Origin of the sequence: Neopararhizobium haloflavum, from assembly GCF_002750855.1 — a bacterium.
Taxonomy (GTDB): Bacteria; Pseudomonadota; Alphaproteobacteria; order Rhizobiales; family Rhizobiaceae; genus Georhizobium; species Georhizobium haloflavum.
On the sequence record NZ_NWUC01000003.1, the window covers coordinates 113218 to 168314 of the forward strand.

At 62.2% G+C, this 55097-nt stretch carries 60 protein-coding genes and 1 pseudogene (1 of these 61 running past the window's edge); 23 read left to right on the top strand and 38 right to left on the bottom strand.

From position 1 onward, the window contains the following. The 20 genes and pseudogenes from infB to CN673_RS08190 all read right to left on the bottom strand — a co-directional run. A protein-coding gene (gene infB / locus CN673_RS08095; RefSeq protein ID WP_099865756.1) for a translation initiation factor IF-2 crosses the window boundary here: on the bottom strand, positions 1 to 410 show its 5' portion. Its footprint begins 2176 nt before the window's first position; the window shows 410 of its 2586 coding nt (coding positions 1-410); it begins with the start codon at positions 408 to 410; its stop codon lies off the left edge, out of view. Between the two features lie 139 nt (positions 411 to 549). Continuing rightward, entirely contained in the window at positions 550 to 1158 is a 609-nt protein-coding gene (locus CN673_RS08100; RefSeq protein WP_099866102.1) for an RNA-binding protein, read from the bottom strand. A 30-nt stretch (positions 1159 to 1188) separates the two neighbouring features. After that, positions 1189 to 2805: a transcription termination factor NusA gene (gene nusA / locus CN673_RS08105; protein WP_099865757.1), complete on the bottom strand. Its 1617-nt coding sequence runs from the start codon at positions 2803 to 2805 to the stop codon at positions 1189 to 1191. Positions 2806 to 2865: 60 nt separating this feature from the next. Then, complete coding sequence (gene rimP / locus CN673_RS08110; protein ID WP_099865758.1) at positions 2866 to 3492, bottom strand: ribosome maturation factor RimP; 627 nt, start codon at positions 3490 to 3492, stop codon at positions 2866 to 2868. 153 nt (positions 3493 to 3645) lie between these two features. After that, positions 3646 to 4344, bottom strand: a complete 699-nt coding sequence (trmB, locus tag CN673_RS08115; RefSeq protein WP_099865759.1) for a tRNA (guanine(46)-N(7))-methyltransferase TrmB — start codon at positions 4342 to 4344, stop codon at positions 3646 to 3648. Between the two features lie 19 nt (positions 4345 to 4363). Next, positions 4364 to 5611: a methionine adenosyltransferase gene (metK, locus tag CN673_RS08120; RefSeq protein WP_099865760.1), complete on the bottom strand. Its 1248-nt coding sequence runs from the start codon at positions 5609 to 5611 to the stop codon at positions 4364 to 4366. Positions 5612 to 5774: 163 nt separating this feature from the next. Then, a complete protein-coding gene (locus tag CN673_RS08125) occupies positions 5775 to 6194 on the bottom strand; it encodes a helix-turn-helix domain-containing protein (protein ID WP_099865761.1) in 420 nt (139 codons plus the stop codon). Positions 6195 to 6356: 162 nt separating this feature from the next. Next, a complete protein-coding gene (gene lnt, locus CN673_RS08130) occupies positions 6357 to 7949 on the bottom strand; it encodes an apolipoprotein N-acyltransferase (protein WP_370853021.1) in 1593 nt (530 codons plus the stop codon). 109 nt (positions 7950 to 8058) lie between these two features. Further along, positions 8059 to 9258 (bottom strand): hemolysin family protein, encoded by a 1200-nt coding sequence (locus CN673_RS08135; RefSeq protein ID WP_099865762.1) that lies wholly within the window; start codon positions 9256 to 9258, stop codon positions 8059 to 8061. Between the two features lie 14 nt (positions 9259 to 9272). Then, on the bottom strand, positions 9273 to 9791 hold the full coding sequence (gene ybeY, locus CN673_RS08140) for an rRNA maturation RNase YbeY (protein ID WP_099865763.1): 519 nt from the start codon (positions 9789 to 9791) through the stop codon (positions 9273 to 9275). Further along, positions 9791 to 10825 (bottom strand): PhoH family protein, encoded by a 1035-nt coding sequence (locus CN673_RS08145; protein ID WP_099865764.1) that lies wholly within the window; start codon positions 10823 to 10825, stop codon positions 9791 to 9793. Before CN673_RS08145 ends, ybeY begins: the two co-directional genes overlap by 1 nt. A gap of 63 nt (positions 10826 to 10888) precedes the next feature. Beyond that, positions 10889 to 12223: pseudogene (gene miaB, locus CN673_RS08150) on the bottom strand (tRNA (N6-isopentenyl adenosine(37)-C2)-methylthiotransferase MiaB); the annotation flags it as partial. Positions 12224 to 12341: 118 nt separating this feature from the next. After that, positions 12342 to 13130, bottom strand: a complete 789-nt coding sequence (olsA, locus tag CN673_RS08155; protein ID WP_099865766.1) for a lyso-ornithine lipid O-acyltransferase — start codon at positions 13128 to 13130, stop codon at positions 12342 to 12344. A 34-nt stretch (positions 13131 to 13164) separates the two neighbouring features. Continuing rightward, entirely contained in the window at positions 13165 to 13545 is a 381-nt protein-coding gene (locus tag CN673_RS08160) for a Fur family transcriptional regulator (protein WP_099866104.1), read from the bottom strand. Positions 13546 to 13622: 77 nt separating this feature from the next. Continuing rightward, positions 13623 to 14114 carry a ribosomal protein S18-alanine N-acetyltransferase gene (rimI, locus tag CN673_RS08165; protein ID WP_099865767.1) on the bottom strand — a complete coding sequence of 164 codons (492 nt, stop codon included), beginning with the start codon at positions 14112 to 14114 and terminating at the stop codon, positions 13623 to 13625. 9 nt (positions 14115 to 14123) lie between these two features. Further along, a complete protein-coding gene (gene tsaB, locus CN673_RS08170) occupies positions 14124 to 14801 on the bottom strand; it encodes a tRNA (adenosine(37)-N6)-threonylcarbamoyltransferase complex dimerization subunit type 1 TsaB (RefSeq protein WP_099865768.1) in 678 nt (225 codons plus the stop codon). 50 nt (positions 14802 to 14851) lie between these two features. Continuing rightward, on the bottom strand, positions 14852 to 15847 hold the full coding sequence (acuI, locus tag CN673_RS08175) for an acrylyl-CoA reductase (NADPH) (RefSeq protein ID WP_099865769.1): 996 nt from the start codon (positions 15845 to 15847) through the stop codon (positions 14852 to 14854). A 66-nt stretch (positions 15848 to 15913) separates the two neighbouring features. Next, positions 15914 to 16420 carry a signal peptidase II gene (gene lspA, locus CN673_RS08180; protein ID WP_099865770.1) on the bottom strand — a complete coding sequence of 169 codons (507 nt, stop codon included), beginning with the start codon at positions 16418 to 16420 and terminating at the stop codon, positions 15914 to 15916. After that, positions 16420 to 17274 carry a TrmH family RNA methyltransferase gene (locus tag CN673_RS08185; RefSeq protein WP_099865771.1) on the bottom strand — a complete coding sequence of 285 codons (855 nt, stop codon included), beginning with the start codon at positions 17272 to 17274 and terminating at the stop codon, positions 16420 to 16422. The genes lspA and CN673_RS08185 overlap by 1 nt, the downstream gene beginning before the upstream one ends. Further along, positions 17271 to 18323, bottom strand: a complete 1053-nt coding sequence (locus CN673_RS08190; RefSeq protein ID WP_245409831.1) for a class I SAM-dependent methyltransferase — start codon at positions 18321 to 18323, stop codon at positions 17271 to 17273. The genes CN673_RS08185 and CN673_RS08190 overlap by 4 nt, the downstream gene beginning before the upstream one ends. An 81-nt stretch (positions 18324 to 18404) precedes the next feature. On the opposite strand from CN673_RS08190, the gene CN673_RS08195 reads away from it, so the two are divergent. Continuing rightward, entirely contained in the window at positions 18405 to 18854 is a 450-nt protein-coding gene (locus CN673_RS08195) for an SRPBCC family protein (protein ID WP_099865773.1), read from the top strand. A gap of 27 nt (positions 18855 to 18881) precedes the next feature. Here the strand turns inward: CN673_RS08195 and lhpI are convergent, their stop codons facing one another. The 4 genes from lhpI to sppA form a co-directional block, all read right to left on the bottom strand. Continuing rightward, positions 18882 to 19853: a bifunctional Delta(1)-pyrroline-2-carboxylate/Delta(1)-piperideine-2-carboxylate reductase gene (lhpI, locus tag CN673_RS08200; protein WP_099865774.1), complete on the bottom strand. Its 972-nt coding sequence runs from the start codon at positions 19851 to 19853 to the stop codon at positions 18882 to 18884. Between the two features lie 23 nt (positions 19854 to 19876). Continuing rightward, positions 19877 to 20221 (bottom strand): DUF1049 domain-containing protein, encoded by a 345-nt coding sequence (locus CN673_RS08205; protein ID WP_099865775.1) that lies wholly within the window; start codon positions 20219 to 20221, stop codon positions 19877 to 19879. A 96-nt stretch (positions 20222 to 20317) separates the two neighbouring features. After that, on the bottom strand, positions 20318 to 20608 hold the full coding sequence (locus tag CN673_RS08210; RefSeq protein WP_099865776.1) for an integration host factor subunit beta: 291 nt from the start codon (positions 20606 to 20608) through the stop codon (positions 20318 to 20320). Next, positions 20605 to 21591, bottom strand: a complete 987-nt coding sequence (gene sppA, locus CN673_RS08215; RefSeq protein WP_099865777.1) for a signal peptide peptidase SppA — start codon at positions 21589 to 21591, stop codon at positions 20605 to 20607. Before sppA ends, CN673_RS08210 begins: the two co-directional genes overlap by 4 nt. 351 nt (positions 21592 to 21942) lie before the next feature. Here sppA and CN673_RS08220 point away from each other — a divergent pair, with 351 nt between their 5' ends. The 6 genes from CN673_RS08220 (at position 21943) to ptsN (ending at position 27192) form a co-directional block, all read left to right on the top strand. Beyond that, positions 21943 to 22707 carry an LPS export ABC transporter periplasmic protein LptC gene (locus CN673_RS08220; RefSeq protein ID WP_099865778.1) on the top strand — a complete coding sequence of 255 codons (765 nt, stop codon included), beginning with the start codon at positions 21943 to 21945 and terminating at the stop codon, positions 22705 to 22707. Continuing rightward, complete coding sequence (locus CN673_RS08225; protein WP_245409832.1) at positions 22697 to 23284, top strand: LptA/OstA family protein; 588 nt, start codon at positions 22697 to 22699, stop codon at positions 23282 to 23284. Before CN673_RS08220 ends, CN673_RS08225 begins: the two co-directional genes overlap by 11 nt. 71 nt (positions 23285 to 23355) lie before the next feature. Continuing rightward, positions 23356 to 24117 carry an LPS export ABC transporter ATP-binding protein gene (lptB, locus tag CN673_RS08230; RefSeq protein ID WP_245409847.1) on the top strand — a complete coding sequence of 254 codons (762 nt, stop codon included), beginning with the start codon at positions 23356 to 23358 and terminating at the stop codon, positions 24115 to 24117. Positions 24118 to 24245: 128 nt separating this feature from the next. Beyond that, complete coding sequence (rpoN, locus tag CN673_RS08235; protein WP_099865781.1) at positions 24246 to 25784, top strand: RNA polymerase factor sigma-54; 1539 nt, start codon at positions 24246 to 24248, stop codon at positions 25782 to 25784. A gap of 295 nt (positions 25785 to 26079) precedes the next feature. Then, positions 26080 to 26655 (top strand): ribosome hibernation-promoting factor, HPF/YfiA family, encoded by a 576-nt coding sequence (hpf, locus tag CN673_RS08240; RefSeq protein WP_099865782.1) that lies wholly within the window; start codon positions 26080 to 26082, stop codon positions 26653 to 26655. 72 nt (positions 26656 to 26727) lie between these two features. Beyond that, positions 26728 to 27192, top strand: a complete 465-nt coding sequence (ptsN, locus tag CN673_RS08245; RefSeq protein ID WP_099865783.1) for a PTS IIA-like nitrogen regulatory protein PtsN — start codon at positions 26728 to 26730, stop codon at positions 27190 to 27192. A gap of 61 nt (positions 27193 to 27253) precedes the next feature. Here ptsN and CN673_RS08250 read toward each other — a convergent pair whose 3' ends face one another. After that, positions 27254 to 27541 (bottom strand): BQ00720 family protein, encoded by a 288-nt coding sequence (locus CN673_RS08250; RefSeq protein WP_099865784.1) that lies wholly within the window; start codon positions 27539 to 27541, stop codon positions 27254 to 27256. A gap of 60 nt (positions 27542 to 27601) precedes the next feature. After that, entirely contained in the window at positions 27602 to 28033 is a 432-nt protein-coding gene (locus tag CN673_RS08255; protein WP_099865785.1) for an Hsp20 family protein, read from the bottom strand. A gap of 174 nt (positions 28034 to 28207) precedes the next feature. Between CN673_RS08255 and CN673_RS08260 the strand changes: the two genes are divergently transcribed. From CN673_RS08260 to olsB, 8 genes are all read left to right on the top strand, one after another. Beyond that, positions 28208 to 29170, top strand: a complete 963-nt coding sequence (locus CN673_RS08260) for a nucleoside hydrolase (RefSeq protein ID WP_099866105.1) — start codon at positions 28208 to 28210, stop codon at positions 29168 to 29170. A gap of 117 nt (positions 29171 to 29287) precedes the next feature. Further along, positions 29288 to 32062 carry a [protein-PII] uridylyltransferase gene (locus CN673_RS08265; RefSeq protein WP_370853022.1) on the top strand — a complete coding sequence of 925 codons (2775 nt, stop codon included), beginning with the start codon at positions 29288 to 29290 and terminating at the stop codon, positions 32060 to 32062. 7 nt (positions 32063 to 32069) lie between these two features. Further along, a complete protein-coding gene (gene murJ, locus CN673_RS08270) occupies positions 32070 to 33626 on the top strand; it encodes a murein biosynthesis integral membrane protein MurJ (protein ID WP_099866106.1) in 1557 nt (518 codons plus the stop codon). A 128-nt stretch (positions 33627 to 33754) separates the two neighbouring features. Next, positions 33755 to 34816 (top strand): tryptophan--tRNA ligase, encoded by a 1062-nt coding sequence (gene trpS / locus CN673_RS08275; protein ID WP_099865787.1) that lies wholly within the window; start codon positions 33755 to 33757, stop codon positions 34814 to 34816. 136 nt (positions 34817 to 34952) lie between these two features. Continuing rightward, the gene (locus CN673_RS08280; protein WP_099866107.1) at positions 34953 to 35447 is read left to right on the top strand and encodes a universal stress protein; all 495 of its coding nucleotides are present in this window, start codon (positions 34953 to 34955) and stop codon (positions 35445 to 35447) included. Positions 35448 to 35594: 147 nt separating this feature from the next. Beyond that, on the top strand, positions 35595 to 36161 hold the full coding sequence (locus CN673_RS08285; protein WP_099865788.1) for a NifU family protein: 567 nt from the start codon (positions 35595 to 35597) through the stop codon (positions 36159 to 36161). Between the two features lie 73 nt (positions 36162 to 36234). Next, complete coding sequence (locus CN673_RS08290) at positions 36235 to 38043, top strand: hybrid sensor histidine kinase/response regulator (protein ID WP_099865789.1); 1809 nt, start codon at positions 36235 to 36237, stop codon at positions 38041 to 38043. Positions 38044 to 38137: 94 nt separating this feature from the next. Beyond that, entirely contained in the window at positions 38138 to 39028 is an 891-nt protein-coding gene (olsB, locus tag CN673_RS08295) for a l-ornithine N(alpha)-acyltransferase (RefSeq protein ID WP_099865790.1), read from the top strand. On the opposite strand, the gene CN673_RS08300 is transcribed toward olsB, so the two are convergent. After that, positions 39025 to 39522, bottom strand: a complete 498-nt coding sequence (locus CN673_RS08300) for a DUF2244 domain-containing protein (RefSeq protein ID WP_099865791.1) — start codon at positions 39520 to 39522, stop codon at positions 39025 to 39027. The two genes, olsB and CN673_RS08300, sit on opposite strands and share 4 nt — an antisense overlap. Before the next feature lie 22 nt (positions 39523 to 39544). Here CN673_RS08300 and nth point away from each other — a divergent pair, with 22 nt between their 5' ends. Continuing rightward, complete coding sequence (gene nth / locus CN673_RS08305; protein ID WP_099865792.1) at positions 39545 to 40300, top strand: endonuclease III; 756 nt, start codon at positions 39545 to 39547, stop codon at positions 40298 to 40300. Between the two features lie 6 nt (positions 40301 to 40306). Here nth and CN673_RS08310 read toward each other — a convergent pair whose 3' ends face one another. Continuing rightward, the gene (locus CN673_RS08310) at positions 40307 to 41041 is read right to left on the bottom strand and encodes a sulfate transporter family protein (RefSeq protein WP_099866108.1); all 735 of its coding nucleotides are present in this window, start codon (positions 41039 to 41041) and stop codon (positions 40307 to 40309) included. A gap of 140 nt (positions 41042 to 41181) precedes the next feature. Between CN673_RS08310 and arsC the strand changes: the two genes are divergently transcribed. Next, positions 41182 to 41607 carry an arsenate reductase (glutaredoxin) gene (gene arsC, locus CN673_RS08315; protein WP_099865793.1) on the top strand — a complete coding sequence of 142 codons (426 nt, stop codon included), beginning with the start codon at positions 41182 to 41184 and terminating at the stop codon, positions 41605 to 41607. Further along, on the top strand, positions 41604 to 42329 hold the full coding sequence (gene arsH / locus CN673_RS08320; protein ID WP_099865794.1) for an arsenical resistance protein ArsH: 726 nt from the start codon (positions 41604 to 41606) through the stop codon (positions 42327 to 42329). The genes arsC and arsH overlap by 4 nt, the downstream gene beginning before the upstream one ends. A gap of 8 nt (positions 42330 to 42337) precedes the next feature. On the opposite strand, the gene CN673_RS08325 is transcribed toward arsH, so the two are convergent. The 4 genes from CN673_RS08325 to dapD are packed head-to-tail and all read right to left on the bottom strand — an operon-like array spanning position 42338 to position 45448. Continuing rightward, positions 42338 to 42946: a hypothetical protein gene (locus CN673_RS08325; RefSeq protein WP_099865795.1), complete on the bottom strand. Its 609-nt coding sequence runs from the start codon at positions 42944 to 42946 to the stop codon at positions 42338 to 42340. Continuing rightward, entirely contained in the window at positions 42943 to 44139 is a 1197-nt protein-coding gene (gene dapE, locus CN673_RS08330) for a succinyl-diaminopimelate desuccinylase (RefSeq protein WP_099865796.1), read from the bottom strand. The genes CN673_RS08325 and dapE overlap by 4 nt, the downstream gene beginning before the upstream one ends. Before the next feature lie 43 nt (positions 44140 to 44182). Beyond that, a complete protein-coding gene (locus CN673_RS08335) occupies positions 44183 to 44593 on the bottom strand; it encodes a DUF805 domain-containing protein (protein WP_099865797.1) in 411 nt (136 codons plus the stop codon). 3 nt (positions 44594 to 44596) lie between these two features. Further along, complete coding sequence (dapD, locus tag CN673_RS08340; RefSeq protein ID WP_099865798.1) at positions 44597 to 45448, bottom strand: 2,3,4,5-tetrahydropyridine-2,6-dicarboxylate N-succinyltransferase; 852 nt, start codon at positions 45446 to 45448, stop codon at positions 44597 to 44599. A gap of 115 nt (positions 45449 to 45563) precedes the next feature. Between dapD and CN673_RS08345 the strand changes: the two genes are divergently transcribed. Continuing rightward, complete coding sequence (locus CN673_RS08345; RefSeq protein ID WP_099865799.1) at positions 45564 to 46418, top strand: LOG family protein; 855 nt, start codon at positions 45564 to 45566, stop codon at positions 46416 to 46418. Positions 46419 to 46437: 19 nt separating this feature from the next. Here CN673_RS08345 and CN673_RS08350 read toward each other — a convergent pair whose 3' ends face one another. After that, on the bottom strand, positions 46438 to 47163 hold the full coding sequence (locus CN673_RS08350) for a pyrimidine 5'-nucleotidase (protein ID WP_099865800.1): 726 nt from the start codon (positions 47161 to 47163) through the stop codon (positions 46438 to 46440). A 109-nt stretch (positions 47164 to 47272) separates the two neighbouring features. Between CN673_RS08350 and CN673_RS08355 the strand changes: the two genes are divergently transcribed. After that, positions 47273 to 48178 carry an EamA family transporter gene (locus tag CN673_RS08355; RefSeq protein WP_099865801.1) on the top strand — a complete coding sequence of 302 codons (906 nt, stop codon included), beginning with the start codon at positions 47273 to 47275 and terminating at the stop codon, positions 48176 to 48178. A 2-nt stretch (positions 48179 to 48180) separates the two neighbouring features. Here CN673_RS08355 and CN673_RS08360 read toward each other — a convergent pair whose 3' ends face one another. Further along, positions 48181 to 48903: a DUF1194 domain-containing protein gene (locus CN673_RS08360; protein WP_157928834.1), complete on the bottom strand. Its 723-nt coding sequence runs from the start codon at positions 48901 to 48903 to the stop codon at positions 48181 to 48183. Positions 48904 to 49114: 211 nt separating this feature from the next. On the opposite strand from CN673_RS08360, the gene CN673_RS21440 reads away from it, so the two are divergent. Further along, complete coding sequence (locus tag CN673_RS21440) at positions 49115 to 49714, top strand: winged helix-turn-helix domain-containing protein (RefSeq protein ID WP_198585949.1); 600 nt, start codon at positions 49115 to 49117, stop codon at positions 49712 to 49714. On the opposite strand, the gene CN673_RS08370 is transcribed toward CN673_RS21440, so the two are convergent. After that, on the bottom strand, positions 49701 to 50705 hold the full coding sequence (locus CN673_RS08370; RefSeq protein ID WP_099865803.1) for a cytochrome d ubiquinol oxidase subunit II: 1005 nt from the start codon (positions 50703 to 50705) through the stop codon (positions 49701 to 49703). The genes CN673_RS21440 and CN673_RS08370 overlap by 14 nt on opposite strands. A gap of 8 nt (positions 50706 to 50713) precedes the next feature. Next, positions 50714 to 52108, bottom strand: coding sequence for a cytochrome ubiquinol oxidase subunit I (locus CN673_RS08375; protein WP_099865804.1), 1395 nt, complete (start codon positions 52106 to 52108; stop codon positions 50714 to 50716). A gap of 191 nt (positions 52109 to 52299) precedes the next feature. Between CN673_RS08375 and CN673_RS08380 the strand changes: the two genes are divergently transcribed. Further along, the gene (locus CN673_RS08380; RefSeq protein WP_099865805.1) at positions 52300 to 52569 is read left to right on the top strand and encodes a hypothetical protein; all 270 of its coding nucleotides are present in this window, start codon (positions 52300 to 52302) and stop codon (positions 52567 to 52569) included. A gap of 91 nt (positions 52570 to 52660) precedes the next feature. Beyond that, positions 52661 to 53926 carry a DUF2254 domain-containing protein gene (locus CN673_RS08385; protein WP_099865806.1) on the top strand — a complete coding sequence of 422 codons (1266 nt, stop codon included), beginning with the start codon at positions 52661 to 52663 and terminating at the stop codon, positions 53924 to 53926. Here CN673_RS08385 and CN673_RS08390 read toward each other — a convergent pair. Continuing rightward, positions 53923 to 54123 (bottom strand): hypothetical protein, encoded by a 201-nt coding sequence (locus CN673_RS08390; RefSeq protein WP_099865807.1) that lies wholly within the window; start codon positions 54121 to 54123, stop codon positions 53923 to 53925. The genes CN673_RS08385 and CN673_RS08390 overlap by 4 nt on opposite strands. Before the next feature lie 186 nt (positions 54124 to 54309). Continuing rightward, positions 54310 to 54888, bottom strand: a complete 579-nt coding sequence (locus tag CN673_RS08395; RefSeq protein ID WP_099866110.1) for a transglutaminase-like cysteine peptidase — start codon at positions 54886 to 54888, stop codon at positions 54310 to 54312. Positions 54889 to 55097 lie beyond the last annotated feature (209 nt).

Below are 55097 nucleotides of genomic sequence, written 5' to 3' on the forward strand. Positions count from 1 at the left end.
TTGGCGTCTTCCTCGGCCTGCTTGCGTTCTTCGACCTCACGCACACGCGCTTCCTCAAGCGCACGACGACGCGCGTCCATCTCTCCAGCCGAGAGGTTGCCGCCCGGCGATGGCCGGCGGGCCGGCTCCTGCGGGCGCGGCGGTTCGGGCTGGCGGGCCTGGACCGGCGGCGGCGTCGGGCGCGGCGTGGCAGCAGGGGCTACCGGTTCCTTGGCAACCGGAGCCGGCGCTGCCGGCTTGTCATCTTCGGGCTTGTGAATGCGGCGCTTGCGGGTCTCGACGACAACCGCCTTCGACCGCCCGCGCCCCATGTCCTGACGCACCGTGCCCTGGCCCACGCCCGACCGCTTGAGGGTCAGGGTCGTCTTGCTCGAAACGCTCAGGGTCTTGTCGTCTTTGGTGTCGCTCATTCCGTATCCGTTTCCTTGAAACAGACGGTGCGCGACAGTTGGATCAGGCGCAGCGCTGTTTCTGCTTCATTGTCGTCGGCGCGGGCTCATGCCACAGCCACGTTTTCAATCCTGGTAGTCATACCGGTTCCCACGGTTTTCAGCTGCCAACCTGGCTTCGCCCCTCGATGTGGCGATAGCGCTGCAGCATCGTTGCGCGCTTCACTACACCTTCTCCGGCCTGTCCCGCAAGCGCCGCGGCGTGGATTAACGCGCCATCACCCAGATGAGTTGCCATCTCATCGGCATTGAAGAGATGGAAGGCAGGAATGTGGATGTCGGCACCCAGCGCCATCGCCTTGCGTGCCTGGTCGATCTTGCGAACACCATCCGCAGCCGCGTCGGATGCGTGGAAGACGGCGAGCGCCTCGCCCGTTCGAACCGCGATATCGACCTTCGTGGAGCCCGTCACGAACTGGCCGGCCTTGCGGGCCATGGCCATCATTCCCAGCACCTGGTCCATCAGCAGCCGATCGACCATCTGAGGTAAGTCAGATGAGGGTTTAACGGCCGATTTCAAGGCTTTGGCGAACATATTCTTCGCTACAGCCTTCTCCACGGCCGTATGGTCGACACTGACCCAACACCCGCGTCCCGGCAATTGTCTCTTGAGGTCCGGCACCACATCGCCGTTGGGTCCAGCGACGAAGCGGATCAGGTCATCCGCCTCGCCGGCGCGGCGGGTCACGATGCACATGCGATCGTTCATCGGATCCGCGCCGCCCGTCACCACGTTGCCTCAGGCCTGTTCCTGCTCGTCAGCGCTTTCGGCTTCTTCATCCGCCTCTTCGGATTGGCTTTGAAGATCGGCTTCCGTAATCCAGCCAGCAGCCAGGCGCGCCTTGATGATCATCTCGTCGGCCTCGACCCGCGTCAGGCCGAAATCCATCAATATGCCGTCGAACCGCTTGGTCTCGCCATTCTTTCGTTCGGTCCAGCCCACCAGGTCGTCCGCCGCACATCCGGCAAAATCGTCAAGGGTCTTGATGTCGTTCTCGCCGAGGGCAACGAGCATCGGCGTCGTCAACGCCTCGATCTGCTTGAGGTCGTCAGCCACGCCAAGTTCGACGCGCTTGGCTTCCATTTCAGCTTCCAGTTTTTCCAGGTGTTCGCGTGCGCGGGTCTGGAGTTCCTGGGCCGTATCCTCGTCAAAGCCCTCGATCGAGGCGATCTCGTCGAGGTCGACATAGGCAACTTCCTCGACCTGGCTGAAGCCTTCGGACGCCAGAACCTGCCCGACCATCTCGTCGACGTTGAGCGCATCCATGAAGAGGTTGGACCGCTCGACGAATTCCTTCTGCCGGCGCTGGGATTCCTCTTCCTCGGTGAGGATGTCGATGTCCCAGCCGGTCAGCTGGGAAGCGAGCCTGACATTCTGGCCACGACGGCCGATCGCCAGCGACAGCTGCTCGTCCGGAACGACGACCTCGATGCGCTCGGCATCCTCGTCCAGAACCACCTTGGCGACTTCCGCCGGCTGCAATGCGTTGACGATGAAGGATGCCGGATCATGGCTCCAGGGAATGATGTCGATCTTCTCGCCCTGCAGCTCGCCGACCACCGCCTGGACGCGGCTGCCGCGCATACCAACGCACGCGCCGACCGGATCGATCGAGGAATCGTTGGAGATGACGGCGATCTTGGCGCGCGAGCCCGGATCGCGCGCGACCGAACGGATCTCGATGACGCCGTCGTAGATTTCCGGCACTTCCATCGTGAAGAGCTTGACCATGAACTGCGGGTGGGTGCGCGACAGAAAGATCTGCGGGCCGCGCTGCTCGCGGCGCACATCGTAGACATAGGCGCGTACGCGGTCGCCGTAGCGGAAATTCTCGCGCGGGATCGTCTCGTCGCGGCGGATGATCGCCTCGCCGCGCCCAAGATCAACGATCACATTGCCGTATTCGACGCGCTTGACCGTGCCATTGACGATCTCGCCGATGCGATCCTTGTATTCGTCAAACTGCTTGTCCCGCTCGGCCTCGCGCACCTTCTGCACGATGACCTGCTTGGCCGACTGTGCGGCGATGCGTCCGAAATCCATCGGCGGCAGCGGATCTGTGATGTAATCGCCGAGCTGGATGTTCTCGTCACGGTCGCGTGCCAGTTCGAGCGCGATCTGCGTGGAATAATCGTCCACCTCATCGACCACCAGCAAGCGGCGCTGCAACTTGATCTCGCCGGTCTTGGGGTTGATGTCGGCGCGGATGTCCGTTTCCTGGCCGTAGCGCGAGCGCGCCGCCTTCTGGATCGCGTCGGCCATCGCATCGATGACGATCTCGCGATCGATCAGCTTTTCACGCGCGACCGCATCGGCGATCTGCAGAAGTTCGAGACGGTTTGCACTGACTGCCATGGTCTTCTCCATCAAAGGGCGCCTGCGGCGGCCGCTTTTCTCGGCGCTCGGCCGTTTGAATTATTCGATTTCGCCTTCCCCGCCGTCGATCGCGGGTTCGTTCTGGTTTGCCGCGCGGGCGGCCTTGGCTTCCTTGTCCGCTTTCAACGCATCGCGGATGAGATCGTCGGTCAGGATCAGCTTCGCATCGGCGATCGTCTCGAACGGGATCTTGACTGTCGGCTCATCGCCGTAACTCGCCTGGTCACGTGCCAGAACGAAGCCATCCTCGGAAACACTTTCGATCGTACCACGAAACCGCTTGCGGTTCTCCACGAGAACGGACGTCTCGAGCTTCAGCAGATGGCCCTGCCACCGCTCGAAGTCGTGACGCCGCACCATTGGTCTGTCGATGCCGGGGGACGAAACCTCGAGATGATAGGCCTTGTCGATGGGGTCATCGACGTCGAGCGCCGGCGAAACGGCACGCGACAGCGCCTCACAATCCTCCACGGTCATCATGCCGTCGCGTCGCTCGGCCATGATCTGAAGGGTCAGACCGTTCTGGCCGGACAGCCGCACGCGCACCAGGCGCATGTCGAGCGACGCCAGGACAGGCTCGACAATCGCGGCGATGCGCGCATCGGTACCGGTCTCGGTGACGAGACGTTCTTCATCGGGATCGAATGCGGGTGGTTTCTGCGTCATTCCTGTCCGTCGGTTCGGTGCGACCGGCAAAGCAGCACCGCTCCGCCCTGGCCGCAGGTAATAAAAAAGAGCGGGTCCTCGCGGGCCCACCCTTGCTCATATGACCAAGAATTTGCGGTTCATATACGCGGCGACGAGCACCTTTGCAAGAGATCAGATCCGCCGAAATCGAAGATAGGCGGGCGGGCGTCCTTCGCGGATCGCCTTTGCCTCGTATCTTGTTCCCGGCCAGCCTTCATAGGGCCTTTGCCAGTCGTCCGGTCCGTCAGCCAGCCATTCGAAAGCGGCATGCCGGTCACAATGGTTCAGCGTCCAGTCGACATAGGTGTCGATGTCGGAGGCGAAATGAAAGCGCGCGCCAGGCTTCAACACCCGCGCGAAACGGTCGAGATTTACCTTCGACACGAAGCGGCGCTTGAAATGGCGCGGCTTCGGCCACGGATCGGGGTAAAGCAGATCGATCTGGTCGATCGACCCCGCCGGCAACCAGTCCAGAACGCGGGTGGCGTCGTCGTCATAGAGCCGGATATTGTCGAGGTCGGTCTGCCGCAACGCACGAACGAGCTTCGCCATGCCGTTGACGAAGGGTTCCACCCCGATAAAGCCATCTTGCGGCGCCTCGGCGGCGCGGCGCATCAGATGCTCACCGCCACCAAAGCCGATCTCCATGCGAACGCTTGACGGGCGACCAGGGAACAAGGTCGCCAGATCGGCGGGGGCGGCCTTGGAAAGATCGAGCCGCAAACGCGGCAGATCGGCATCAAGGCGCCCTGCCTGAGTCTCCGTCAAGGCCTTGCCGCGCCGGCGGCCGAAGAACGCTTCGGTCGCCCGCTGTCGTCGCTCGTGCATCATTGCTCGACCTGCCGCGCGCTCAGACCAGGGCCTTGACCGCATCCTTGAGCGTCTTGACGAGGTCCGTTCGCTCCCACGAGAACGAGCCGTCGCGCCCCGCCTTGCGACCGAAATGCCCGTAGGCAGCCGTCTTGGCGTAGATCGGCTTGTTCAGATCAAGATGCTTGCGGATTCCGGTCGGCGACAGGTCCATCACCTCGCGAAGCGCCTTTTCGACGACCTCCTCGGTGACCTTGCCGGTGCCGTGGAGGTCGACATAGACCGAAAGTGGCTGCGCCACGCCGATGGCATAGGACAGCTGGATGGTGCAGCGATCGGCGAGCTTGGCCGCAACGACGTTCTTGGCAAGGTAGCGCGCGGCATAGGCGGCGGACCGGTCGACCTTGGTCGTGTCCTTGCCGGAAAATGCGCCGCCGCCATGCGGCGCTGCACCGCCATAGGTGTCGACGATGATCTTGCGGCCCGTCAGCCCGGCGTCACCGTCGGGGCCGCCGATGACGAATTTGCCGGTGGGATTGATGTACCAATTGCAATCGTCCGCGATCTTCAGATCGCCGAGCGCTTCGCGAATATAGGGCTCGACGACGCTGCGAACCCTCTTGGAATCCCAGTCGGGATCATAATGCTGGGTCGAGAGCACGATCTGCGTGGCTTCAGCAGGCATGCCGTTCTGATAGCGCACGGTGACCTGGCTCTTGGCGTCGGGACCAAGTCCCGCCACGTCACCTTCACCCTTCTTGCGGGCATTGGCGAGCGTTTCGAGGATTTTGTGCGAATAGTAGATCGGTGCCGGCATCAGCTCCGGCGTTTCGCGGCACGCGTAGCCGAACATGATGCCCTGATCGCCCGCACCCTCGAAACCCTGGTTGTCTGACGCGTTGTCGACGCCCTGCGCGATATCGGCGGATTGCGAGTGCAGCAGGACATCGATCTTCGCGCTTTTCCAGTGAAAGCCATCCTGCTCGTAACCGATATCCCTGATGGCGCGCCGTGCCGCAGAGCGGAAGCGGGACGGATTGATGACGGCATTGCCGTTCTTGTCCGTCTTCATCAAGGTCTCGGGAATGCGTACTTCGCCGGCGATGACGACACGGTTGGTGGTCGTCAGGGTCTCTGCCGCCACGCGAACGGTCCAGGGGTCGATGCCCGTCTTCTTGGCCTCCTTGTAGATGAGGTCTACGATCTCGTCGGATATACGGTCACAGACCTTGTCGGGGTGGCCTTCCGAGACGGATTCGCTGGTAAAGTAGTAATTTTCGCGGGACATTCAGGGACCCTTCCGAGGCGAGAAGTTCCCTCATTTGATAGTGAAAGCGCCGCTCAAAGACAAGCGTAGAACGACATAAATATATCTTGATATGACGGGGCGAGGACTCGCCAAACGTCGACATGCCCTCTTGTCATAGCAATGCGTTGACGCGGCGTTGCCGTCAGTCGACGTGCTCGTCGGCGGCCAGAGCCTTCGCGAGCTCAACGAGTTTGCGCCGGACCTTTGGATCCTCGATCCTTACGAATGCCCGGTTAAGTTGCAAGCCTTCCGACGAAGACAGAAAGTCGACGACGTAATTGGGGCTGGCCGATTCCGACATCCCGCCACGAGCCAGGCCGTCTTCGCCCGGCGCATCCTCGAAGAAGAACGACACCGGAACACTGAGAATGGACGATATGTTCTGCAGCCGGCTGGCGCCGACCCGGTTGGTCCCCTTCTCGTATTTCTGGATCTGCTGGAAGGTGATGCCGAGGCTCTCGCCCAGCTTCTCCTGGCTCATCCCCATCATTGTCCGGCGGAGCCGGATGCGGCTACCGACATGAATGTCGATAGGATTTGGCTTCTTCTTGTTGACGATCATGACACTACCTCTGCGCGAACGCCCATCCCCGAAACTTTGAGACCTTCCCGATATAGTTGCGCAGGAGCGCCGACCCCTCCCATGGACCCAACAGCGGGATGCCGACTATACGCTAGAATGTCATCGCTAAGGACTATGCAATTTTAGGGGTTTTTGGTCAATTCATTGCGTGTTGAAACTTGCACGGGAAACGATTGCAACGAACAAAATCATGCCGATCAGCAACCAGAGGTTCCGCATTCGCTCCGTCCTGTTCCAATTCGGCACAACACGCTCCGGGATTGGGGCATCGATCACGCCAACGGCATTCAACGCAAGGCCGTCGACGATTCGTCCATAGCTGTCCGTGACGGCAGATATCCCATTGTTGGCTGCCCTGACCATGGGCGTGCGGGTTTCCAGCGCGCGGATCTGCGCCTGCCGAAAATGCTGGTAAGGGCCAGGCGTCGCGCCATACCAGGCGTCGTTGGTCACATTGAGAATGATGTCGGGCGGGCTCTCGATGGCGGCTAAGTCCAGGGGAAAAATCGCCTCGTAGCAGATGAGCGGCAACGCCGTGATTGTCTCGCCAATGTCGAGCAGCGTCCGTTCCGCCGCTGCGCTGAAGCCTTGCGGCGTCTCGGCGATAGCAGAAAGGCCGAGCGACGTCAGAAAATCCTCGAAGGGCAGGTATTCTCCAAAGGGCACCAAATGGACCTTGTCGGCCGCTGCGGTGATCTCGCCGCCGTCGCCGATCACCGTGATCGAGTTGTAATACCGGGTGCCGGCCGCCGGCCGGCTGTCGTCCACCCGCACCGCACCGGCGGCCAGATGCTGTCCGTCATCGAGCGCTTCGGCGATCGCGCCCAGCGCGCGCGGCGCTTCCGTGAGGATATAGGGGACGGAGGTCTCCGGCCAGACAATCAGCGATGGCACCGCCCCTTCGACCTCCGGCGGTCGGTTGGTCAGTTCCAGATGGGCGTTGAAGATCGCATCGCGTTCGGCCGCGCTCCATTTCATTTCCTGGGGAATGGACGGCTGGACGATGCGCACGATAGCGGCGTTGGCGCCAGCGGCATCGCTTGCAGCCTGCGAGAGTTCATACGCACCGAAGCCGAGATGCGCGGCAACGATGACTGAAGCGCAGGAAAGGCCCTGGAAAAGCCCGCGCCGGGTCGCCACCAGGGCCGGCACGGAGAAAACAACAATGGCGAGGAGCGTGACGCCGATAAGACCGACCACCGTGACCGATTGCATGGCCAGCGGGACGGGCATGGCACCATAGCCTATCGTGTTCCAGGGAAAACCGGTGAAAGCAAAGCTTCGCAGCCATTCGGCAATCGTCAATCCGAAGGCAAGCGCCGCGATCCGACCGAATCCATCCGACCAGATCGCACGCGCCAGCGTCGTGCCCAATCCAAAGAAGATGGCGAGAAGAGCGGGCAGGCCGAGCACGGCCAGAGGTATGGCCCAGGCAAAGCTGTCGGCCTCCACGAGCAACGCCGCGCCGAGCCACCACAGCCCGGCAACGAAATAGCCGAAGCCGAACCACCAGCCGCAGGCGAAGGAGGGCCTGCAACGGCCGAGAAATCCTCGATCGGGATCGGGGCTCGCTCCGTCGAGGAGCCAGACCAGGACTGGAAACGATACGAACATCGCGGCAAAGAAATCGAAAGGTGGCAGCGCGAGCACCGCGAACGCACCTGCCAGAAAGGCGGTCAGCGCCCGACGCCAGCCCGATTGCAGCATGATCCGGCCGGCGAACCGCTCCAGCATCCCCATATGTCTTGACCTTCAGCCCCGATTCGTCCGGCGCAATCCTTTCAAAAAAAACCGCCGCTGTCTCGACGACGCGGCGGTTCTGGCAATGTATGCGGCTGCCGGATCAAGCCCCGCCGGCGCGCTCGATCTGACGCGCGCTCTGCGAGGCATCGCCTGCAGCAGGGCCGTGCTCGCCGATCGAATGATCGGGCGCCGCCGGCGTGGTACTCTCTTCGACGTCCGGGCGGGCGGGGCGGCGTCGACGTTCGCCATGGCGGCGGCGCACCACGCGCACGCGCTTGATGCGGCGAGGGTCGGCGTCGAGAACATGGAACTCGAACCCCGGCAAGGCCTGGATCAATTCGCCACGCGCCGGAATCCGGCCGAGTTCGGAAAAGATGAGGCCCCCAAGAGTATCCACGTCCTCGATCTGCTCGCTGACGTCGAAATCGGGCCCGACCGCTTCGGCGATGTCTTCGAGCTCGGCCTTGGCATCGATCACGAACACGTCGTCGGACGCCTTTGTGATCATCTTTTCCTCGTCGTCGTGCTCGTCCTCGATATCGCCGACGACCATCTCCACGATGTCCTCCAGCGAAACGAGACCATCGGTCCCGCCGTATTCATCGATGACCAACGCCATTTGTGTGCGCGTCGCCTGCATGCGCTCCATGAGGTTGGACGCCAGCATGGACGGCGGCACGAACAGCACCTTGCGGGTGATGCCCGCTTCCTGAACCGTCTTGGACAGATCGACCCGGCCAAGATCGAAGGGCGCCGCGGGTTTTCTCGACGAAGCGCTGCCCGCACTGCCGTTGCCGTTGGCGGGCGATTTGGAGCCAGCGCGCCGCTTCGAGCGTGCCTGCTTGGTGATGTAGCCAAGAAGGTCGCGGATATGCACCATGCCGCGCGGGTCATCGAGATGATCGGAATAGACGGGCATGCGCGAGCGGCCGGATTCTTCGAACAGCACGATCAACTCGCCGATCGAGATCGACTGGTCGATCGCCTCGATGTCGGCGCGCGGAACCATCACGTCCTCCACCCGCACTTCGCGCAGGCGCAAGATGTTGTGCAGCATGGCCCGCTCCTCAGGAGAAAAGGCCGTGCCGTTCTCCGCGTCCGTCAGGAGCGCGTCGGCGAAATTATCGCGTAGATTGTTGGGATCCGAGGGCCTCATCCAGCGCGACACGCGTGACCACAATGTCGGCCTGACGCGATCTGACTTACGCTGCTGAGGCTTCGTACTCGGAGGTTTTGCGCCGTCCTCGCCGCTTTCTTCGGAAGCGGGAGACGGCATGGGCATTCGAACTGGATCGTTCATTGTCTCTTCAAAAGCTATCGGGGATCACTGTCCCCATAAGGGTCTGATACGCCAAGCGTGGCAAGAATGCGAGTCTCATGGCATTCCATCAAATCCGCATCATCGGCATCGACATGGTCGTAACCGACAAGGTGAAGATAGCCATGGACAAGGAGATGCGCCAGATGATCGTCGAAACTTAGTCCCAAGTCCTTGGCTTCGCTGGCTATTGTTTGTCGAGCGAACACAATGTCGCCGAGCATGGGTCCGAGCGGCGCGCCGGGTTCGATGGGGAAAGCCGGAAAGGAAAGGACATTGGTGGCCTTGTCCTTGCCACGCCATTCCCCGTTGATCGCGCGCATCGCTTCATCATCGGTGAAGAGCAGCGAAAGCTCAGGCGGCGTTTCCGGCGCTTGCTGTCCCGTCTCCCTCTCCAGATAGACCGCCGCCGCGGCAAGAACCTTGTCACACAGGCGGCCGAGCTCTGCTTCCAACGGCCACCCTTCGCTCTCGATCGCGATCTGGATATCAATCCCGGTCGACGCGGCAGCCATCAGTCGCCAGGCTTGTGGCTGTCTTCGACCATCGTGTTGTCGGCATCGTAGGCGCGTACAATCCGGGCGACCAGCGGATGCCGCACGACATCGGTATCGCGGAAGCGGCATGTGACCACGCCTTCGACGCCCTTCAGGATGCGCAGTGCCTCGACGAGGCCCGACTTGACGCCACGCGGCAAGTCGATCTGGCTCGGATCGCCGGTGACGATCATGCGGGCGTTTTCGCCAAGACGCGTCAGGAACATCTTCATCTGCATCGACGTCGTGTTCTGCGCCTCGTCGAGAATGACGGCGGCATTGGTCAAGGTGCGTCCCCGCATGAACGCCAGCGGCGCGATCTCGATCACGCCGGCAGTGATCGAGCGTTCGACCTTGTCGCCGGGGATCATGTCGTAGAGCGCGTCATAGAGCGGCCGCAGATAAGGGTCGACCTTCTCCTTCATGTCGCCGGGCAGGAAGCCGAGCCGCTCGCCGGCTTCGACGGCGGGTCGTGACAGGATGATCTTGTCGATCGCTCCGCGTTCGAGCAACTGGGCGGCATAGGCCACGGCGAGATAGGTCTTGCCGGTGCCGGCCGGACCGATGCCGAAGGTCAACTCGCCGCGCTCCATGGCGCGGATATAGGCGTCCTGCGTCGGAGTGCGGGCGACGACGGTCTTCTTGCGCGTGGCGATCTGCGCGAAGGCGAGTTTGCCCTTGCGCTCCATGGTCGGCAGCGTCAGCTGGTCATCGGCTGCGATGGACATGCGAATGGCGCCCTCGACATCCGATGCCGCGATGTCGCTGCCGTTCTGCAGCCGGTCATAGAGAAAGTCGAGGGCACGGCGGGCCTGCGCTGTTGCGCCTTCGCCTCCACGGATGGAGACCTGGTTGCCGCGCGCCCTGGCATCGACGCCGAGCTTCTGCTCGATCAATGCCAAATTCTGGTCGAACTGTCCGAAGAGTTCGCTGGCGAGCCTGTTGTTCTCGAATGTCAGCACGATGTGAGTGGTATCGGAGGCCCCCGAGGCCCGCGTTCCCGGCGATGTCATGACAGGATCGTGCGTTTGCAAACGATATGGCTCCTTTCAATGCCCCGAGGCATCGTAACAGTCCTATAGCCGCTCGGCAAAGAGACTGTTGGCCTCGGTCCGGATAATTCGCACCTTTATTATGTCACCGATCTCAGCGCCTCTTGCATCAACAATTGTTGGCTGGAGCCACGGCGAACGGCCGACGGTCTGGTTTTCCCAGCGACCGGGCTTTTCGAGCAACAGGTCCACCTCGCGGCCAACGCATTGGCGCTGGAATGCGAATTGCTGCTCGGTCAAGAGAGACTGCAGTCTTTCCAGCCGTTCGGCCTTGACCGGGTCGGGGACTTGATCACCGAACTCGGCCCCCGGCGTGCCCGGACGCTGCGAATATTTGAACGAATAGGCCTGCGCATAGCCGACCTCTTCGACCAGGCGCATCGTCGCGTCGAAATCGGCATCCGTCTCACCGGGAAACCCGACGATGAAGTCGCCCGATAGCGCAAGATCGGGTCGCGCCGTCCGAATCCGATCAATGAGGCGCAGATAATCTTCGGCCTTGTGCCGCCGGTTCATCGCCTTGAGGATCCGGTCCGACCCGGACTGAACGGGCAAATGGAGATAGGGCATCAGCTGGGGCAGATCGCGGTGTGCGGCGATCAGCGCGTCATCCATGTCGCGCGGGTGGCTCGTCGTATAGCGCAGCCGCTCCAGGCCATCGACCGCCGCAAGCCTGTGGAGCAGTTCGCCGAGCCCCCACTCTCGTCCGTCTTCGCCCTCTCCGTGCCAGGCGTTGACGTTCTGGCCGAGCAAGGTGATCTCGCGCACGCCGGCGTCGACGAGCTTTTTCGCCTCGCCGACAATCTGCGCCACCGAGCGCGAGACTTCCGAGCCGCGAGTGTACGGCACGACGCAGAAGGCGCAGAACTTGTCACAACCTTCCTGAACGGTCAGGAAAGCGCTGACCCCGCGGGCGCGGACTGCCTTCTCCCTCGGTGGAGGCAGCTTGTCGAACTTGTCCTCCATGGCATAGTCGGTTTCCAGCACGCGCTCCCCGGCGCGCGCTCGCTCCACGGCAGCGGGCAGCCGGTGATAGGTCTGCGGGCCAACGACCAGGTCGACCACAGGCGAACGGTTGAAGATTTCCTCTCCTTCCGCCTGCGCCACACAGCCCGTCACGCCGACGACGAAATCCTTGGCGCCAGCCGTTGCCCTGCGCTTCTGCTTTTGCAGCCGGCCGAGCTCGGAATAGACCTTCTCGGCAGCCTTTTCCCTGATGTGGCAGGTGTTGATGAGGTAAAGATCCGCCTCCTCCGGCGTCTCGACCCGTACATAGCCGTCAGAGGCCAGGGCGTCGGCCATCCGGTCGGAGTCGTAGACGTTCATCTGGCAGCCATAGGTCTTCACATAGACCTTGCGCTGGCCCTCCTCGGCGGGCGCGGTCGCTCCTGTTTTCGTCAATGTCTGGTGCTGTGCCATGGGCGGCTATGTAGTCGCAATCGCGCTGGAAGAAAATCCCCGATAACTGCGGCGCGTCTCAACCCTTGCGAAGGACATCGCTGAGCGACCGGCTGATCTCGCCATGAAGACCGCGCGTCACCGTCTTGCGGTCGCTTTCGGGAGAGAACGGGACCGGGCTACCAAAATGGATGTCGACGTCGATCGCCCCCTCCCTCAGAACGGTCAGCAGATGCGGCAACAGGTCAACGTCCCCGGGCCATGTGGCAAGCGTTCGGTGGCGACGCCCCATCGGCAAGCCATGGATGCGCGTATAGGCGATGGTTGCGGTCTGCAGGATGATTTCGCCATGCTCGCTGCGACCGGCGGCGTCGCGCGCAGCGCCGAACAGCGATGACTTGAAGTCCAGCACCCGGTTCCCGTCGGACGTGGTCCCCTCGGCAAACAATACCACGATCTCGCCGCGGTCCAGACGCTCGGCGATCGCTGCGATCTGGCTGCCGGCCGAACGGCGCCGATCGCGATCGACGAAAACGGATCGCTGCCAGCGCGCCAGCCAGCCGAAGAACGGCCAGTCGCGCACCTCCGCCTTGGCGATGAATGCAACCTCCGCCACGGCGGAAAGCGCCACGATGTCCAGCCAGGACGCGTGATTGGCGACGAGCATCAATGGACGACGTGTGGAAAGCTCGCCGCAGGCGGTCACGCGCAATCCGAGCACAGGACACATCAGCCGGTGCCAGATATGCGGCAGGCGGCGCGCCAGCGGCAGATCAAGCGCGAGCGCCACCAGATGCACAGGCAGCATGACGAGCGTCACGAGCAGGAAGACGGCGGCGGCGAGGCAAATGCGCAGCTTTCCGATCACAGAGAACGTCCACTTCCCTTGCGCCCCGACGGTCTCAGCGCTCGTCCTTCTTGAGCGGGACGCCGTAGAGCTCCAGCCGGTGGTCGACCAGCTTGAAGCCATGCTCGCGGGCGATGCGCTCCTGCAATGCCTCGATCTCGGCGGAGTGAAACTCGATCACGGTCCCCGTCTTCAGATCGATCAGGTGGTCGTGGTGCTCTTCGGGCACGGTCTCGTAGCGCGACCGGCCGTCGCGAAAGTCGTGCCGCTCGATGATGCCGATATCCTCGAAGAGCTTGACTGTGCGGTAGACCGTCGAGATGGAAATCTTCGGGTCGACCTCGGATGCGCGGCGGTACAATTCCTCCACGTCTGGATGATCGGCTGCGCCGTCCAGCACGCGTGCCACCACGCGCCGCTGCTCCGTCATCCGCATGCCGCGGTCGGCGCAACGCTCTTCCAGAGGTTTCAGGTCTTGGCTCACCGATTGCGCTCCTGTCGGGTGGCTGTCGACTAGCGAAGATCAAGCCGCATGACAAGCGCGCTGGTACGCTCGCCGCCGGGATGCTTGTAATAGGCGCTGCGTTCGGCGACCTTGCGGAACCCGAGACGGCGATAGAGCGCGATGGCCGCGGCATTGGCCTCGTCGACCTCAAGGAACATCGTTTCCGCGCCATCGGCGCGCATCTGCCGGATCGCGGCCAGCATAAGCCGCCAGCCGATCGCGCGGTTTCTGAAGCGTTCACGCACCGCGATCGTCAGGATTTCCGCCTCGTCGGCAGCGAACCGGGCAAGCACGAAGCCGGCGACCACCGTTCGCGCCCCGGACACCGGCCTTGCAACGAAGCCATGGACGTTCGTCTGAGACGACAAGGCATCGATCTCCTCGACGCTCCAAGGGCGCGCGAAGGCCATGCCGTGAATCTCAGCGGCTGCAGCATAGTGGTGCTCCTCCATGGGAACCACATCGAATTCGCTGCTGCGGGAGAACAGGCCACCAATCATCGTAGGCGATCACGTCCGTCGGGCGAGCGCGAAACCCGCCTGTGGCTTTGCATCGGGCGCCCGCAGATAGAGCGGCTGTGGCGGCAATGTCGCATCGACACTGGCGGCAAGGCGTGCGACGTCGCCGATCTCGGGAGCAGATGCCGTTCCGACGATCTCGTGCTCGCCGCCCCGGATATGGCTAGCAACAAGCGGGGAGCCCGAGCCGACCAGTATCGGGGCGTGGCGTTGCACCATTGCGGCCGCAGTGTCCAGGTCGAGCACGGCCGCTGGCGACATCACCTTCTTGGCGGAAGCGAAGAGCTGGCCGTAAATCTCGTTCCTGCGCGCGTCGAAGAGGGCGAAGACCGGACGGCCTTCCGCAGCAGCCAGATGCGGCGCGGCAATGGCATGGAGGCTGGATATGCCGACAGAGGTGAGGCCCAGCGCAAGCGCCAGGCCACGCGCCGTTGCCACGCCGACCCGCACGCCGGTGAATGAGCCCGGCCCGACCGTGACGGCGATGCGGCCGAGGTCGGCATAACCGACGCCGGCCTCGGAGAGCGCGCGGTCGATCACCGCCATCATCCGCTCCGCATGACCGCGACCGATATCCTCAACGGCGCGGGACAGCACACGCTCCCCATCCGTATCGAAAACGGCAGCAGCGCAGAGGTGAGATGCGGAATCGAGTGCCAGGATCAGCATCGCGACGGTTTAGAACAACTGCGCATCAAACGGAACAGTGCGTCGGAATGTCAGCGCATCATGTCGACGACAACCCGTCCGCGAATCTTGCCCTCCAGGATCGCGTGAGCTGCATCGATGATGCCATCGAAACCGATCGTCGTCGTCAGGGACTCCAACTTGTCCCTTTCCAACTCGGCCGAAAGGCGCTTCCACGCCTCGATCCGCAGGGGCTTCGGCGCCATCACCGAATCGATGCCCAGAAGGGATACGCCACGCAGGATGAAGGGCGCCACGCTGGACGGCAGGTCCATGCCCTGGGCAAGACCGCACGCGGCAACGGCACCGCCGTACTGCGTCATCGCAAGCGCATTGGCGAGCGTGTGGCTGCCAACGGCGTCGATCGCACCGGCCCAGCGCTCCTTGCCGAGCGGCTTGCCCGGTTCGGAGAGTTCCGCTCGATCGATGACCTCGGAGGCTCCGAGCGATTTGAGAAAGTCTGCCTCGCCCAGACGGCCCGTCGAGGCGACGACGGAATATCCGCGTTTGGAGAGCAGCGAAATGGCGACCGTGCCGACGCCACCGTTTGCGCCGGTGACGAGGATCGGACCGCTATCGGGCGTGATCCCGTGCCGCTCAAGCGCCATGAGCGAGAGCATGGCCGTATAACCGGCGGTCCCAACCGCCATCGTCTCCATTGCGCTCATGCCATCCGGCCGCGCGATGAGCCAGTCCGATTTCAGCCGCGCATATCGCGCGTAGGCGCCAAGATGCGTCTCGCCTACACCGAAGCCGTTGAGCAGGACCTTGTCGCCGGCCTTGAACGCATCGCCTTCGCTTGAAACCACGGTTCCTGCAGCATCGATGCCAGGGATCATCGGCCAGCGGCGGATGACAGGCCCCTTGCCGGTGATCGCCAGCCCGTCCTTGTAGTTGACGGTAGTCGCCTCGACCTCGACCACCACATCGCCTTCCATCAGTTCGGCCAGGGTGAGATCGGCCACGGCCACGGACTGCTTCTTGTCCTCGTCTCGCGAGACGAGAATGGCCTTGAACGGCTCCTGCATCGGCTTCCTCCTCAATCGATATATCGCTGGTCTCCTGCCTACAGCATGGCACGACCCATAAAAACCTCAGTGGCCTTCGTCTTTCGACGCGGTGGAAGAGCGCCTCAAATGCACGATCTCGTCGAGAATGATCGCGGCGGCACCGAGCGTGATGAACGTATCTGCGAGGTTGAAGACGGCAAAGGACCACGTGTCGGTATAGAACAGGATGTAATCGACCACATGACCATAGACGGCCCTGTCGATGAGATTGCCGATCGCACCACCGACGATCAGGGCATATCCCAGATGAGCCAGAAAGCGCGATGGCGATGTGGAGCGCCAGAGATAGAGGACGAAGGCGACAATCGCTCCGGTAAAGGCCAGCAAGACCCATTCGGACGCACCGGACATGAACGAGAATGCGATGCCTTCGTTATAGGTGCGGAAGAGGGCCAGCATCGGGATCACTTCGACCGGCTCGTGCAAGGGCAGGCTCGTCTCGACGACGATCTTGATCGCCTGGTCCAACACCACGAGCAAAGCCACAAGGGCTGCGGCGGGAAGCGGGCGGGCGAGAGATGTTGCGGCCATCAGCGTTTGCTTTCCAGTGTCAGCAGATGCCTTCGCGCCTCGAACAGCATGACGGCGGTCGCGACGGCGAGATTGAGGGAGTCGGCGCGGCCCTGTTGGGGAATGCGCGCCAATGCCGCGCAGGCGGAGGCGAGTTCGCCCGGCAAGCCCTGCTGTTCGTTGCCCATCACGATGATGGTCGCCCGCCGGCGGTAATCGATGCTGCGATAGTCGACTGCCCCCTCCAGATGGGTCCCGACGAGTTGCACGTCGCCTCGCCTTGCCCAGTCAATGAATTCGGAAAGACCCGTGCGGACCAGCGGCACGGCGAAGACCGAACCCATAGTCGCGCGGACCGTCTCAAGCGAGAATGGATCGACGCAGTCGCCCAGGAGAACGACGCCGGAAGCGCCCGCCGCGTCAGCGGTGCGGATGATGGTTCCAAGGTTGCCGGGATCGCGCACCCGGTCGAGAGCGATCCAGGTTTCATCCTTCGACGGCTGGAGACGGGCGAGCGGGAGATAGCGCTGCTCGAAGATGCCGACGACGCTTTGCGGATTGTCGCGGCGCGTGATGGTCGTCAGGACCTTCTCGCTCACTTCAAGTACCAGCGCACCGGCGTTGAGCGCCTTCAATGCCGCGGCCTCGACCTTCGGCTTGCCCTTCGCCGCCTTGGCATAGATGAGGGTGCGCACCGTCCAGCCCAGCTCAAGCGCATCGATGACGAGCTTCAAGCCCTCGGCCATGAACTGGCCTGTCTCCTCTCGATGCTTCTTCTGCGACAGCGCCCGGATATCCTTGACGATCGGGTTTGTCAGGCTCGTGACTTCCTTGACCTGCCCGATGCGGCGCCTTTCCTGGCGGTGATCGTTCATTGTGGCACCCAGCGCGAATAAAGAGAGGTGGACAGGGCGCGTCCGGCCTCGGCCTCGCGCAAGATGAGTTCGCCCGATTCCACGCGCCCGCCGGCGCCGCGCATCGTCTCGCGCATCAGTTCGTGGATGGAATAGAACGAGGCCCGTATGGAATACGCGGTCAGCACGAGCCCGACCGGTTTCGGCGATAGCAATTCGCGGCAGATATCGAGCATGAGCGCGATGTGGTCGAAGAGTTGCCAGACCTCGCCGTTTGGTCCGCGGCCGAATTTCGGCGGATCGGTGAGAATGATGTCGTAGGTGTTGCCACGCCGCTCTTCGCGCGCAATGAATTTCATGGCGTCATCGCAGATCCAGCGGATCGGTCGATCGTCGAGGTGGGCGAGCGCCTGGTTGTCGCGGGCCCAGCCAATCGCCTTCTTCGATGCGTCGACATGGGTCACCTGTGCGCCGGCTGCCGCCGCGATCAGCGATGCGACGCCGGTATAACCGAACAGATTGAGCACCTTGAGCGGTCGTTTCGCCTCGGCGATGCGTTCGCGCATCCAATGCCAGTGCGCCATCTGCTCCGGAAACACCCCCACATGCCGAAATGCGGTGAACCGGCCGTGGAAATCCACGTCGAGGAGACGCATCGGCCACGTCTCGCCCAGCGGCTCGCGGGGAAAACGCCAGCGTCCCATGCCGTCCTCGTCGACATCGCCGGTGAAAACAGCGTCGACATCGCGCCAATCTCTGTCCGACAGACTGCGTGGCCAGAGCGCCTGGGCCTCCGGCCGCACGATCCTGTAGGGTCCGTATTGTTCAAGCTTCTCGCCATCGCCGCTGTCGATCAGGGCAAATCCGGCACCGGCCGGGCTTTCGAGAACAAGGGGAACGGTCTCTGCAGGCCGCTCGCCTTCGCGCCTGATGATCGGGCGGTCGAGCAGGACCGGCTGATCCTGCCGGTCATCTTTGCGGCTCTTGCGGTTTCGACGCGGCTTTTCGTTCAAGGAGATATCCGTCGGCAGCGCGGCGTCAGCGGCCGGGCGCTTCATACTTTCTGACACATTATCGGTTCTCCTCTTGGCAAAGGCGTCTGCGAATTGCAAGAAAGGTCCGACAAACAGGCCTGCCTGAGGAGAGCACCCATGGAGATGAGCGGAAGCGAGCGCATCCAGGCGCCACGCGAGAAAGTCTGGGAAGCGCTGAACGACCCTGACATTCTGAAGCAGTGCATTCCGGGATGCCAGACGCTGGAAATGACCGGCGACGACGAGATGGCGGCAACGGTCAAACTCAAGATCGGTGTGGTTTCCGCCAACTTCAAAGGCAAGGTCACGCTGCAGAACATGAACCCGCCCGAAAGCTACACGATCTCGGGTGAGGGACAGGGCGGGGTTGCCGGTTTCGCCAAGGGCGGCGCCGATGTCGCGCTGGAAGATCACGGCACGGAGACGGTGCTCAACTATGCCTGCAAGGCGCAGGTCGGCGGCAAGATCGCGCAGATGGGATCACGGCTGATCGATTCGACGGCCAAGAAGCTCGCCGGCCAGTTCTTCACCAAGTTCAACCAGGTGGTCAGCGAAGCAAACGCGTGAGCGGTGCGGAACCGGCCTCTCGCGGCCTTACGACGCTCGTCTGACGGTCTCGTAGACCAGCACGCCCGCCGCGAAGTCTTCCAGCGCGGCGCCGGTCGACTTGAACAGCGTGATCTCGTCATCGCGTGTGCGACCGGCATGGTCGCCGCGGCAAAGCATCGCGAGGTCAGCCACCACGTCGTCGCGCGATATGACACCGGACTTGATCGGCTGGGCCATGTCGCCGCCCTCTTTCAGCGCGCCATCGAACGTATCGACGAAGAGCGTCGCGCGCCGTACCGTCTCGTCGTCGCTTTCCCGCAGCTTCGGCGTGAAGGCGCCGACCAGATCGACATGCGCGCCCGGCTTCAGCCAGCGCCCCTCGATCAAGGGCTTGTCCGAAATCGTCGCCGCGGAAACGATGTCGGCATGCCTGATCGCGTCCTCCCGATCATCGACCACTTCCACTTCGAACGGATCGTCGGCGAGCACCTCGGCGACAGCCTGCGCGTTGTCGCGGCTGCGGTTCCAGAGCGTGACGTGGGAGATCGGCCGCATCGCGGCATGCGCACGCACCAGGTGTGGGGCAAGCTTGCCGGCGCCGATCATCGTCATGCGGCTGGCATTTTCCCGGGCGAGATACCGGCCGGCCAGCGCCGAGGCCGTGGCGGTGCGCCAGACTGTCAGTGCCTGGCCATCGATCAGCGCAAGCGGTTCGCCCGTCAGGCCATCGCTCAAGAGATAGGCGCCCATCACGGCAGGTTTGCCGAGCGCATTGTTGTCCGGGCTCACGGTGACGAGCTTCACGCCGATATAGCCCTGGGACGAGCTTCCGCGATCGCAAAAGTTCGTCCAGGCAGGCATGAGCAGCAGCGTGGAATCGGCACCGTCGGGCCGCTCGATCGTATGGTGATGCCGCGTCGGCGCCTCGATGCCCTCTGCAAACGTTCGCGCCAGCGCATCGGCGAGGGCGTTGTAGCTCAAGGCCGCATCGACTTCGGCCGCGGATATGATCTGCATGCTTTCTCCGGACCTTGCGCGGTTCAGCCGCGACCGGGCAGCGCCGTCGTCTGGCGCGCCAGATCGTTGGCTCGCTCACGCTGCCTGTCGGCCTCGATGTGCCATTTGGCTGCTTCGTAATGCTCGCTGCGGGCGCGCTTGCGATAGCGGCTCTGCGTAAACCATGTCGCCATGCCACCGACGACGATGCCGATCATCAGGGCGACGAAGAGGAAAACAAAGAAAGGCCCGGTCACCGACAGAACGCTGTCGCTGGGCTCGAACGGGTTCAGGGCCAGTGTGACAGGCCCGCGATTGGCGATCGACAGGACGATCAGCACGATGGCGACCGGCAACAGGATGACGAGATTGACGAGTCTCTTGAGCATTCAACGGCCCTCAGAACGGGGTTACAACCAGAGGCAGGCGCGACAGCAACATCGGCGTGTGGCGGATACGTCTCCCGGAGGCGCTTGGGTCTGACCCTAGCTGGCCTGATCGGGATTGAGCCGCTCGCGCAGTTCCTTGCCTGTCTTGAAGAAGGGTACCCACTTCTCCTCGACGAAAACGGTTTCGCCGGTGCGCGGGTTCCGTCCCGACCGAGAGGGTCGGTTCTTGACCGAAAAAGCTCCGAACCCGCGCAGCTCGACCCGATTTCCATCGGCCAGCGCGGTGGTGACTTCATCCAGGATCGCATTCACGATGTTCTCGACATCGCGGTGAAACAGATGCGGATTGCGCGATGCGATGATCTGCACCAGTTCCGACTTGATCACGGTGTATTCCCCCAGTCGTCTCGTGCTTGTCCGCCGCCAAACTGCCAAACCGAGACAAGACCGTCAAGAAACAACTTCCGGTCGCTAAGCCCCTCAAATGCCTCGCCGAAGGGGAGGTTGGCTCCTGCCCACTGCGAGATCGCGGCGGCGAGCGCCTCGGCAAAGAAGAAGCGGTTCTCCTGCTCTTCCTCCCATTCGATGATTTCGAGATTGGCCGGAACCGAGCGCTCCTCGAAAAAGGCGCGGATTTCCTGCTCCGCACCCAGGGCATCGATCAATCCGTTGTCGAGCGCCTGCCGTCCGGTGAAGATGCTGCCGTCCGCCAGGGCCAACGCTTCACCTTCACTCATCTCACGGCGCTCGGCGACGATATCGACGAACCACTCGTAGGAATCCATCACCAGAGCGCGGATCATCTCTTCGGCGGCAGGATCGGCAGGCTCGAAGGGAGACGGCTCGGCCTTGAGCGGGGCGGACTTCACGGAATCAACCGAAATGCCGAGATTGTCCAGCAACTCCGAGACATTGCCGTACTGAAAAAGGACGCCGATGGAACCGACGATCGACGCCTCGCCGGCGACGATGTGGTCGGTCGCACTGGCGATCATGTAGCCTGCGGAAGCGGCAAGGCCACGCACCTCGGCAGCCACGGGCTTCTGCTCGGCGACGTCGCGAACGGCCTTGTAGATGCGCTCCCCGCCATAGGTCGTGCCGCCGGGCGATTCGATCGCCACGATCAGTGCCTTGACGGAAGGGTCGTCCTTAATGTCTTCAAGACGTTCCAGCAGGTCTTCGTCGGCGGTGACCACACCCGAAACCTCGACGCGCGCGATATGGTCGCGTGTGCGCTCGCCCTCGCCGGCAAGGCCGCTCATTCGGCCAAGCCCTGCCACCAGGGCAACGAGCGCGACAAAGGCCGCAATGCGCCAGAAGGTCAGTTTGCGCCTGAGGCGCCGCCGGTCGGTGATGCCCAGATTGTCCACGGGACTCCATCCTTCGTCGCTGACCCATCGCGGGCCGATTGGCCGTCGGTCTACCAGAGTGCGTGGTCGTTTGCCATTTAAAATGAAGCAACTAGGGACAGGCCTCATCAATATCGCCGCACCGGTGTTCGATATACGAGAGATGAAAGAAGACGCGCGAAGGGCGACTACCTTGGCTTGGCGAGAGCTTCAACGCGGCAGGCGGAGGGTGGATCGCGCATTCGCGATGGATCGGTTCGATCGTTTCGGTCCTGCTGGTGGACCGGATTTTCAGCTTTGCATGTCGATTTCGGCTCGCCGGTAAACCGCAAAATAACCATATTGGCCCGATGTAGAGCGAAGCAAAGCTTGATGAGGTCGGGCCGTCTGGCACAATACCTGATCATGACCGCATCCGGACCAGAGACGAAACAGACGCACCCCACCATGGCCAGTGTCGAACATCAGATGGGCCAGAGCGGCCGTTTCGCCGGTCGCTCGGCGGTTCAGTACCAGCGGGCTCTGCGACACTCACAGCGTGTCGTCATGCTCAAGTGGCTGTTCCCCGCTTTGACGGTGCTCGTCGTCGGTGCGCTCGTCGCCGTCTCGCTGCTCAGCCGTGCCCTACCCGACAACGTCACCGTCGAGCGCGCATCGATCTCGGATGGCACGATCATCATGGAGAATCCCGTGTTGACCGGCCAGACCGGCGACGCGCAAACCTTTACCGTCAATGCATTCCGGGCCCTGCAAAGCGTCGGCAGCCCCAACCTCATCACGCTGAACGCCATATCCGCCGAGCTTCCGGTCAGCACCACGCAGACGGCCAAGGTCGAGGCCGAAAGCGGCCTTTACGACCGGACTGCCGAAACTCTGACACTCGATGCACCGTTTCGCATCAAGAGCTCGGACGGGCTGGAAGTGGAGATGCAATCGGCCGCCTTCGACCTGGCGGCCGGAGAGATGCGCTCCGATGCGCCCATAACGCTGCGCAACGGCAACACCTCGCTTGTTGCGCAGTCGGTTCGGATAAGGGATAACGGCGAGACCATCCGCTTCACGCGTGACGTGCGGATGACAATCGACCCCTCAACCCTGAGGAACAGCCAGAAAGACGGCGAACACAATGGCGACTGAAGCGACGATCAGGCAAGCTTTTGACGGGTCGGTATCCAGATATGCCGCCACTGCGATGCTGAGTGCGCTGCTGATGCTTGGTCCCGCCCTCTCCCCTGCCGATGCGCAGCAGGGCATCGAGCGCAATTCCAATTTCGCCCTCTCCAACGATGAGCCGATCCAGATCGAGAGCGACGAACTGGAAGTGAGCGAACAGGACGGTCGCGCCAACTTCATCGGCAACGTCAATGTCGTTCAGGGTGACATGCTGCTGAAGGCCGGCCTGATGACTGTCTATTACAGCGGCGAGAGCGGATCGGTATCGACCGGAACGGCCGCGATCGAGCGGATCGAACTCGCCGAGAGCGTCTATCTGCAGTCAGGTGAACAGACCGCGACAGCCGACGCCGGCACCTATCAGATGGATTCCGAACTCCTGACATTGAGCGGCGATCGCGTCGTGCTGTCGGAAGGCGACAACGTCCTCGTCGGCTGCAAGCTGACCGTCGAAGTCGCAAGCGGCAATGCCCGCCTAGAAAGCTGTGGCAACCGCGTTCAGATCCAGCTCAATCCGAATTCGCAGCGCAACGGCCAGTAGCGGCAGCCACTCTTGCCGCCAGCGGGGACCCCCGATTGTTTGCACGCTTCTTCAGGGGCAAGTCCCCGACCATCGAACGCGCCGAAACCGACGCACCGGCCAGCCGCTATGACGGAACGCTGATCGCGCGCGGCCTGACCAAGCGCTACAAGTCGCGCGCCGTGGTCAACGGCGTTTCCCTTGGCGTCCGGCGCGGCGAAGCGGTCGGTCTTCTCGGCCCCAACGGTGCCGGCAAGACAACCTGTTTCTACATGATCACCGGCCTCGTGCCCGTCGATCACGGCACGATCGAGATTGACGGGCACGACGTCACAGCCATGCCGATGTATCGTCGGGCGCGGCTGGGAGTTGGATATCTGCCCCAGGAGGCGTCGATTTTCCGGGGGTTGAGCGTTGAGGAGAACGTCCGCGCCGTCCTCGAAGTTGTCGAGCCGGACCGCCGGGAAAGGGCGCGCAAGCTCGCCGAACTCCTGGAAGAGTTCCATATCTCGCATCTGAGCAAATCACCGTCGATCGCCCTGTCCGGCGGCGAGCGACGACGGCTGGAGATCGCGCGGGCGCTCGCCTCCGACCCAACCTTCATGCTGCTCGACGAACCCTTCGCCGGGGTCGATCCGATCGCGGTGTCCGACATTCAGAATCTGGTGCGTCATCTGACGCGGCGTGGCATCGGGGTTCTGGTGACCGACCACAATGTCCGCGAGACGCTGGGACTGATAGACAGAGCTTACATCATCCATCAGGGCGAGGTGCTCACACATGGGCGGCCGGACGAAATCGTCGCCAATCCCGACGTACGGCGCCTCTATCTCGGCGAGCGTTTCACACTTTGAGCCGTCCAGCGGCCAAAAGCCGCGCCACTTGACCTCACCGGCTAAAAAAGCAATTTTCGGGCCAGTTCGCCGGCTATCGCGCAATTCCCCTGCGCTCCGGTGGTGTTCAGGGAGCCTTTCTGTTCGCCATGGCCCTTTCAGCCAGTCTCCAATTGCGTCAGGCCCAGTCTCTGGTGATGACCCCGCAGCTGATCCAGTCGATCCGGCTGCTGCAATTGACCCATCTCGAGCTGAACCGCTTCATCGAGCAGGAAGTGGAGCGCAATCCGCTGTTGGAACTGGCGAACGAGGACGGCGAGCCGGCGGGCTCTGCCGACCGGCCCGATGTGCCGTTCGAGGCCGCCCCTGCTTCGGACGAGACCGACTGGGCTGCCGCGGGGGTCACGCAGGATGGGGAAAGCCTCTCCGACCGGCTCGATACCACGTACGAGAACGTCTTTCCCGATGACAGTTCGACCGTGCGCGCCGCATCGCCGGAGCTTCTGGACAGCTGGAAGTCGATGCCCGGCGGAAACGGAGCCGCGAGCAGCGACGTTCACGACCTCGACGAGTTTGTCGCCGGACGCCGGACTCTTCGCGACCACGTCGCAGAACAGATCGCTCTGACCTTCAGGGACCCGGCGGATCGCCTGATCGCGGCAGAACTATCCGACCATCTCGATGAGGTCGGTTACATTGCCTTCGAGCCAGAAACGCTGGCCGCCCGACTGGGGGTCTGCGAAAGCGACCTCATGCGGGTTCTCGGCATTCTTCAGCAGTTCGAGCCGCCCGGCCTGTTCGCCCGTTCGCTCGCGGAATGCCTCGCACTGCAACTGGCGGCACGCGATCGGCTAGACCCGGCCATGACGGCGCTGCTTGAGCACCTCGACCTGCTCGCCCGGCGCGACTTCGCCGCTCTGAGACGGATCTGTGGCGTCGATGACGAAGACCTGATCGAGATGCTCGCGGAAATCCGCGCGCTCGACCCCAAGCCCGGCCTCGGCTTCGATGGCAGCCACAGCGAAACCATCACGCCGGACGTCATCGTTCGACCCTCGGCGGATGGCAAGTGGCATGTCGAACTGAGTTCGGATGCCCTGCCCCGCGTCCTCGTCAACCGGTCCTACTATGCCGAAGTCTCCACCAGGGCCGCACGGAGCGAGGATGACCAGGCGTTTCTCGCCGACTGCCTTCAAAGCGCAAATTGGCTCACCCGCAGTCTCGACCAGAGGGCCAAGACGATCATGAAGGTGGCGAGCGAAATCGTTCGCCAGCAGGACGCCTTCCTGATGAACGGTGTGACGCATCTGCGCCCTTTGAACCTGCGCGCCGTCGCCGATGCGATCGGCATGCACGAGTCGACCGTCAGCCGGGTGACGTCGAACAAATACATGATGACGCCGCGCGGCATCTTCGAACTGAAATATTTCTTTACCGTCTCCATCGCCTCGTCGGCGGGCGGCGACGCTCATTCGGCCGAGGCGGTGCGTCAGTCCATCCGCGAAATGATCGCGCGGGAGGAGGCCGACGCCGTGCTGTCCGACGACGACATCGTTAAGGCGTTGAAAGCGCAAGGAGTCGAACTGGCGCGCCGAACCGTCGCAAAGTACAGGGAATCGATGGCCATTGCCTCATCCGTCCAGCGCCGCCGGGAGAAACGGGTCCTGGCTGCGCGTGCTGCCGGCTGAGCCTTGCAGGCCGGAAGCCGGCCGGTCGGGAGGCGGACCGTACGTCTTGTGTTATTGACATCGATGGGCATCGCGCGTAAGTGCCCCGCCCAGCCGGCCGAAAGGGCCGGTTTTTGGTTTTTTCGGGACCAACGTGCCCAGAAATGACCTTTATATCGGAAACCGGTACCAGACAGGCATTCAGAACCGATGATGCGATGCTGCGCAGGGGCAAATGCACCTCGTGCCGCTTGGATGCATTCGAAGCTTGGCATAAGCTGAAATCGCAAATCACGGGATTAGGAAAGGGTTCTCCATGAATGTGCGCGTGTCTGGAAAACATATGGAAATCGGCGAGACCTTCCGCACGAAGATCGAGGATCGCATAGCTGATGCCGTGCGCAAATATTTCGACGGCGGCTATTCCAGCCAGGTCACGGTGGAAAAGTCCGGCTCGCGCTTCACGGCTGACTGCAAGGTCCACCTCGACACGGGCGTGGTTCTCCAGGCCACCGGAGAATCGCAGGATCCCCAAGGCGCATTTGACGGCTCTTCGGAGCGTATCGAAAAGCGCCTGAGACGCTACAAGCGCCGCCTCAAGGACCACCACGCCGGCAATGGCCAGGCCAAGGACCTCGAAGTGGCCTATCGCGTCATGGACGGCGGAATCGACGAGGACGACGAAATTCCTGAGGATTATGCTCCCGTCATTGTCGCAGAAAGCTCCAAAGTGCTAAGGACGATGACTGTAGCAAGCGCCGTCATGGCACTCGACCTGACGGACGAACCGGTTCTGATCTTTCGCAATGCCGGCAACGACGAGTTGAACGTGGTGTACCGCCGGCAAGATGGCAACATTGGCTGGGTTGATGCAGCCAACACAAAATCCTGACGACAACGAAAGGCGGCAGCGCCTGCCAGAACGGCGATGCCGCCCGTCCGAGGGTGAACGCGAGGAATAGGAATGGCTCTGGCTGATCTGCTTGCCCAGGACGCGGTGTTGCCCGCGCTCAAGGCAAACTCGAAGAAGCAACTCCTTCAGGAGCTCGCATCGAAAGCCGCTGAAATCACCGGTTTGTCAGAGAGGGAAATCTTCGACGTCATCCTGCAACGCGAGCGGCTCGGCTCCACGGGCGTCGGCAGCGGCATCGCTATTCCGCACGGAAAGCTGCCTTCGCTCGACCATATCGTCGGGGTGTTCGCGCGGCTTGATCAGCCGATCGATTTCGAAGCGCTCGATGACCAGCCGGTGGACCTCGTGTTCCTGCTCCTTGCGCCGGAGGGCGCAGGCGCCGATCATCTCAAGGCGCTGTCACGGATCGCCCGCGTCCTTCGCGACGCGGATACGGTTGCCAAGCTGCGCGCCAGCAATTCCGCCTCGGCGATCTACACCTTCCTCACGCAAACCGAAGCTTCGAACGCGGCCTGAACGCCGTGTCGCTCGCTTTGGCAAAGGCACGATGGACTCGTGCCTTTGCCACTGATCGAGGTCAGTGTACGCTAACCGTGCTGAGCTCGTTTTCAGCTGCCTTGTAGAAGGCGCTCGAACGGCTGTCGCTGAGCAGGATCGGCGTACCATCCGCACCAAAGAGTGCCCAGAGATCGAGACCTGGCTCCAGATCGGGTGCCTGAGGAAACTTCTCCGCGACCTCATCGGAACGCATCTTGCGGATGTAGCCGACCTCTCCATTGCCAAGGTCAGCGAGTTCCGTTGCGGTGATCGTGGCAGCCAATGCGTGGCCTGCCGGGTCCTTTTGCGTCAATTCCTTGAAAGCCATTGCTTTTCTCCAGAAGCGAGGGAACCCGGTTGGGAATTGCCGGACCTCGCTCGACAAGTTTCAGTCTGGGACCGAAATATTAATTTTCTTTACCATTCGCTGCGGCTCCGGACGGGCGAGATCAATGGATAGCAGACCATTCCTGAGTTCGGCCGCGAGCACCTGAATGCCGTCCGCGAGGACGAAAACGCGCTGGAACTGGCGCGCGGCGATCCCGCGGTGGAGGTACTCGCGATCATCGGCTTCCGCCTGTCGACCTCTGATGATCAACTGGTTCTCTTCAGTGGTGACGTCAAGCTCGTCATCGGCGAAACCGGCGACAGCCACCGTGATGCGCAGGCGGTCGCCCGTGCCCCGTGTGGTGTTGGCCCGAATGCGCTCGATGTTGTAGGGCGGATAACCATCGGACGCCTTGGCGATACGCTCCAGCGTCTTTTCCATGGTGTCGAAGCCCAGCAGAAGCGGGCTCGAGAATGGTGTCATGCGTGACATCGTCCGTCAGTCCTTGCTGTCAAGCGACCTGATAAAGAAGACCCGATTTCGGCATCTTCGTTGTCTCCAATATGGGAGGGCGCATTGTGCAGTGCAAGCGCCTTGCGGTCGCAGGCAGCCCACACGATAGTCCGGGCGTGACAGAATCATCACCTATCAGCATTGGGGATCATCATGGCTGACGACACACGCCAGAAGATCATCATCGACACCGATCCCGGACAGGACGACGCCGCAGCCATCCTCCTGGCGCTCGCCAGTCCCGAACTGGACGTTCTCGGCATCACGGCGGTCGCCGGCAACGTGCCGCTCGATCTCACGGCCCGCAACGCAAGGATCATCTGCGAACTGGCGGAGCGCCGCGACGTGCCGGTATTCGCCGGTGCCGCAGGTCCCCTCACCCGCCCGCTGGTGACCGCCGAACACGTCCACGGCAAGTCCGGACTCGACGGTCCTGCGCTCGATGAACCGACGATGGCCATGCAGGTCGAGGATGCGTCGGCGTTCATCGTGCGGTCCATTCTGGAAAATGAGGAACAGTCGGTCACGCTGTGCGCCCTCGGTCCGCTCACCAACATCGCCGAGGCGCTGCATGACGCGCCGGAGATCGCGGGGCGGGTTCGCGAGATCGTGTTGATGGGCGGCGGCTTCTTCGAGGGAGGCAACATCACCCCGGCCGCTGAATTCAACATCTACGTCGATCCGGAGGCAGCCGATATCGTCTTTCGCTCCGGAATTCCGATCGTGATGATGCCGCTTGATGTGACACACAAGGTGCTGACCACCCGCGTGCGCACCGAGCGCATCGCACAGCTGCCCTCCCGCGCGGCTAAGGCGTTGAGCGAAATGCTGTTGTTCTTCGAGCGGTTCGACGAGGAGAAATACGGCACGGACGGCGGACCGCTTCACGATCCGTGCGTCATCGCCTACCTGTTGAAGCCTGACCTTTTCTCCGGGCGGATGTGCAATGTGGAGATCGAAACGATGTCGGAGCTGACGCGCGGCATGACCGTCGTCGACTGGTGGGGCGTGACCGGTCAGGCGGCGAACGCCATGGTCATGCGCGATGTCGATGCCGAGGGATTCTTCGAGCTGCTGACATCGCGGCTCGACACCGGCTTTTCGCGACGCGACTGATGGCGCGCAGCGGGAAAAATGCGCTATAGCGCGCACAGACCCTTTTAACCGGCTGGCCCAATGACCGCAGAGCGTTCCAATTTCAACGATATCGTCGACACGCCTGCCTTGCACGCGATGCTGGAGCAATTGGCGGTCGATGGCATCGATGCGAACGCAACCCGCCAGGCGGTTCTAGCGGAAATCCGGCGCGTCAGCCAGGCCGGTCGCCAGCGCGCCCGTGACCTTCTTGCGGAAGATGGCAGCGGCACGCTCTGTGCGGCGCGGATATCGCATCTGCAGGATGTCATCATCTCCGCGCTCTTCTCTTTCGCGGTCCGCCACGTCCATAACGGCGAGGACAGCAAGGGAGAGGACGGGATGGCTGTCGCCGCGGTCGGCGGCTATGGCCGTGGTACGCTGGCGCCCGGTTCGGATATCGACCTGCTCTTCATCCTGCCGCAGGGAAGCACCGATTGGTCCGAGCGCATCGTGGAATTCATTCTCTACCTGCTCTGGGACATGGGGCTGAAGGTGGGGCATGCCACGCGCAGCATCGACGAATGCGTCCGCCTTTCACGCAGCGACATCACGATCCGCACCGCCATCCTGGAAGCGCGCTATGTCTGCGGATCCAGCGCGCTTTTCGATGAGCTGGCCGCGCGCTTCGACACACAGGTGGTCAAGGGCACGGCGCCCGAATTCATCGAGGCCAAGCTCGCCGAACGCGACCAGCGTCACATGAAGGCCGGCGACACGCGCTATCTCGTCGAGCCCAATGTGAAGGAAGGCAAAGGCGGACTGCGCGACCTTCATACCCTGTTCTGGATCGCCAAATACTTCTACCGGATCCGACATACGGAGGATCTGGTCAAACTCGGCGTCCTGTCACGCACGGAGATGAAGATCTTTCGCAAGGCCGAGGATTTCCTTTGGGCGGTGCGCTGTCAGATGCACTTCCTGACGGGCAAGGCGGAGGAACGGCTTTCGTTCGACATCCAGCGCGAGATCGCCGAGGCGCTCGGCTATCACGACCATCCGGGATTGTCGGCGGTCGAGCGGTTCATGAAGCACTACTTCCTCGTTGCCAAGGACGTCGGCGACCTGACGCGGATCATCTGTGCCGAACTGGAGGATCAGCAGGCCAAGGAAGCGCCCGGGCTGACGGCGATGATCAGCCGGTTCGCGCACCGCACCCGCAAGATCGCCGGCACGCTCGACTTTCTGGAAGACCGCGGCCGTATCACTATCGCCGACAAGGACGTCTTCAAGCGCGATCCGGTCAACCTGATCCGGCTCTTCCATCTGGCCGACATCAATGGCCTGGAATTCCATCCCGATGCGCTGAAACGGGTGACCCGATCGCTGAAACTGGTCAAGAGCGGCCTGCGTGAAGACGAGGAAGCCAACAGGCTCTTCCTCTCGATCCTCACCTCACGGCGCGATCCGGCCTTGATCCTGAGGCGCATGAACGAGGCGGGCCTTCTGGGCAAGTTCATTCCAGAATTCGGCAAGATCGTCGCGATGATGCAGTTCAACATGTATCACCACTATACGGTCGACGAGCATCTCATCCGAACGGTGGCCGTCCTGTCCGGCATCGACAATGGCCGGGACGGTGATGCGCATCCGCTTTCGTCGCAACTGATGCCGAGCATCGAGGAACGCGAAGCGCTCTATGTCGCCGTCTTCCTGCACGACGTGGCGAAGGGGCGTCCCGAGGATCATTCGATCGCCGGTGCAAAAGTGGCGCGAAAGCTCTGCCCCCGGCTCGGCCTGTCACAAAAGCAGACCGACCTCGTCGCCTGGTTGATCGAGGAGCATCTGACGATGTCGATGATCGCTCAGGCCCGCGACCTCAACGACCGCAAGACGATCGAGGATTTCGCAGGAAAGGTGCAGTCGCTCGACCGGCTGAAGCTTCTCATTATCCTGACCGTCTGCGATATCCGCGCCGTCGGTCCGGGCGTGTGGAACGGGTGGAAGGGCCAGTTGCTCCGCACGCTCTACTATGAAACCGAACTGCTCCTCTCCGGCGGCTTTTCGGAGGTCTCGCGCAGGGAGCGGGCAACATTTGCGGCCGAGCAACTGGAGAAGGCGCTGGCGGACTGGGACGACGAGGAGCGCGAGCGCTATCTCGGATTGCACTACGAGCCCTATCTGCTTTCCACCGAGATCGATGACCAGGTCCGCCATGCCGCGTTCATTCGCGACGCAGACCGCGCGGAAAAGGTTCTCGCCACGATGGTGCGAACCCATTCCTTTCATGCGATCACGGAGATCACCGTTCTCTCACCGGACCATCCGCGTCTTCTCACCCTCGTGGCGGGGGCATGTGCGGCGGCGGGCGCCAATATCGCGGATGCCCAGATCTTCACGACGTCGGACGGCCGCGCACTCGACACGATCCTGATCAACCGGGAATTTTCCGACGATGCGGACGAGGTACGCCGGGGCATGAGCATCGGCCGGTTGATCGAGGACATGCTGGCCGGCCGCAAGCGCCTGCCGGACGTCATGGCGCCGAAAGCGCGCCAGCCGCGCAAGGCAAGAGCATTCACCGTGGCTCCAGCCGTTGCCGTTTCCAACGCGCTGTCGAACAAGTTCACCGTGATCGAGGTCGAGGGTCTCGACCGGCCGGGCCTTCTGGCCGACATCACCGCCTGCCTGTCGGACCTGTCGCTCGACATTGCCTCGGCCCACATCTCCACATTCGGCGAGAAGGTGATCGACAACTTTTACGTCACCGATCTCGTCGGCCACAAGATTGTGAGCGAATCCCGTCAGGCCAACATCGTCGCCCGTCTCAAGGCAGTGATGGCCAATATCGAGGACGAGATGCGCGAGAAGATGCCCAACGGCATGGTTGCGCCACCGCAGACCGCGCGGCATCCCGCGCGCCGCGCTCGATGATGTCTCGATGAGTGTGCTCAGGAAGTTCGCCACCGTCGGCGGCGCGACTTTGGCAAGCCGCGTGCTGGGCTTTGTGCGTGAGGCGTTGATTGCAGCCACGCTCGGCGCCGGACCGGTCGCCGATGCGTTCTATGCGGCCTTCCGTTTTCCGAACCTTTTCCGCCGGCTCTTCGCCGAGGGCGCCTTCAACGCGGCTTTCGTTCCGCTTTTCGCCAAGGAGCTTGAAGGAGGCGGACGGGCGCAGGCGCGAAGGTTCGCATCCGAGGTGGCCTCGGTCCTGGTGGCGATCCTCATCCTGCTCAGCGCCGTGGCCATGATCTTCACGCCCTTCCTCGTCGGAACGGTGATCGCTCCCAAATTCGCCGATACGCCGGACAAGTTCGAACTGACGGTCGTTCTGACCCGGATCATGTTCCCGTATCTCGCCGCCATGTCGCTGGTCGCCATGCTGTCGGGCGTTCTGAATTCCTTTCGCCGGTACTTTCTCGCAGCGATCGTTCCGGTTCTGCTCAACGTCGCGATGATCGTTGCGTTGCTGTGCGGTCTCCAGCTCGGCTTTTCAGCCGAATATTTCGGGATGGCTCTGGCCGTTGCGGTCGTGACCTCGGGGGCGCTGCAGCTGGCACTCCTCATCCACGGTGTGCACAGGGAAGGCTTTTCTTTCGGCCTGAGGCGACCGAGGGCAACGCCCGCCGTCAAGCGCCTCCTCTGGCTGGCGTTGCCGGCAGCGATCACGGGAGGCATCACGCAGATCAACCTTCTGATCGGTCAGATCATCGCTTCGGGCCAGGACGGCGCGATCGCCGTAATGAATTACGCCGATCGCATTTTGCAGCTTCCGCTCGGCGTCATTGGAATCGCAATCGGTGTCGTCCTGCTGCCCGAGCTGGCGCGATCGCTGAAGGCGGGAGATCTGGCCGATGCGGCCCTGCTGCAGAACCGCAGCCTGGAATTCGGTCTCGGCCTCACCGTTCCGGCCGCCGTCGGTTTCGCGATCATGCCGGAACCCATTGTCGCTTTGCTCTTCGAACGCGGCGCCTTTCTGCGTGAGACGACAGAGATCACCGCCGCGGTGCTCAGAGCCTTCGCGATCGGCCTTCCGGCCTTCGTCCTGATCAAGATCTTCCAGCCTGGATTCTACGCCCGCGAGGACATGCGCACGCCGATGTGGTTCGCCGGCCTAGGCGTCATCGTGAACATCGCCGCCAGCCTGACGCTCTTTCCCAGTTTCGGCGTGGTCGGCATCGGTATCGCAACGGCGCTTTTCGGCTGGGTCAACGCGGTGTTGCTCGCCATGACGCTGTGGCGGCGCGATCTCTTTCGTCCTTCGCGCACGACGCTCAACCGGATCGTTCTGATCGCGCTCGGCAGCGCGCTCATGGGCGTGGCGCTGTTTCTTGCCATGCGGTTCCTCGAGCCCGTTCTGCTCGATGCCAACATCCTGGTCCGGATCGGTTCGGTCAGCGGCACCATCGCGGCTGGCGCTGCGGTCTATTTTGCGTTCACCCTGGCGACGGGCGCCATCGAAAAGCGCCATCTCCTGAAGATCGTTCGACGACGCTGACAGGCAGCTCTCCCACCCCGTCGCCGCCGGCCCTTGCAGCGGCGCCTTCCACCATGCATAAGGCCGGCGATTTCAATGGGCCACTTGGCCGACAACAGGGAGCGGGCCCTCCACAAGCCCGGCATGGCATGGCCGAATTCAAACAGCGCGTCTTTTCCGGCGTCCAGCCGACGGGAAATCTCCACCTCGGCAACTATCTCGGCGCGATCAAGCGCTTCGTCGCGCTCCAGGAAAGCTACGACTGCATCTATTGCGTCGTCGATCTGCACGCCATCACCGCGCAGCTCGTTCATGAGGACCTGCCGGGACAGACCCGTTCCATCACCGCAGCGTTTCTCGCCGCCGGGATCGACCCGAGCAAGCATGTCGTCTTCAACCAGTCTGCCGTCTCCGGACACGCCGAGTTGGCCTGGATCTTCAACTGTGTCGCACGCATCGGGTGGATGAACCGGATGACGCAGTTCAAGGACAAGGCCGGCAAGGACCGCGAGAACGCCTCGCTCGGGCTCCTTGCCTATCCCAGCTTGATGGCTGCGGACATTTTGCTCTACCGCGCCACACACGTGCCGGTGGGAGACGACCAGAAGCAGCATCTGGAGCTGACGCGCGACATCGCGATGAAGTTCAACATCGATTTCTCGCGCAAGATCAGTCAGACCGGCAAGGCTGTCGAGACGGTCGTCGGCGAGGAACGCGTCGATGCCTATTTCCCGCTGACCGAGCCACTGATCGAGGGGCCGGCGCCGCGCGTCATGAGCCTGCGCGACGGCACGAAGAAGATGTCCAAATCGGACCCCTCGGACCTGTCACGCATCAACCTCACCGACGATTCCGACACGATCCTCAAGAAAATCCGCAAGGCCAAGACCGACCCGGATGCCCTTCCGTCCGAAGTGGAAGGACTTGCGGGGCGGCCAGAGGCCGACAATCTTGTCACGCTCTATGCTGCCTTGGCTGAAAAGACGCGGGCAGAGATCGTGGCGGAGTTCGGAGGTCAGCAATTTTCTGCGTTCAAGCCAGCGCTGGCCGATCTGGCCGTGGAGAAGCTGGCGCCGATGAACGGCGAGATGCGGCGGTTGATGGACGATCCTGCGCATATCGATGAGGTGCTGAGGGCTGGGGCCGAGAAAGCCAATGCCATTGCCGCGCAGACGATGCGGGACGTCAAGGAGATCATCGGGTTCATCTGACGATGAGGCTTTGGAGCTCTCGCCAGTGCGTTAGCGCCATCGGGTTCGAGCAGACGATCGCCAACGATAAACACTCCGGGCCGAAGAACCAATTGCGCACTTGCCGGCTGGTCGCGGCAGTGGCAATGTCCGCGCCATGGTATCAAGACGACTTTCGCGCGAAGAGGGGCACCGCCGCAAGTTCATGGCGGTGCTTGACGACACCCCCGAATGCGAGAGAGCCGTTCGCTACGCGGCGATGCGCGCCAAGAATTCGGGCGGCGGCCTGGTCCTTCTCTATGTGGTCGAACCCGGTGATTTCCAGCATTGGCTCGGCGTCGAGGAGATCATGAAGGCCGAGGCCGTTGAGGAAGCGGAGACGCGCCTCGCCAAATCGGCGAGCAATGTCCGGGAATCGATCGGCATCGACGCGGAGACGGTCGTCCGCCAGGGCACGACCCGCGAGGAAATCAACGCGCTGATCGAGGAAGACAAGGACATTGCCATCCTTGTTCTGGCAGCCGGATCGACGAAAGAAGGCCCCGGTCCGCTTGTTTCAGCGATAGCGGCACGCGGCTCGGTCGCATTTCCCGTTCCGGTTACCGTCATCCCGACCGACCTGTCGGACGAGGATATCGATGCGTTGAGCTGACGCGCATCCCTCGCTATTGTAGTCTCTCATATTCCACATTTCCGGGGCCGGCGGCTTGAATGCACCATCGGAACCGCATATCTTGTTTGGAAACATTCCAAACTGGCATCCGCTCGATGCTCCGAGCCGCGCGAGGGAGACACCCCGATGTTCATCCAGACTGAAGCCACGCCGAACCCCGCAACCCTCAAGTTTCTGCCGGGCAAGGTCGTCATGGACGATGGCACCGCCGATTTTCGCGACGAAGATTCAGCGTCCGAGGCCTCGCCGCTCGCCGCCAAGCTTTTTTCCATTCCCGGCGTGAATGGCGTCTTCTTCGGCTATGATTTCGTGACCATCACGAAGGACGAAGGGCCGGAATGGCAGCACCTGAAGCCGGCGGTTCTCGGCACCATCATGGAACACTTCATGTCCGGAGATCCGGTCATGGCGAAGACGCATGCGCCGCAGGCCGACGGTGACGGTGAGTTCTTCGACGCCGACGACACCACGATCGTCACGACGATCAAGGAACTGCTTGAAACACGGGTCCGCCCGGCCGTTGCCCAGGATGGCGGCGACATCACCTTCAAGGGCTACAAGGAAGGCACCGTCTTCCTGAACATGAAGGGCGCCTGTGCCGGCTGCCCCTCTTCCACCGCGACACTCAAGCACGGCATCCAGAATCTTCTTCGCCACTTCATTCCCGAAGTGAAGGAAGTGGAGGCGGTCTGATCCTTTCGGAAACCGGTAAATTCTTACGAAAAGGCGAAAATCTTCTCTAGGCCCAGCCTGCTAGCCTCACGGCATGGCCTATGTCGACGACGCCCAACCCGACCGCAAGCATGGCGACGCCCCGCGCTCGCAAAGCGCGATCGAGCGGGTGCGCGCGGCACCGACCGCGGCGCCGGTGCTGATCGGCATCTCGTTGTTCCTGGCGATAGCGGCGTGGGGTGCACGGCTCGCGCCGGACCTGCTCGCCATCCTTCTCGGCGGTTGCGCCATCGTTGCGGTTATTGCCGCATTCGCCGCGCCCCGTCATTCGCGATCCCCCGCGCCCGGGCTTGATTACGCCGACGAACTGATCGAAGCGCGTCACCGGGCAGAGGAAGCCAATCGGGCCAAGTCTCGATTTCTTGCGATGGTGAGCCACGAGGTCCGCACTCCGCTCAACGGCATCCTTGGAATGACCCACCTTCTCGAGCGCACGACGCTTTCGGCGGAGCAGGAGAGCTATGTCGCGGCGGTGCGTCGGTCCGGCGATACTCTTTTCGATCTCGTCTCCGACCTGCTCGATTTTTCGGCCATCGAAGCGGGTCGCTTCCAGTTGAATCCGGAGCGCGGCGATCTGCATCGGCTCATCGAAGAGGCGACCGAACTGATGTCGGCACGCGCCCACGAAAAAGGCCTCGACATCGCTGCCTGCATCATGCCCGACACACCCCAATGCGCCGTCATCGACCATGACAGGGTGCGGCAGGTGCTATTCAACCTCATCGGCAACGCGGTGAAGTTCACCGAAGCCGGCGGAATCGGCGTCGAAACGGGATATGCCCGCGGCGTCCTATCGATCCATGTCAGCGATACCGGTCCGGGATTGGCGCCGCGTGACCGCATGCGCATATTCGAGGAATTCGAGCAGGCAGGAAACGGCCGCCAGGGACGTTCGGGCGTCGGCCTCGGGCTTTCCATCTCCGCGCGCATCGTGGCGGCCATGGGCGGTTCGATCGACGTTGAAAGCGCGGAAGGCATCGGTAGCCGCTTCACCGTAAGCCTTCCGCTCGACAGACCGGAGCCCGTGCGGCCGGTTGACGGGGGCGGCAAGCATCGGGTGCTCATCCTCATGCAGCGACGACAAACGGCCGACGCCATCGCTAAACGACTGCTGGCGGACGGAGCGGCTGTCGAGATCGTCGATGCTATCGATCAGCCAGGAGAGATGCGCGACCCCACCCACATCATCATTGACGATGAAAGTGCCGGGGACCATGGCTCCGCCCTTCCCGGCTTGCCAGCGCGCGCCGCTGGCGGCCCTTGCCGTTTGCTGGCCGTGACGCCCGCCAGGCGTGAGCGGCTGAAGAGCCTCGCCGAGGACGGCTTCGACGGCTGGCTGGTCTTGCCGATCCGGCAGGCGTCGTTGCGGGCCGTGATCGAGGGACGGTTTGCCGGACCCCAGCCGCATCCTGACGCCAGCCGCCTCCATCAGGCTGAAAGGTCCGGCGGCAAGCTTGAGATCGTTGTGGCGGAGGACAATCCGGTGAACGCGCTGATCGTATGCAACGTTTTGCGCCAGGCCGGACACGTTGTCACGCTTGTCGAAGACGGGCAGGCGCTCATCGAGACCCTGTTCGATCCACAGACTCATGCCTGCCGCTTCGACCTGGTCATCACAGATGTCGCCATGCCGCGCCTCGACGGCCTTGCGGCGCTGAAGCACATTCGCGCGCATCAGGCGGCGTTCGACCTTCCACGCATTCCTGTGGCGCTGCTGACCGCCGATGGACGCACCGTGCACAGCCAGACAGGCGCAGCTTCCGACGCCGACCTCTATCTGGAAAAGCCCATCGACCCGGTCCGCCTGACACAGGCGATCGAACATCTCGCCGCCCGCCGTTAGGACTCTGGCCGCGACGATTGCGTCAAGGGTTGTCACCATGCTGTCGCACAGCCATGATTTAAGGCGCCCAGACATTCGATACGGAAGATTCGCCATGACGATCGACCTTCGCCAAGGCTCGAGCGACCACCTTGGTTCCGCCGCCCTGGCCATTGGAACGACTGCCCCGCAAGATATCGCCGACCCGCGGATCCTCGGCCGCATGGGCGGGCTGACGACCCGTCTGGCGCAGAGCCGGCGGGAAATTTGTGCGGCACAGGCTATACGCTACCGCGTCTTTGCTGATGAGATGGGCGCGCACATGTCGCCTGCCTCCGCGCGCGCGCGGCGGGACATGGACGGGTTCGATACCTATTGCGACCATCTGCTCGTCATCGACCCCGCGATCGACGGTGATTGCGAGGATCAGATCGTCGGAACGTACCGCCTCTTGCGCCAGTCCGTCGCCAAGGAGCATCACGGTTTCTACTCCGCGTCGGAGTTTGCCGTCGACGACATGCTCGCGCGCCATCCGCAAAAACGCTTTCTCGAACTTGGCCGGTCCTGCGTCCTGCCCGCCTACCGCACGCGCCGGACCGTCGAACTGCTGTGGCAGGGCATCTGGGCCTACTGCCAGCGGCATGGTATCGATGCGATGTTCGGCTGCGCATCCTTTCCGGGCACGAGGCCGGAAGCCCATGCACTGGCGCTTTCGTTCCTCCACCATCATGCCCCGACGAAGGGGGCGTGGTCGGTCAGCGCCCTGCCGGAGCTTTTCCGCAAGATGGACCTGATGCCGAGTGAGGCGGTGCGGCCGCGTGAGGCGCTGTCGGCAATGCCACCGCTGATCAAGGGCTATTTGCGGCTTGGAGCGACATTCGGTGAAGGTGCCGTCATCGACCGCGCCTTCGGCACGACCGATGTCGTGGTCGTCCTGCCGCGCAGCGCAATCAATCCACGCTACGTCAACTACTACGGTGCCGACGCCACACGCTTCGCGCTCTAACGCCCCCTGACCTTTGCCAGCGCGCCGGCGAACGCGCGGGCAAAACTCTCTCTGTCATCGGGATTGAGGAAGGAGCCGACATCCGTCGCGCGGCCCTCGCCCTTTACCTGCATGCGGGTGATGCCGATCTCGTCGTGGCGCGCGACGGCAAAGCGGGCCCAGAACGGGTTGAATCGATGCTCCGCCATCCGCCCGGATGGCGCGATCTTGCGGATCGACAGGTTGGTGCGGGATACACTGACATGCTCGCGAGCGCGCCCGGACCGATAATTGAGCCAGAACGCGCCATAGAGCAAAAGGATGTCGAGGCCGAAAAAGGCGAAGATCGGCCAGGCACCCGCTGCCAGAAAGACGGCGCCATGCGCAAGGCACAATGCGGCGGTGATGCTCATCAGGATCGCAAAGCCACCACGCCCCAGCGAGCGATGGGGTGTCAGAAGTGCCTCGAAAACCGGTGTATCGGCCATTGCGGCCGCCTGATTGCCTTCTGTCATGACCACTGATTATAGAGGGCCGATGCAAAAGCCCAAGTCAAAAACCGTTACTTCCTCGCCCCAAGCCGCCACTTCCGTCCGTCGCAGGACGCGCCGCAGCCGTTACAACAGTGACGAGATCCACGAGATTTTCCGTCGGTTCAAGCTGCAACGCCCCGAACCGAAAGGTGAGTTGGAGCACGTCAATCCATTCACGCTTGTCGTCGCGGTCGCACTTTCCGCCCAGGCAACGGATATCGGCGTCAACAAGGCCACGCGCCAGCTCTTTGCCATTGCCGACACGCCGCAGAAAATGCTGGCGCTCGGAGAAGACGCTGTGCGCGAGCACATCAAGACGATCGGTCTTTATCGCAACAAGGCCAAAAACGTGATCGCGCTCAGTCGGAAACTGGTCGACGATTTCGGCGGCGAGGTGCCGCAGACCCGTGAGGCTCTGGTGACGCTGCCCGGCGTCGGGCGCAAGACGGCTAATGTCGTGCTCTCCATGGCATTCGGGCAGGCCACGATCGCCGTCGATACGCATATCTTCCGCATTGGCAATCGGATTGGTCTTGCGCCCGGCAAAACTCCGGACGAGGTCGAGGCGACGCTCTTGAAGATCATTCCGGCTGAATACCTCTACCACGCCCACCATTGGCTCATCCTGCACGGCCGCTATGTCTGCAAAGCGCGCAAACCTGAGTGCGAACGCTGCATCATCGCCGATATCTGCAAGGCCAAGGAGAAGACCTGCGCCGTTCCTGCTCCGATCGTCGAACTGGATCAGTTGCCGGCGTGAAGCGCTTCAGGTCGTCGCCGGACCCGGCTGGAGCGAGATTTCCGGATCTTTCTGCGCGATCATCTGATGCAGATGCACCATCAGCCCGGCTGCAAAAAGCGGGGTCAGGATGTTGAGCAGCGGAATGGCCAGGAACCCCGCTACCAGCAGGCCGGCCATAAAGACCGTTGTGCCGTACCGCGAGCGCAGTTGCCTGGCTTCTTCGGGGGAGTGGTAGCGCATGGCAGCGAACTCGAAGAATTCGCGGCTCAGCAGATAGGCGTTGACGGTGAAGAATGCCACCAGGTTTACCACGGGTACCCACAGCAGCGAGAAGGCAAGCAGGTTTCCAAGGATCACGACGCCGAGAAACTTGATGGTATGGGGTAACGAGTCCCTGAGACTCAGCGCCCTGCCCGTTGGGCCACCCGGATAGTGATCGCGCTCGATGGCCTCGGCGACGTCGTCGAGAAAGAAACCGGCGATCAGCACCGAGATCGGTGCGATGAGAAAAGCCAGCCCGAAGGCAAGCGCGATCGAGGCAAGAATGGCAAAAAGAAAGCCGGCGACACCAGCCCATTCCGGCATCTCGGGGAAAAAGCCTGCAAGCCACGGAAGAGTGAACTCGCTGAATGTCCCGGTAATGAGGAACCAGAGACCGATGAGCATCAGCAGCGTCAGCCCGATCACCTTCCAGAAGGCGGATCGCGTTTCCGGGGCAAACAGATTGGCGACGGCCAGTCGCGCGGCCTTGACGATCATGGGCATGCTCCGCCTTCTCTTCCCGCCCGATGTAGGCAACGCCAGCACCCCCTACAAGCGCACGCCACCTATTGCTTCATCGGTGCGCTTGATATATCCAAAAATCTGGATTTATCGCTTTATAGAATTGGGCTTCAGCCATGACGATCACGATCTTCCACAATCCGCGATGCGGCACGTCGCGCAACACTCTTGCCATGATCCGTGCGTCAGGCGAGGAGCCACACATCGTCGAGTACCTGGCGACACCTCCCTCGCGGGAACGTCTCATGGACCTGATCGCCGCCATGGATATGTCGCCGCGCGATCTTCTGCGGCAGAAAGGCACGCCTTATGACGAGCTCAATCTTGATGATCTGCGGTTGACCGATGCCGAGATCATAGATGCGATGATGGATCATCCCATTCTGATCAATCGTCCGATCGTTGAAACACCGCTTGGCACGCGCCTTTGCCGCCCTTCCGAGGTGGTGCTCGACATCCTTCCCAACCCCGATATCGGGGCATTCCGGAAGGAAGACGGAACTGCGGTCGCTCCGCGTCAGCGTGAGCGCGGCAACTCGTGAACCGACCTCTCGACCCCAAGACACCGCACCTCGACGAGCAGGCCTTCCACCCGATCGACAGCGCGGCGCTGTTCGATCCCGCGCAACCGACCCATCCCATCCGGGTCCTGATGCTCTATGGCTCGTTGCGCCAGCGTTCCTATTCTCGCCTTCTGGCGGAAGAGGCCGCCCGCATCCTCATGGGCTACGGTGCCGAGGTCCGATTTTTCGATCCGAGCGGATTGCCGCTGCCCGATGAAAGCGCGGCTGATCATCCAAAGGTCGCCGAACTGCGCGACCTGTCGCTGTGGTCCGAGGCCCAGGTCTGGTGCTCGCCCGAGCGTCACGGCGCGATGACCGGTGTGATGAAATCGCAGATCGATTGGCTGCCGCTCTCGCTCGGTGGTGTGCGGCCAACGCAGGGGAGGACGCTGGCGCTCATGCAGGTTTCGGGTGGGTCGCAGAGCTTCAACACGCTCAACCAGTTGCGCGTTCTCGGTCGCTGGATGCGCATGGTGACCATTCCGAACCAGTCTTCCGTGCCGAAGGCCTTTGCCGAGTTCGAGGAAAACGGCCGGATGAAACCGTCGCCCTACTACAATCGCGTGGTCGACGTGATGGAGGAACTCATGAAGTTCACCTGGCTGCTGCGCGGCCGGACGGACTATCTGACCGATCGCTATTCCGAGCGGGTGGAGACCGCGAAGGCCCTGTCGGAGCGCGTCAATCAACGATCGATCTGAGGCGATCGTCAGGAAGGTATGGGCTCGAAGCTCAGTCCGAAGGCTGCCTGCAACATCCCCGTCATCGCAAAAGAGAGGACGACGAGACCGACGGTGATAGCCAAGGCGACAGGCACGTCGTTATCGAATGCCAGACGGGTCACCCTGAAGAAGACCGCGATGACGAGAACGAAGAAGACCAGCGACATGATCACCGCGATCGTCTCCAGCGACGGCGCGATCATCATCAACGCGACTGGCACGGCCATGACGTAGGCGACCGGCAGGCTCAGCCAGTTGGTTGCGATCACCCAGCGTGCAAAATTGGCAGACAGGCCGAGCGGCGCAGCGACGAAGGCAACAATCAGGATCGGCGCCAGCCAGTTGACGATGTCGATCAGCGCCAGGCGCACGTAGAAGCCGAGACCCGTCAGCGCCGCGTCACCAGCCGCCGCGGCATACGCCCCACGATAATGCATCCAGGAGACGGCAAAGGCCGGCAAGGCATATGGAATTGCCGCGAAGGAGGTCCAGAAGCCGTCAGCCGTCAGGTCGAGCCGATGAAAGCCCTTTGCGTCGTTGCGCGTCAGCCGTTCGACGCCGGACAGATAACGGCCGATGTCGGAGCTCGTCGTCATCCGCCGAACCAGCGATCGAGAAAGTCCGAGTATATCGTGGTCAGCGTTTCCAGGTCCGCCAATGCCACGCGCTCATCGACCATGTGCATGGTCTTGCCTACAAGGCCAAACTCCACGACGGGGCAATAGTCCTTGATGAACCTTGCATCGGAGGTCCCCCCAGTCGTCGACAGGGCAGCCTTGCTGCCAGTCACCGCCGTCACAGCATCCTGCATCGTTGCGATCAAATTTTCGTCGCGCGTCAGGAAAACGTGGCTGGGCCGCTCGCGCCACTGAACCTCAAAGTCAACCGGCGAAGCACTGCTGCCGGCGCGCAAATCTTCAGCTGCACGGTCGAGCCGGTTGTGAATCTCGGTCTGCAACGTCTCTGCCTCCCATACATCGTTAAAACGCACGTTGAAGGCAGCCGTTGCACGAGCGGGAATCACATTCGTCGCCGCATTGCCGACGTCGATCGAGGTCACTTCGAGATTGGTCGGCGGAAAATTGTCGGTGCCTTCGTCGAACGCCGGGGCCAGCAGGGCCTGACACAGTGAAAGGATGGAATGCACCGGGTTGTCCGCCAGATGCGGATAGGCGACATGGCCCTGAACGCCGTTGACGACCAGTGTTGCGGAAAGCGACCCGCGCCTGCCGATCTTGATCATGTCGCCGAGGGCTGCGGGATTGGTCGGCTCGCCGACGACGCAGCCGTCCCAGCGCTCGCCCTTCCCTGCCGCCCACTCCAAAAGCTTGGCGGTGCCGTTGATCGAAGGCCCCTCTTCATCGCCGGTGATCAGGAAAGAAATCGATCCCGACGGCGCGCCGTGGCGAGCGACATTACGGGCGCACGCGGCGACGAAACAGGCGATGCCGCCCTTCATGTCTACAGCGCCCCGGCCGACCATCTCGCCATTGACGATGGCCGCGTCGAAGGGTCCATGCGTCCAGGATCGGGCATCGCCCACGGGCACCACATCGGTATGGCCGGCGAACATGATGTGTGGTGAAGCCGTGCCGAGGCGGGCGTACAGATTTTCGACATCGGGCGTACCGGGTTCACGGAACGTCACGCGCTCGACCGCAAAGCCGAGCGGCTCCAGCATAGCCTCGAGAGTGGCGAGCGCGCCGCCTTCATCGGGTGTGACGGAAGGGCATCGGATCAACGCGGCAAGCGCTTCAACGGGGTTTGTCGTATCGAGGCGTTCGGTCATCACTTCTTACCAGCCAGATTAAAAATCGTATCGAAGCGGCGTTTCACGCGTGCGGGGCGTCGCGCTTGGTGCCGAAGCTGTTCGGGCCTTGTGTTCCGGGCCATACGGCGAGTGCCACGAGGACCAGGATCGACAAGGCAGGGACGAAGATCAGCACCGCCAGAGCGCCCGCCATGTCGACGTCGTGCAGGCGCTTGACCGACAGCATCGCCGAGGCCCAAACCGTGATCACCCCAGCGCCGAGCGCCACGATCGTCCATACCGCCAGTCCCGCACCGCCCTCGTCCTGCGCCAGCAGCACCGACAGCATGAAACCGTTCATCGCCGTCAGCAGCAGCCAGCCCAGAATGAACAATTTTCGGCCGATGCGTCCCGATGGCGAAAAGAGGAGCCAGCGCATGCCGGCATGGCGAACAGACCAGAAACCGCCACCGGGTGCCGGCCTGTTCGCCATCGCCTAGTCCCTGAGCAATTCGTTGATGGACACCTTGGCGCGCGTCTTTTCATCGACTTTCTTGACGATCACGGCGCAGTAGAGATGCGGGGCCGGCTGGCCGTTGCCCATCGGCTTGGTGCCGGGCATCGATCCTGCCACAACGACCGAATAAGGCGGTACCTCGCCATAGGTCACGTCTCCCGTCTCCCGGTCGACGATCTTCGTCGACTTCCCGATGAAGACGCCCATGCCGAGAACTGCACCTTCGCGCACGATGCAGCCTTCCACGACTTCCGAACGGGCTCCGATGAAACAGTTGTCCTCGATGATGACCGGCCCGGCCTGAAGCGGCTCGAGAACGCCGCCGATTCCGACTCCGCCTGAAAGATGCACGTTCTTGCCGATTTGCGCGCAGGATCCGACGGTGGCCCAGGTATCGACCATCGTGCCCTCATCGACATAGGCGCCGAGATTGACGAAGGACGGCATCAAGACGGCATTGCGGCCAATGAAGGCGGAGCGGCGCACCGTGCAGTTCGGCACGGCGCGGAACCCCGCTTTCTCGAAATCAAGCGTGCCCCAACCATCGAATTTGGACGCCACCTTGTCCCACCAGACGGCGTCTCCAGGTCCGCCATTGATGATCTCCATCGGATTGAGCCGGAAAGACAGGAGGACGGCCTTCTTGAGCCACTGGTTCACCGTCCAGTTGCCGTCTGCGCCCTTTTCGGCCACGCGTGCCTTGCCGCTGTCGAGCAGGTTCAACGCGGCCTCGACCGCTTCACGCACCTTGCCTTTGGTGGAAGCGGTCAATTCATCGCGCTTTTCGAACGCTTCATCGATGGTTTGGGAGAGGGCGACGGTGTCGATCATGGAAGTTCCTTAACGCTCCGACCATATAGTTTTGTGAGGATGCCCCTCTCCTAAGGACAAGCACGGATCGACACAAGCCGTGCCGCCTTCCCCGACAACGATACAGGCCATTGGTATGAGTGCGAAACGCAGAGACGATGTGTGGGACCCGCTGAAAACCTCGGGCGAGGACCGTCGACGTGCCGAGCGCTCACCTTCGACGCCGCAGACGGAGAACCCCGCCTACCGGCTCGCCTATGTCGACGAAGACTTCATGTGCCGCGAAGAACTCCGGCCGGTCCGGCTGCAACTTGAGCTGCTCAAGCCGGAAATGCTGCTTGACGAGTACGGGATCAAGTCCACGGTCGTCCTGTTCGGCGGTGCGCGTATTCCCGAGCCGGGCGGTGATGCATGGGCGGCGCGCAACGAAACCCAGCGCCAGAACCTGACGGCCGCATCGGTCTACTACGAAGAGGCCCGCCAGTTCGCGCGGCTTTGCGCGGAGCATTCAGCGGCGAGCGGGCACCGGGAATTCGTCATCACCACGGGCGGCGGACCGGGCGTGATGGAAGCGGGCAACCGGGGCGCGGCGGAGGCCGGGGCCCCCACCATCGGCCTCAACATCATCCTGCCGCATGAGCAGGCGCCGAACCGGTATGTAACGCCGGATCTTTCGTTCAACTTCCACTATTTCGCGATCCGCAAGATGCACTTCCTGCTGCGCGCCAAGGCGATTGTCGTCTTTCCCGGCGGGTTCGGAACGATGGACGAGATGTTCGAGGCGCTGACGCTGATCCAGACCGGCCGGATGGAGCGCGTTCCCTTCATCCTTTTCAGCCCGACCTTCTGGCAGGGCATCGTCAATTTCGAGGCGCTGGCCGATTTCGGGACGATTGCCCCAGCTGACCTCGATCTGATCAGTTTCGTGGAGACGGCCGAGGAGGCCTGGGCCGTCATCGCGGATCACTACAGCTTCGAGGAACCGGACTGAAAGCCGGGCCGACGCAAGCCTACTCGCCCGGCTCCAACTGCTTGAGGGCCGACTTGAGAAACGCGGCGAGATCATCGGTCACGTAGTCGATGTGATCGCCATCGTAGCCTTCGTGCTCCCAGACCTCGCCCAGCGGGCCTTCCAGGTTATTGGGGACAATCAGCACCGTCTTCATCCCGATCGCCTTCGGCACGGTCAGGTTGCGCGGCAGATCCTCGAACATCGCTGCCCGCGCGGCGTCCACGCGATGGAGCCCCATGAACTTGTCGTAGGTTTCGGCGGCGGGTTTGGGCATCAGATCGGCTGCGACGATGTCGAAAATGTCGTCGAAATGGTCGAGAATTCCGAGAGCCGTGGCCGTGCGCTCGGCATGCTTCGTATCTCCGTTGGTGAAGATGAACTTGCGGCCCGGCAGCGCGCGGATCGCTTCACCGAGATCCGGATCCGGCTTCACCCAGGAGTAATCGATGTCGTGGACGCGTTCGAGAAACGCATTCGGATCGATCTTGTGAAGGGTCATGAGACCTTTCAGCGTCGTCCCATGATCGCGGTAGTAGCGCTTTTGCAGCGCACGGGCGTCGTCCTCCGGCAACTGCAGGAGTTCGGCGACATAGGCCGTCATGCGCGCGTCGATCTGCGAAAACAGGTCGGTGTGGCGAGGATAGAGCGTGTTGTCGAGATCGAAGACCCAGTCGGTCACATGGGTAAAATCGTTCGACGCAGGCTTGTGCAGTTTGTCTGTCATTGCCCGGTTATCGCACGGGTATCGTAAATAAAAAGGGCGCGCGCACAAATTCGACCCGGTGTGGCCGCCCCGCTACCCGTCGCCCTCCGCCTATGCTAACGGCCATGCCATGGAATTGTGGATACCGATCACTCTCGCGGCGGCCTTCGTGCAGAATGTGCGCTCGGCGATGCAGAAGCATCTGAAGAACGTGATGGGCACGACCGGCGCGACCTTCGTCCGTTTCGGCTTCGGGCTGCCGTTTGCGCTTCTGTTTCTCGCTATCCTCAACCTCGGCCTCGGCTACAGGGTTCCGGCGGTCAACGCCTCGTTTATCGTCTGGGCCGTGGTCGCCGGCATCGCTCAGATCGCGGCAACCGCCCTGCTGGTCCATCTCTTTTCCTTTCGCAATTTTGCGGTTGGAACCGCCTATTCGCGCACCGAGCCGGCCCAGGCCGCACTGTTCGGTCTCGTGTTTCTCGGCGAGCGCGTCAGCGTCGGCACGATCATCGCCATCGTGATCGCCGTCTTCGGCGTCATGCTGATCTCGATCGCCAGGACAGCCTTTTCGCTGAAGAACCTCGTCACGTCGCTGGGCAGTCGCACCGCCATCATCGGGTTGGCATCGGGCACGTGCTTCGGCATCGCCGCCGTTGCCGTCAGGGCCGCGTCGCTTTCACTTGATGGTCCCAACCCATTGATGCAGGCGTCCACCACCCTCGTCGTCACGATCGCATTCCAGACGGTGGTCATGTCGTTTTGGATGGCGATGCGCGAACCGGACGAATTCGGACGCATCAGGCGCGCCTGGAAACCGGCGGTGCTGGTGGGGCTCGCCGGTGCGACGGCATCCTTCGGCTGGTTCACGGCGATGACGCTGCAGCAAGCCGCCTATGTGAAGGTTCTCGCCCAGGTGGAAATGCTCTTCACCTTCGCCTCGTCCGTCTTCGTCTTCAAGGAGACCATCACCCGTCTTGAAATCGCGGGCTGCGCCTTGATCGTGCTCGGCGTTGTCGCTCTGGTTCTGTTTGCCTGAATTCAGCGGGACGCCAACTGGCGCGGGTCCTGAATCTCGCGCAGGATTTTACGCCGGATGGACTGCGAATAGTTCTCCAGCGCCGTTACCGGTTCGACGAAAGCACCCGTGCCGCCGATGATCTCGGTATCGAAATAGTCGATCAGCACTTCGGGCGATACCGGCTCGACGACCTCCACAAGCCCTTCCATCATATCCTTGTAGACGATCGCCAGCCCGTTGATCGTGATGCCGCGCGAAAGCGCGGCCGTGCGCGCGGCGTCAAGATCTGCACCGCGATTGTTGACGCCATCGCCGGACAGGTTGATGACGTTTCGGTCGGCAAAGAACGGCTTGGCATCCAGCAATCCGACGCCGTAAAGCAGGGCCGTACCGATCGCCGTCCCCCCATCCATCGTCCCAGGTATCCGTTGGCGCAGCCGGGCTGCGAAGTTCTCGGAGGATTGCGCGCCGTCGATGATGGTCCAAGGCATGATCAGACGCTGGCGGGTGTTGCCCGCCCATTCGAAATACGTCACCGCGATACGGCCGTGCGGCCCCTCGGCTATCGCGCCGATGACGGAGGAATCTTCGAACGCACCGGCAAATCCTTCGTGCTGAAGGATACGCTCCTCGCGGTCCATCGACGTGGAGACATCCACGGCGATGACCAGGGCCAGATCGACGGCTCGCACGTCATGTGCACGAACGGGGCTCCATGCGCTGGCCGCGAGCCAGCATGCCATCCAAGACCCGATGACCCACCGTCTCCTCATACGTCCCTCCGCCGCGCCCGCTCCCCCAGCGTGGACCGTTTTAGAGTCGCAGCCGATTGTTGTGCGAGTATTTGAGAGACGCGCGATTTAGCGTATGTTCACATCATCAGTTGGGGCCCGTTCAACAGTATCGACGCGTGTCGGTCGCTTTGCGGCCGTTCTGTCATTGCGGGACCTCACCATGGATATGCACCGTTTCGGATGCATCCATTTCGACCCATCCATGCGGCGCGCTCTGCGCGACGACGGTATGGAACTGGCGTTCACCCGACACGAGCGTGCGCTGCTGGTGAAGTTCACGTCTGCGCGTCACCGTCTATTGAGCCGCGGACAGCTTCTCGAAGCCTTGCCTTCGCATGATCTTGGCACCAGCGACAGGACGATCGACTTTCTGGTCAACCGCCTGCGGCGCAAGCTGGGCGACAATGCACGCGCGCCTCGTTTCATCGCGACCCAATACGGCGAAGGTTACGTCTGGATCGCCGATCCGCCGCGGCAGGCGGCGGCGCCCACGCCAATCCTCTCCACCCTCACGACGCTCGGATCGGAAGAAGCGCCGCTTCTGGAGTGGCTGCACGCGACCTTGAGCGAAGCGCCCACCGATGCGCCGATGCCTTGCGGCATCGATGACAGAAGGATTTTCGCGGCGCGCTTTCTTCTGGAGCTGCATCTCGATCAGCACACGCCCATCGCGCGCATGACAAAGGGCGGCGCGCGGGCGCTGCAGACCTCGGCGCAGGCCCCATCGCGCAAATGGTCGATCCGGATCAGTCGTATTTGAGTTCGGTCGCCTTGCCACCGAATATCCGGTAGGCGAGGATCGTGTAGCCGCCGATGGCCGGCAGAACGAATACGGTTCCGGCGAGGATGATCAACAGGCTCTCGGGTGCGCTCGACGCATCATAGATCGTAAGCCTGTCAGGAACGACATACGGGTAGAAGGAATAGGCAAGGCCGGCGAATCCGAGTGAGAAGATCACGCCCATGCCAAGAAACGGGACGAGTGCGAAGCGATCATCGGCGCGCGGAAGACGTGCGACCAGCAACCATAGTCCGACGAACACCGCGGCGGTGACGATCGGCAGCGGCATGAGATAGAAGATCTCCGGCATCGTGAACCATTTGTCGAATATGCGGCCGGATGCGAATGGCGTTGCCAGCGAGATCAGGACCATGCCGAGCGCCGTCAGCGCCAGGCAGGCACGCATCCAGGAAACGGCCTTTTCCTGCAACTTTCCCTCGGTCTTGTAGATCAGCCAAGCTGCGCCCACCGCGCCGTAGGATGCGGCGAGGCATAGCGCCACCAGCGCCGCGAACGCCATCGAGGCGATGGCGAGGTCGAGCCCCAGAACGTAGATGCCGAGCATGTAGCCCTGCGACAGCGCGGCCATCAGCGATCCGACGAAGAACAGGCGGTTCCATACCTTTTTCGATTTCGCACTGACCTTGGAGCGGAAATCGAACGCAATACCGCGCAGGATCAACCCAACCAACAACACGAAGACCGGCAGATAGAGCGCGGTGAGGATAATCCCGTGCGCGATCGGAAACGCGACCAGCAACAGACCGATGGAGAGCACCAGCCAGGTTTCGTTGGCGTCCCAGAATGGCCCGATGGCCGCGACCATGGTGTCCTTTTCGGCGTCGTCTGCGAACAGCGAAAGGATGCCGATTCCAAGATCGAAGCCGTCGAGAATGACGTAGATGAGGATCGACACGCCCATCAGACCGGCAAAGATGAGAGGAAGCAGAAAGTCGCCGTCCAGTTCCATGTCAGCCTCTATTCGCCCGCCGCCAGCGCGCCGCCGGCAGCCTTGCCCATCGTCATCGTGTCGTCGCGCGGATCGGAATCCTGCTCAAGATTGCTATGGTGCGCCCGCACCGCCAATTTGTAGAGCACCGTCAGGTAGGTCACGATCAACACCGCATAGAGCGCGAGATATGTCGCAAGCGTCAGTCCGACATGCGATCCGGGGACCGGTGCGACCGCGTCAGCGGTCTTGATGACCCCCGATACGAGCCAGGGCTGCCTCCCGATCTCGGTCGTGTACCAGCCGGCAAGCGTCGCCACCCAGCCGGAGAACGCCATGCCGGCGAGAATGAACGCCATAGGGCGGTTGATGTCATCCTTGCGCCAGAGCATCCAACCGGCGGCCCATGAAACCGCGAGCATCAGCATGCCGATGCCGACCATGACACGGAACGAGACGAAGAGCGGCAGCACGGGCGGATGTTCCGCCGTGCCGTCCTCTGCCACGAAATCGTTGAGGCCCGGTACGACGCCGTCAAGATGATGTTTCAGGATGAGGCTGGCGCCGCCGGGGACACCGATTTCGTAGTGGTTTTCCCGTGTTTCCTCGTCGGGTATCGCAAACAGGATCAGCGGCGCATGGCCTTGCGTCTCCCAGTTGGCCTCCATCGCGGCGACCTTCTGCGGCTGGTGCTCCAGCGTGTTCAACCCATGCATGTCGCCGGCGAATATCTGCAGAGGGATGAGCACGGCAGCCATGTAAACGCCGGTTCGCAAGGCCTTGTACATCTGCTCGGACCGGTCGCCATAGAGCCACCGGAGAGCCGAGAGGCCCGCGATGAGGAAGGCGACCGTCAGGCCGGAGGCCAGCAGCATGTGGACCAGCCGATACGGCATCGACGGATTGAAGACGATTGCGAGCCAATCGGTCGCATGCGCGACCCCGTCACGCATCTCGAAGCCTTGCGGCGTATGCATCCAGGAATTGAGCGCGATGATCCAGAAAGCCGACATGGTCGTGCCGAAGGCGACCAGGAAGGTCGCCAGCGAGTGGATGAAATTGGAAACGCGCGAGAAGCCGAACAGCATGATGCCGAGGAACACGGCTTCCAGGAAGAAGGCAGTCAGAACCTCATAGGCCAGGAGCGGACCGGCGATATTGCCGACCGTTTCCATGAAACCAGGCCAGTTGGTGCCGAACTGGAAGCTCATCGTGATGCCCGAGACGACGCCGAGCGCGAAGGAGAGGGCAAAGACCTTTACCCAGAAGAAATACGCCTTCATCCAGGCGTCGTCGCCGGTGCGGCTGTAACGCCACTTGAAGAACAGCAACACCCAGCCAAGCGCGATGGTTATGGTCGGGAACAGGATGTGGAACGAAATATTCGCCGCGAATTGAATGCGAGACAGGATGAGGGCGTCCATTTCGGTGCTCACTTTCTCTCCTCGATCGCAAGAATATGGCGCCCGTGCCGCATTCCGCCAGCGTCAATTCTGTCGCACCGCCAGAATGTCGCAGAGCCCCCCTCATCTGCAAGCCACCAGTCGCCGCGTCGCTGCTTTTTCCTTTGACGACTTCGGGTTATGGTAGCCTTCGCGTCGAAGGAGGTGGTGTGATGGTGATGTATCTGATTGGCTACGAAGGCCGGGGAGAGCGTCCCTATGATCGCCTGCAGGAGGCCATCGACCAACGCGGCGGGGTCCATCTCATCGACAATCTATGGGCGCTGGAATGCGACAGCGACGCCGCCTCTTTGCGCGACTGGGTTCACGACATGATGGACGATGATGATGCGATCATCGTCATGCAACTCAAGAACGGCAACCACTGGGCCAGCCGCCATCTCAAAACCAGCGTGAACGACTGGCTGAAAACGCATATCTGACGGTAACGCCATTGCCTTGGCGGATGACGACGCCATTTCTGGGCCATCCGCCGCAGCTTCCAATCCCACACCTCTGAGCACCCGACCCCGCATGTTACGACAATGGCAATGGCGGTTTCGCCAATGGACACGCCGCCTCTGGGTTCGTGCCACGCTTCTCTCCCTGCTCGGCGTTGCCACGGCATTTGCCGGGATCCTTCTCGATCCGATGATCCCCGACGATGTCGAGGAGATCATCGGTGCCGATTCGATCGAGCAGATCCTGAACATCCTCGCCACGAGCATGCTGACGATCACGACGTTCTCGCTCAGCACAATGGTCGCCGCGTATTCCGCATCGACGCAGACTGTAACCCCGCGTGCAACGCGGTTGCTCGTCTCCGATACGACCACCCATAACGTGCTGGCGACGTTCATCGGCACGTTTCTCTACAGTCTCGTCGGCATCATCGTTCTGTCGATGGAAGCCTATGGGGGTGGCGGGCGTGTCGTGCTTTTTATCGTCACGCTGGCGGTAATTCTCGCCGTGGTGACCGCGCTGTTACGCTGGATCGACCACCTGACGCATTTCGGCCGCGTCAACGACACGACAAAATCGGTGGAAGAGGCGGTTCGGGGCGCACTTGAAAGCCGCCGCGAGCAACCGTTTCTCGGGGCCAATCCTCTCGAAGATCCTGCAAGCGACGTCCCTGCCGATGCGAGCGCTGTCACCATGGCGCAGATCGGCTACATACAGCATGCGGACATGGCGCAGTTGCAGAAGGCGGCCGAGGAGGCGGGCGCGCTGATCTACATCGTCGCCGCGCCTGGTACGTTCGTGCACCCCGGCCGACCGATCGCCTATGTCAGCGACGACCGGCTGGATCCGGACGCAGTTCGTGCCGCCTTCACGGTCGAAGACGAGCGCAGCTATGATCAGGATCCGCTTTTCGGCTTGGCGGTCATGGCAGAAATCGCGTCCCGTGCCCTGTCGCCCGGCATCAATGACCCTGGGACGGCAATCGATGTGCTTGGCCGCCTGGTCCGGCTTCTGGCGTTGTGGCGTGAGCGACCGGCCGATATTCCGGTGACCTTCGACCGTCTCTACCTGCCCGCAATCGCGATCGATGAATGCTTCGACCATGCCTTCACGCCGATCGCACGCGATGGAGCCGGCATGATCGAAGTTCAGCTCAGGCTGCAGAAGACGTTCGCGGCGCTTTACCACATGGGAGACGGCGCGATGCGCCGCTCGGCCATCAACCATGCGGCGGGCGCATGCAAGCGGGCTGTTGGTGCATTGGAGATGGAAGAGGATCGGGAAAGAGTACGCGCGGCCCACAAGGCTGTAGCGGCCGCCTCCGGCCAGAGCCGTTAGCTGGAGCGCGTGCGACGACGCTCCGCCTGCTCCATTCGGCGCAACAAGTCACGCATCGGCTCGGGCGTCTCGTCTTCAAGGCGAAAGGACGGAATCCGTCCAAGCATGCGACGGTTCGGTGCGGTCTGAATGTTGTTCAGCACCGCACGGTCGATGGCCGGATCAGCCGCGCGCTCATTTGCATTTTGTCTCTGCATGATCGGTTCAGTCTTGTGTTTCAGGACCGTGAAACCCTCGGATGCCGCAATGGTTCCAAGAAGTAATAACCCGAAACGGTAAATACAATATTTCGAAAATCTTAAACACAAGGGCATGTCGCAGATGGCCCCGACACCCGCGGGACCAACCGAAATAGCCTTACCATTGATCGCGGAGATGCCGCTCTACTGAAGAGCGCCAACCGGTACGTCGCTGCCGTACTCGATGGAGACCCAGCGGCCTGAATGAAACGACGCCTGCCGCTTCAAGAAGACATAGGGCGTTTCCGTCCAGAGCCGGACCTCCCGGTCCAGATTGTCCAGGATGAAATCGCCTTCGGACGTGCGAAGCGTCAAGACAGCGTGGCCCTCGCCGTCTCTTTTGCGCACGACGGTGATCAACAGATCGTTGGCCGAAAACCCGCGCTCCATCAACATGAGGCGCTTCAGAAGCACGTAATCCTCACAGTCGCCTTCAAGCTCGGGATAGGACCACAATTCCTCAATGCCATGCATGTCCTCGTCCGTACGCGGGACGATTGCGTCGTTGACGCTCAGATTGACCTCACGCACGACCTCCCATCCGAAGTCGGTGACCCGCGGCGCGGCGGTGGGCTGGGCCCGAAGATTGCATTCGGAGACGTTGCGCTTGCAGAACTCGTAGTGCCCGATCGGCTGCGAAGTGACCGCACCAACCATCATCGAACGGTGGTCCGGCTCGACTGCGTCGGCCGGAGGCGTCCAAAAAAGCGCGACAGCTGCCATTGCAGCCAGTCCGGCCGCGCCCAGACCTCGAAGCGAATAGACCACCTGTTCACCCCACTCTTATCGTTAATAAAGAGTTAAATTTGGTGAGCAGGGAAAGTCAATCGACGAAAAAGGCGTTCATCCGTTATGGTTACCAAAAGCCCACGGACTGTGTTCACAGCGTAACACTTCGTGAGGCTTATTGGAAGCGATGGCGCTTTCCGGGC

Excerpts from the sequence above, each read along its gene's own strand:
- trpS (WP_099865787.1), top strand. The coding sequence starts at position 33,755 with ATGGCCGAATTCAAACAGCGCGTCTTTTCCGGCGTCCAGCCGACGGGA.
- trmB (WP_099865759.1), bottom strand. The coding sequence starts at position 4,344 with ATGATGCACGAGCGACGACAGCGGGCGACCGAAGCGTTCTTCGGCCGC.
- CN673_RS08135 (WP_099865762.1), bottom strand. The coding sequence starts at position 9,258 with ATGAACGATCCAGTTCGAATGCCCATGCCGTCTCCCGCTTCCGAAGAA.
- CN673_RS08220 (WP_099865778.1), top strand. The coding sequence starts at position 21,943 with ATGAGGTCGGGCCGTCTGGCACAATACCTGATCATGACCGCATCCGGA.
- CN673_RS08225 (WP_245409832.1), top strand. The coding sequence starts at position 22,697 with ATGGCGACTGAAGCGACGATCAGGCAAGCTTTTGACGGGTCGGTATCC.
- CN673_RS08290 (WP_099865789.1), top strand. The coding sequence starts at position 36,235 with ATGGCCTATGTCGACGACGCCCAACCCGACCGCAAGCATGGCGACGCC.
- olsB (WP_099865790.1), top strand. The coding sequence starts at position 38,138 with ATGACGATCGACCTTCGCCAAGGCTCGAGCGACCACCTTGGTTCCGCC.
- CN673_RS08185 (WP_099865771.1), bottom strand. The coding sequence starts at position 17,274 with ATGAACGATCACCGCCAGGAAAGGCGCCGCATCGGGCAGGTCAAGGAA.
- rpoN (WP_099865781.1), top strand. The coding sequence starts at position 24,246 with ATGGCCCTTTCAGCCAGTCTCCAATTGCGTCAGGCCCAGTCTCTGGTG.
- dapE (WP_099865796.1), bottom strand. The coding sequence starts at position 44,139 with ATGACCGAACGCCTCGATACGACAAACCCCGTTGAAGCGCTTGCCGCG.
- CN673_RS08145 (WP_099865764.1), bottom strand. The coding sequence starts at position 10,825 with ATGACATCGCCGGGAACGCGGGCCTCGGGGGCCTCCGATACCACTCAC.
- CN673_RS08285 (WP_099865788.1), top strand. The coding sequence starts at position 35,595 with ATGTTCATCCAGACTGAAGCCACGCCGAACCCCGCAACCCTCAAGTTT.
- ybeY (WP_099865763.1), bottom strand. The coding sequence starts at position 9,791 with ATGGCTGCCGCGTCGACCGGGATTGATATCCAGATCGCGATCGAGAGC.
- dapD (WP_099865798.1), bottom strand. The coding sequence starts at position 45,448 with ATGATCGACACCGTCGCCCTCTCCCAAACCATCGATGAAGCGTTCGAA.
- CN673_RS08350 (WP_099865800.1), bottom strand. The coding sequence starts at position 47,163 with ATGACAGACAAACTGCACAAGCCTGCGTCGAACGATTTTACCCATGTG.
- CN673_RS08300 (WP_099865791.1), bottom strand. The coding sequence starts at position 39,522 with ATGACAGAAGGCAATCAGGCGGCCGCAATGGCCGATACACCGGTTTTC.
- metK (WP_099865760.1), bottom strand. The coding sequence starts at position 5,611 with ATGTCCCGCGAAAATTACTACTTTACCAGCGAATCCGTCTCGGAAGGC.
- CN673_RS08345 (WP_099865799.1), top strand. The coding sequence starts at position 45,564 with ATGAGTGCGAAACGCAGAGACGATGTGTGGGACCCGCTGAAAACCTCG.
- CN673_RS08205 (WP_099865775.1), bottom strand. The coding sequence starts at position 20,221 with ATGCTCAAGAGACTCGTCAATCTCGTCATCCTGTTGCCGGTCGCCATC.
- acuI (WP_099865769.1), bottom strand. The coding sequence starts at position 15,847 with ATGCAGGAGCCGTTCAAGGCCATTCTCGTCTCGCGAGACGAGGACAAG.
- CN673_RS08395 (WP_099866110.1), bottom strand. The coding sequence starts at position 54,888 with ATGGCAGCTGTCGCGCTTTTTTGGACGCCTCCGGCCGACGCAGTCGAG.
- CN673_RS08335 (WP_099865797.1), bottom strand. The coding sequence starts at position 44,593 with ATGGCGAACAGGCCGGCACCCGGTGGCGGTTTCTGGTCTGTTCGCCAT.
- CN673_RS08360 (WP_157928834.1), bottom strand. The coding sequence starts at position 48,903 with ATGGCATGCTGGCTCGCGGCCAGCGCATGGAGCCCCGTTCGTGCACAT.
- CN673_RS08325 (WP_099865795.1), bottom strand. The coding sequence starts at position 42,946 with ATGACGACGAGCTCCGACATCGGCCGTTATCTGTCCGGCGTCGAACGG.
- CN673_RS08260 (WP_099866105.1), top strand. The coding sequence starts at position 28,208 with ATGGCTGACGACACACGCCAGAAGATCATCATCGACACCGATCCCGGA.
- CN673_RS08280 (WP_099866107.1), top strand. The coding sequence starts at position 34,953 with ATGGTATCAAGACGACTTTCGCGCGAAGAGGGGCACCGCCGCAAGTTC.
- CN673_RS08370 (WP_099865803.1), bottom strand. The coding sequence starts at position 50,705 with ATGGAACTGGACGGCGACTTTCTGCTTCCTCTCATCTTTGCCGGTCTG.
- CN673_RS08100 (WP_099866102.1), bottom strand. The coding sequence starts at position 1,158 with ATGAACGATCGCATGTGCATCGTGACCCGCCGCGCCGGCGAGGCGGAT.
- hpf (WP_099865782.1), top strand. The coding sequence starts at position 26,080 with ATGAATGTGCGCGTGTCTGGAAAACATATGGAAATCGGCGAGACCTTC.
- CN673_RS21440 (WP_198585949.1), top strand. The coding sequence starts at position 49,115 with ATGGATATGCACCGTTTCGGATGCATCCATTTCGACCCATCCATGCGG.
- rimP (WP_099865758.1), bottom strand. The coding sequence starts at position 3,492 with ATGACGCAGAAACCACCCGCATTCGATCCCGATGAAGAACGTCTCGTC.
- arsC (WP_099865793.1), top strand. The coding sequence starts at position 41,182 with ATGACGATCACGATCTTCCACAATCCGCGATGCGGCACGTCGCGCAAC.
- CN673_RS08195 (WP_099865773.1), top strand. The coding sequence starts at position 18,405 with ATGGAGATGAGCGGAAGCGAGCGCATCCAGGCGCCACGCGAGAAAGTC.
- lspA (WP_099865770.1), bottom strand. The coding sequence starts at position 16,420 with ATGGCCGCAACATCTCTCGCCCGCCCGCTTCCCGCCGCAGCCCTTGTG.
- tsaB (WP_099865768.1), bottom strand. The coding sequence starts at position 14,801 with ATGCTGATCCTGGCACTCGATTCCGCATCTCACCTCTGCGCTGCTGCC.
- CN673_RS08310 (WP_099866108.1), bottom strand. The coding sequence starts at position 41,041 with ATGATCGTCAAGGCCGCGCGACTGGCCGTCGCCAATCTGTTTGCCCCG.
- murJ (WP_099866106.1), top strand. The coding sequence starts at position 32,070 with ATGAGTGTGCTCAGGAAGTTCGCCACCGTCGGCGGCGCGACTTTGGCA.
- ptsN (WP_099865783.1), top strand. The coding sequence starts at position 26,728 with ATGGCTCTGGCTGATCTGCTTGCCCAGGACGCGGTGTTGCCCGCGCTC.
- lnt (WP_370853021.1), bottom strand. The coding sequence starts at position 7,949 with ATGCTGGAGCGGTTCGCCGGCCGGATCATGCTGCAATCGGGCTGGCGT.
- CN673_RS08255 (WP_099865785.1), bottom strand. The coding sequence starts at position 28,033 with ATGTCACGCATGACACCATTCTCGAGCCCGCTTCTGCTGGGCTTCGAC.
- CN673_RS08385 (WP_099865806.1), top strand. The coding sequence starts at position 52,661 with ATGTTACGACAATGGCAATGGCGGTTTCGCCAATGGACACGCCGCCTC.
- CN673_RS08375 (WP_099865804.1), bottom strand. The coding sequence starts at position 52,108 with ATGGACGCCCTCATCCTGTCTCGCATTCAATTCGCGGCGAATATTTCG.
- CN673_RS08355 (WP_099865801.1), top strand. The coding sequence starts at position 47,273 with ATGGAATTGTGGATACCGATCACTCTCGCGGCGGCCTTCGTGCAGAAT.
- CN673_RS08250 (WP_099865784.1), bottom strand. The coding sequence starts at position 27,541 with ATGGCTTTCAAGGAATTGACGCAAAAGGACCCGGCAGGCCACGCATTG.
- CN673_RS08390 (WP_099865807.1), bottom strand. The coding sequence starts at position 54,123 with ATGCAGAGACAAAATGCAAATGAGCGCGCGGCTGATCCGGCCATCGAC.
- nusA (WP_099865757.1), bottom strand. The coding sequence starts at position 2,805 with ATGGCAGTCAGTGCAAACCGTCTCGAACTTCTGCAGATCGCCGATGCG.
- CN673_RS08265 (WP_370853022.1), top strand. The coding sequence starts at position 29,288 with ATGCTGGAGCAATTGGCGGTCGATGGCATCGATGCGAACGCAACCCGC.
- CN673_RS08380 (WP_099865805.1), top strand. The coding sequence starts at position 52,300 with ATGGTGATGTATCTGATTGGCTACGAAGGCCGGGGAGAGCGTCCCTAT.
- lhpI (WP_099865774.1), bottom strand. The coding sequence starts at position 19,853 with ATGCAGATCATATCCGCGGCCGAAGTCGATGCGGCCTTGAGCTACAAC.
- nth (WP_099865792.1), top strand. The coding sequence starts at position 39,545 with ATGCAAAAGCCCAAGTCAAAAACCGTTACTTCCTCGCCCCAAGCCGCC.
- rimI (WP_099865767.1), bottom strand. The coding sequence starts at position 14,114 with ATGATTGGTGGCCTGTTCTCCCGCAGCAGCGAATTCGATGTGGTTCCC.
- CN673_RS08125 (WP_099865761.1), bottom strand. The coding sequence starts at position 6,194 with ATGATCGTCAACAAGAAGAAGCCAAATCCTATCGACATTCATGTCGGT.
- CN673_RS08160 (WP_099866104.1), bottom strand. The coding sequence starts at position 13,545 with ATGCGGATGACGGAGCAGCGGCGCGTGGTGGCACGCGTGCTGGACGGC.